Origin of the sequence: Streptomyces qaidamensis (assembly GCF_001611795.1) — a bacterium.
Classification (GTDB): Bacteria; Actinomycetota; Actinomycetes; order Streptomycetales; family Streptomycetaceae; genus Streptomyces; species Streptomyces qaidamensis.
This window is the reverse complement of the sequence record NZ_CP015098.1, coordinates 171,770-228,148: the sequence shown is the minus strand read 5'-3', so window position 1 is coordinate 228,148 and position 56,379 is coordinate 171,770. Positions and strand designations below refer to the sequence as shown.

Sequence of the window (56,379 nt, the reverse complement as noted above, 5' to 3'; positions counted from 1 at the left end):
AAGGGAGCTGACGCCGTGGGAGAAATCGACGACGCCATCGAGCGCGCCGACCAGGAGTCCTTCACCCGCCGGCCACCCAAGACGCTCAAGGGCCAGATCAACTTCCTGGTGAGGCAGCTGAAGACGACACGGGCCGTCGCAGCGGAGCTCGGGGTGAGCCAGCGGTCGGTGGAGCGCTACCGCACGGGGGAGCGCAGACACCCGCCGCAGGCGATCCAGCAGAGGATCGATGCCGCCGTCCGGTCCCGGTGGCAGCCGCAGGTCCGCAGACGCCGGCGCGCAGAGGCCGCCAGCAGACGCGGGATCACGGTGGAGACACGAGCCCGCTTCGGCTACACGGCACCGGTCGGCACAACCGACGACGGCCGCTTCCGTCGCCTCACCGTGCACCTCCCCCCGGCGTACGCCCAGCAGCTGTTCGACGCCCGGGAGGCCGGCGCCACCGACCAGCAACTGCGTCAGATCATCGCCGACGGATTCCGGACCACCTATTTCCAGGACGGCGGAGCCCGCGCCATGGGGCTCTCGGACGTGGCCATCAACGACATCGACTACATCGATTTCGACTACTGATCCAGCGCTCGTGGGACTGGCGGGGGTAGTTGAGGTGGTGTGCCGGTCTCAAGCTCCTGTGCGCCCGGCGGGCACCCTGCCGGCCATGCCTGGCGGGGCGCACGGTTCGACCCATGGGGGATACCGGGGAGCTGGAGTGCGCAGGCCGAGGTGACGGCAGTGGGTGCCCGCACGGCGCGGTGCTGACGATCGATGCGGGGACCGGGGTGTATCGGTGTGATGACTGCCGGCACCACTGGGGGCTGGACGAGACGGAGCCGGGCCGCCGTCCGGAGGTGGACGACGGGCTGACACGGCCCCTGGGCGATCCGGACGAGGCAGGGCACCGCGGGGCCGCTGCATGAGACCGGCGTGGAGACGTGAAGCTCGTACGAGCACGCAGACCGCTGGTCACTCCGCGCGGTACACGGCGAACGTGGTGACGACCGCGGCATGGTCCGACGGCCAGTCGTTGCCGGCGACGTCGGGCCAAGGGCGTGGGGTGCCGCTGACGACGGTACGGGAGTCGAGGACTCTCAGGCCCTGCCCGTTGTGGAGGACGTAGTCGATGCGGTCGTGGGGTTCGGGCCGGCCACTGCCGTCCTCGTGCTCGGGGTGGACGGGGGACCAGGTGTGGCCGGGGTCGGCGCCCGGGTCGGGGTGGGCCTCGCGGTAGGAGTCGCGCAGGCCCGCCTTCTCGGCGGCTTCCGTGACCGGCCATGGGACGTCCGGCCAGTCCAGGTGGGAGGGAGTGTTGAAGTCCCCGGTGAGAATCACGGGCCGGTCGGGGCCGGCGGAGTGGGCGATCCTGCGCAGGGTGTCCCGCATCTGCGCGAGACGGGCCCCTTCGTGGGCGATCAGCTCGGATGCGGGGAGACCGTCGAAAGAGACCCCGTAAGGCCCGTAGGGCGTGGGCTGGAAATGGGCGGTCCAGACGTCCACGTCATCGGCCCCGTCGATGCGGATGCGGGCGCCGGCCGCACCGTAGAAGCCGATGCGGGGGTCTCCGAGGCCGGTGGTGATCGGGTGGCGGCTGATGATGCCGAGGTTTCCGCCCGCCGCGTGGTGGTGCCAGCCGAGGGCCTCGGCCAGTTCCCCGGCCGCGGTACCGCCGGTTTCCTGCAGGCCCACGACGTCCGCCCCGGTGTCGAGGATGCCCTTGAGCTGCTTGGCCCGGTGGTCGTCCACCTTCGTCCCCCCGTGCCAGAGGTTCCAGCTCAGCACGCGCAGTTCGCGGGGCAACATGCCGCTCAACCGTTCAGGAGTGACGTCTTCGAGGCTGCCGCGCACCGTACGTCCGGGCGCCGCGGCGATCGGTGCCAGGGAGGGCACCGCGAGCACCGCGCATCCGGCGGCTTCCGCGGAGGTCACGCCGGTCTGAGTGTCCTCCACGGCCACGCAGCGGGCGGGGTCGGCGGCGAGGGCGCGGCAGGCGGCGAGGTAGGGGTCGGGGGCGGGCTTGGTGTGCTCGGTGTCGTCCGCGGTGACGGAGACCGCGAAGCGGCGGGTGCCGAGGGCGGCGAGGACGGTGTCGGCGACGGCCCGGGGGGAGGCGGTGACCAGGGCCGTCGGGATGCCGTCGCGGGCGAGGGCGTCGAGGAGGCCGAGGGCGCCGGGGCGGGGGACGATTCCCGTCCGGACCCGGTCGGTGAACGCCCGGTGCAGAGCGGCGGCGAGCTCGGTGGCGGACCGGCGCGTCTCCGGGGCCAGCCACGCGGCGGTGTGCTCGACCGGTCGGCCGAGCACGTCCGGCTGGTCCGCTTCGGTCAGCTCCCGCCCGGCGACCTCCGCCACCGCCTCCCACCACAGGCGTTCGGTGTCGACGAGTGTGCCGTCCATGTCGAACAGGACGGCCTCGAGCGGAAGTCGGTTCACGGCTGTCTCTTTCACCTGGGGGGCGGGCAGGATGAGCTTCAGCGTTCGGCCACCAGCACCGGCCGGTCGGGCAGCGACACTCGTACGGCGGCCCCGGCGCCGAGCACGGCGGCCTCGTGGGTGGGCAGGTCGGCCTTGACCTCGACGCCGTTCGCCAGCCGCACGCTGAGGCGGGTGGCCGCGCCGAGGAACGCCGTGGCGACCACACGGGCGCTGCCGTGCTCGTCCGCCGTCACGTGCACCGCTTCCGGCCGCACCAGGACATCCACCTCCGGCGTCGCGGGCACTGCCCCGTCAACCGGCAGCCGCTGCCCGAGGACCTCGACCGTCGTGCCGTGCAGCTGCCCGGGGATCCGGCTCATCGTGCCGACGAACTCGGCGACGAACGCGGTGGCGGGACGCCCGTACAACTCGGCCGGGGGAGCGCACTGTTCGAGTCTCCCGGCGCGCATGACCGCGACCCGGTCGGCCATGGAGAGGGCCTCCTCCTGGTCGTGTGTGACGAACAGGGTGGTGATGCCGAGTTCCTGCTGGAGGCGGCGAATCTCCTCGCGCAGGGTCAGGCGCACCTTGGCATCGAGTGCCGAGAGCGGTTCGTCGAGCAGCAGCACGCGCGGACGCAGGGCGAGCGCGCGGGCGAGGGCGACGCGTTGCTGCTGCCCGCCGGAGAGCTGGTGCGGGAAACGGTCGCCCTTGTCGCCGAGACCCACCAGGTCGAGCAACTCGGCGGCGAGAGACCGCCGTTCGGCAGCCCCCACCCTGCGCATGCGCAGCCCGAAGGCGACGTTGTCGACGGCGTCGAGGTGGGGGAAGAGGCTGTACGACTGGAAGACCATGCCGGCGTCCCGGCGGTGGGCCGGGACGCGGGTGACGTCCTCGCCGTCGACCAGCACCTGGCCGGCGTCGGGCTGTTCGAACCCGGCGAGCATGCGCAGGGCGGTGGTCTTGCCGCAGCCGGAAGGGCCGAGCAGAGCGAGCAGTTCACCCGGACGTACGTCCAGGTCGAGTCCGTCGAGGGCGACGGTCGGACCGAACTCCCGCCGCAACCTACGGAACTCGACGGCGGCGGCCTGATCGGTGACGACCGGCTTCTGGGGCGTGCGGGCAGAGGTGGCGGTCATGTTCATTCCCGGGAGGAAGTGGTTCGGGTACGCCCGCCGACGCCGGCCAGCGCGAGGAGCAGCACCCACGTGACGAGCAGACTGAGCACGGAGACGGCGACAGACAGCTGGGCCTGGGAACCGCTGACGTTCACGATCCACACGGCGAACGGCTGGAAGCCGAGCAACTGGGCGACGGTGAACTCACCGAGCACCAGCGCCAGCGTCAGGAAAGAGGCGTTCAGCAGAGCCCCGCGCAGGTTCGGCAGCACGGCCCGCAGCAGCGCCTGCGCCCGGCTCGCCCCACAGCTGCGGGCGGCCTCCACGAGGGTGCGGACGTCGATGGCGCGCAGCCCGGCGTCCAGGGCCCGGTACACGAACGGCAGGGCCATCACGACGTAGGCGAGGACCAGTACGAACGGGAAACCCGGGTTCTGGATCGCCACGAAGGTCTGGAACAGCGGGGTGCGCGAGAGATGGTCGGGCCCCCACTTCAGGACGGTGCCGATACCGGCGACGAACGCGATCGGCGGCACGACCAGTGGCAGCGAGCAGACCACCTCGACGACCGGCCGCAGACCGGGCGCGCCGAGCCGCAGCGCGACCATGGCAGGCACCATCAGCAGCAGGACGAGCACGATGGTGGCGCCGGCCAGCTCCAGGGAGAGCAGCAGGCTGGAGCCGAAGCCGCCGGTGGAGAAGATGTGGGTATAGGCATCGAAGGTGATGCCCTGGTTCGGCACGTCGAGCGTGAAGACGACGGATGCGGCCAGCGGCACCAGGAAGTACAGCCCGGTGCAGGCCAGAACGCCCCAGCGCCACAGGTTCAGGCGAGCCATCGCGCGCTCCTCCGTTGCAGGGGCAGGTACACGGCCATGACCAGGCCGGCGACGAGGACCATGTCGAGACTGAGGGCGAGCGCCACGTTCTCCTGGCCCACCAGCACGTTCCCGGACAGGGCGTCGGCGATCTGCAGGGTGACCAGCGGGACGGAACTGCCCACCATGGCGGCGGCGGTGGCGTACGCGGCGAAGGCACTGCCGAACAGCAGGACGAGCCCGCCGAGCAGGGAGGGAGCGAGGACCGGCAGGGCGACGTGCAGCCAGTACTGGAGGGTGGTGGCGCCGTTGTTGTGGGCGGCCTCGCGCCACTGGGAGCGCAGGCCCTCCAGGGCCGGGGTGATGGTGAGGACCATCAGCGGGATCAGGAAGTACAGGTAGACGATCACCAGACCCCAGAAGCTGTAGAGGTCCCAGCCCGTGTCCGTGAGGCCCAGGTGCCGGGTCAGCACACCGGCGTTGCCCAGCGTGGCGACGAAGGCGAAGGCCAGCGGGACACCGCCGAAGTTGGCGAGCACCCCGGAGGCGGTGAGCACGGCCTGGCGCAGCGCACGGAAGCGTGAGGTCACCACGGCGTGGGCGAGCGGCAGTCCGACCGCGCCGGCGACGGCGGCCGAGACGGCGGAGAGCTTGACGCTGCCGAGCAGCGCGGTCAGGTACGGCCCCCGAAGCGAGGTGGTCACGTTGGCCAGGCTGTAGGACGCGGCGCCGGTGGCCTGGGCCTTCACGGTGAAGGCACCGTTCAGCATGGCGGCGGCGGGCAGGCCGAAGGCGATCGCCGTGAAGACGAGGAGCGGCAGGACGGCGAGCAGGCCGGAGGCGCGGCCCCGCCGCCTCACCGAAGCGACGGGCACCGCAGCGGCCTTCGGAAGGGCGGCGGTCATCCGGAGACGGCCTTCCCCCAGCCCTCGGCGAGGACGGTCTTGGCCTTGCTCTGCTGGGCCTCGGTCGGGAAGGCAGGCGTGCCGGAGACCTTGGGCAGCTTGGCGGCGGCGGCCTTGTCGAGGGTTCCGGCCTTCTCCATGGCGGCCATCAGCGCCGGGCGTGCGTAGCCCTTGAGCCACAGGTTCTGGCCCTCGGCGCTGTAGAGGTACTCCTCCCACAGGCGGGCCGCCGCCGGGTGCGGGGCGTCCTTGTTGATGGCCTGGGAGTAGTACTGGGCGAACCTGCCGTCGTTCGGGACCGTCACCTTCCAGTTCAGCCCCTTGGAGTTGAACTCGTCGGCGTACCCGGCGTTGAGGTAGTCCCAGTCGATGCTGATGGGCGTCTCGCCCTTCTCGACGGTGGCCGGGGTCGACTCGACGGGCGTGTAGTTGCCGTTCTTCTTCATCTTGGCGAAGAAGTCGAGACCGGGCTGGATGTCGTCGAAGGAACCGCCGTTCGCGAGAGCGGCCGCGTACACGCCGGCGAAGGCCGAACCGGACTTGGTGGGATTGCCGTTGAGGGCGACCTGGCCCTTGTACTGCGGCTTGAGCAGGTCGGCGAAGGTCGCCGGGCACTGCTTGACCCGCTTGGCGTCGCAGCCGATGGAGATGTAGCCGCCGTAGTCGTTGTACCAGCGGCCCTGCGCGTCCTTCTGCCCCTCGGGGATGTCGGCGAAGCCCCGCACCTTGTACGGCGCGAGCAGCCCCTGCCGGGCCGCGCTCAGTGCGAAGGAACTGCCGAGGTCGAGGACGTCGGGCGCGCGGTCCTGGCCCTTGCGCGAGGTGACGGCGTTGATCTCGTCCTGGCTGGCGGCGTCCGGGTTCTCGACCTGCACCTTGATGCCGTACTTCTTCTGGAAGCCGTCGATGAGGGCGCCGTAGTTGGCCCAGTCGCGGGGCAGCGCGATGGCGTGCAGCGTGCCCTCCTTCTTCGCCGCGGCGACCAGCTTGTCCATCCCGCCGAAGGCGGCGGCGGAGGCGGTGGTCGCGGCGCTCTTGCCGTCGGCGGAGGCCGACGCGTTGTCGGGGGCGGCGCCGCAGGCGCTCAGGGCGAGCGCGGCGACGACGGCGAGGGAACCGCGCAGGACGGCTGTTCTCGGCAGGGACACGGACACGGCTGCTCCAGGGGGACGCGCGAGGGATCAGGAGGCGTGGGAGACTTGTCTGAACAAGTTGGCCCCAAGTAGGCCCGCCGCAGATGTCCTGTCAGTGAACTCCGGCACAAGACTTCTCCTGGATTTGCCCTCGCTCCGCCCCGGTAAGGATCCCCGACGGATGTCGTTTAGGCTGCTTGTGCTGTGCACAGCGGCCGACTCAGAGGGGAAGCATGACGGCGCGACACGAGCACATCGCCGACGAACTGCGGCGGGCCATCGACCGCGAGGAGTACACCGTCGGCAGCCGGCTGCCCTCCGAGGCGGAGCTCGCGGCCCACTACGGCGTCTCCCGCGGCACGGTCCGCCAGGCCGTCGCGGCCCTCACCGCCGAGGGCCTCATCGGCTCCCGCCAGGGGGCCCGCCGCGTCGTGCTGGCCGGCCGCCGCAGCCAGAGCTTCGCCGAACTGCGCAGCTTCGCCCAGTGGGCGCAGGCGATGGGCCGCGAGGCCACCGGGCGTGTGATGGGCCAGGAGTACCGCCCGGCGACGGCCGAGGACGCCGTTCGCCTGCAACTCCGTGAAGGAATCCCGGTGTTGAACGTCCTGCGGGTGCGGGGCCTGGACGGCGAACCGGTACTGCTGGAACGCACGGTCTACGCCGACTGGATCTCCCCGGCCGTCGAGACGATCGAGCCCGACTGCCCCTCCGTCACCCAGCGCCTTTATCACGACACAGGGCTGGTCTTCGCCTACGGCGAGCACGTCATCGACGCGGTCGCGGCCGGCGCCCAGGACGCCGCACTGCTCGGCATCCGCCGCACCAGCCCGCTGCTCAGGGTTCGCAGGATCACAACCACCCGCGAAGGACGCCCGGTCGAGTGGTCGGACGACCGCTACCGCTCGGACGCGGTGAGCTTCAGTGTGCACAACTCGACCGGTAACAACGCGCTGGCGCGCAACACGGCGGAGTAGCGAGGAGCGTCTTGGGGGCGCGGGGAGTCGCCGAGGGCGGGACGGCAAGCACTGCCGACCCACCATCGACCGGGTGCGCCATCCGCTCGTTGCCGGAGTCCGGAGGGCCGGCCCTCGTGCGGCTGGCAGGTGACCCAGATCCTCAGTTCGTCACCGGCGGAGATGCTGATGCTTCCCGCTTCGCCGACTTCAAGTAGGCGCCCCGCCAGATGCGTAGCTTCCGATGTTCAATCCACGGCTCATGATGCCGTCGCCAACCGAGCCCCACTGGGCATGCGTTGGGGAGGTGGCCGGCCGCCAGGGATGCCCCTTCATCCGCCGGAGCTCAATGCGCCCCGTACACCGGCTCCGGAATCGTCGCCTCCGCCAGGAGCTTCAGCGCTGTCTCTCCGGCCTCGGCAGGGGACCACCGGGCTCCCTTGTCCGCCGTGGGACCGGGGCGCCACCCTTCCATGACCGTGATGCGACCGCCCTCAGCCTCGAAGACCCGCCCCGTCACACCGGCGGAGGCCGCGGAGCCGAGCCACACGACGAGCGGGGACACGTTCTCCGGGGCCATGGCGTCGAAGCCGGTGTCAGGGGCCGCCATGGTCTCGGCGAACGTCGCCTCGGTCATCCGGGTACGCGCCGCCGGGGCGATGGCGTTGACCAGGACGCCGTAGCGGCGCATCTCGGCGGCGGCGACCAGTGTCAGTCCGATGATCCCGGCCTTGGCCGCGGAGTAGTTGCCCTGGCCGACGCTCCCCGACAACCCTGCTCCGCTGCTGGTGTTGACGACCCGGGCCGTCGGAACACGGCCCGTCTTGGCCTCCGTCCGCCAGTGGGCCGCCGCGTACCTCAGGGGAAGGAAGTGTCCCTTGAGGTGGACGCGCATGACGGCGTCCCAGTCGTCCTCGCCGAGGTTCACCAGCATGCGGTCGCGCAGGAACCCGGCGTTGTTGACGAGGGTGTCGAGGCGGCCGTAGGTCTCGATGGCGGCGCGGATCAACGAGGCCGCGCCCTCCGTCGTGGCGATGTCCCCGGCATGGGCGAGCGCTTGTCCTCCGCGGGCGACGATCTCGTCGACGACGAGCTGGGCGGGCCTCGTCCCGCAACCGGTCCCGTCGAGGCCGACACCAAGGTCGTTCACCACGACCTTCGCACCCTCGGCGGCGAAGGCGAGGGCGTGCGCCCGGCCCAGTCCGCGCCCCGCCCCGGTGACGATCGCGACACGTTCGCTGCACAGTCCGGACATGCTCTGGGTCCTTCCGCTGGGAAGTCTGGAAAGCGAGTTCAGTTGCCGGCGGTGGCGGCGTCGAGGAAGGCGGGGCGTTCACCGCCGCCATGGACGAGCAGACTCGCGCCGCTGATGTACGCCGCGCGATCGGAGGCGAGGAAGACGCAGGCGTCGCCCACCTCGTCCGGGTCGGCGAGCCGGCCGAGCGGCACCGTGCGGCCGACGGCCGCGACACCGTCCTCGTCGCCGTAGTGCAGATGCGACAGCTCCGTGCGCACCATGCCGAGGACCAGGGTGTTGACCCTGACCAGCGGGGCCCATTCCACGGCCATGCTGCGGGCCAGCTGCTCCAGCCCCGCCTTGGCCGCGCCGTAGGCCGCCGAGCCCGGTGACGGACGGCTGCCGCTGACACTGCCGATCATGACGATCGACCCGCCGCCGGGCTGGGTGCGCATCTGCTCGTAGGCGGCGAGGGAGGCGGTCAGGGGAGCGAGCAGGTTCAACTCGACGACGCGTGCGTGCCGTTCGGCCCCGCCTTCCTCGAGCATCCGGTACGGCGTGCCCCCGGCGTTGTTGACGAGGACGTCCAGCCTGCCGTACTCGCCCCGCACGTGCGTGAAGAAGGCGCCGACGGCGTCCGCGTCACGCAGGTCGACCGGGAGGAACCGGGCGGTGCGCCCAGCCGCTTCGACTGGCCGGTCCGCGGGGCGCCGGGCGCAGGTCACCACCTGGGTTCCGGCCTCCAGCAGTGCCCGGGTGATGCCCGCGCCCACGCCCCTCGTTCCGCCGGTGACCACCGCGACGCGTCCGCTCAGATCGGTGATCGTTGCCATGGGGGACCTCCCGCGAGGCGTACTCCGCTGCTACCTTCATGCCTAACAAACGTTTGGTGGAAAGGTAGCTGATGCGCCCATGGGTGTCTCCACCGCAAGCCCCGAAGAGGGCATCGCCGTCATCACCGTGGACTTCCCGCCGGTCAACGCCCTTCCTGTGCAGGGCTGGTACGACTTGGCCGCCGCGGTGCGCGCGGCCGGGTCCGATCCGGGCGTGCGCTGCGTCGTCCTCACCGCGACGGGGCGCGGGTTCAACGCCGGCGCCGACATCAAGGAGATGCAGCGCACGGAGGGGTACACGGCGCTCGTCGGCACCAACCGCGGCTGCTATGAGGCGTTCGCAGCGGTCTACGACTGCGAGGTCCCCGTCGTCGCCGCCGTGCAGGGCTTCTGTGTGGGCGGCGGCATCGGCCTGGTCGGCAACGCCGACTCGATCGTGGCGAGCGACGACGCGACCTTCGGCCTGCCGGAGCTGGACCGGGGTGCGCTCGGCGCGGCCACCCACCTGGCCCGGTTGGTCCCCCAGCACCTGATGCGGACGCTCTACTACACCTCGCGCACCGTGACGGCCGACGAACTGCACCGCCACGGCTCGGTGTGGCGGGTCGTCCCGCGCGAGCGGCTGCACGCCGCGGCCATGGAGCTGGCCAGGGAGATCGCCGCCAAGGACGGCCTGCTCGTCCGCCTCGCCAAGGCGTCGATCAACGGCATCGACCCGGTGGACGTCCGCCGCAGCTACCGCTTCGAGCAGGGCTTCACGTTCGAGGCCAACCTCAGCGGCGTGTCGGACCGGTACCGCGAGGCGTTCGTGTCGTCCCGGTCGTCCAAGCCGTCAACGTCGTCCCAGCCGGCCAAGCCGTCCGAACCGTCTAAGCCGTCCAAGTAGCCCAAGTCGCCAGAAGGGGGATCGCGTTGAGCGACAAGACGATGACCGCCGAGCAAGTGGTCGGCCGGCTCCGTTCCGGCATGACTCTGGGCATCGGCGGCTGGGGATCGCGCCGCAAACCGATGGCCCTGATCCGCGCACTGTTACGTTCCGACGTCACCGACCTGACCGTGGTGTCCTACGGCGGTCCCGACGTCGGCCTGCTCGCCGCGGCGGGACGGATCCGCACCCTCGTGGCCCCGTTCGCCACCCTGGACTCCGTCGCCCTGGAACCGCACTTCACCGCTGCCCGGCAGCGCGGGGCCTTCGACCTGGTGGAACTGGACGAGGCCATGTTCATGTGGGGCCTGACCGCCGCCGCCCAGCGGCTGCCGTTCCTGCCGGTCAGGGCCGGCCTCGGCTCCGACGTGATGAAGGTCAACCCGCACCTGCGCACCGTCACCTCACCCTACGAGGACGCCGAGGAACTCGTCGCGGTCCCTGCCCTGTGCCTGGACGCCGCGCTCGTCCACCTCAACCGGGCGGACCCACAGGGCAACGCGCAGTACCTCGGCCCCGACCCGTACTTCGACGACCTCTTCTGCCAGGCCGCTGCCGCCTCCTACGTCTCCTGCGAGCGGATCGTGGACACCGCCGACCTGCTCAAGGAGGCGGGCCCGCAGACGCTGCTGATCAAACGGGCCTTCGTGAACGGCGTCGTACAAACCCCGAACGGGGCGCACTTCACCTCCTGTGTCCCGGACCATGACCGCGACGAGGCGTTCCAGCAGGCCTACGCCCGGGCCGCCCGCGACGCGCAGGCCTGGCAGGGGTTCTCCGAGCGGTTCCTGTCCGGCGACGAAGAGGCGTACCAGGCCGCCGTCAAGGCCTTCCACGAGGAGCAGCAGTCATGAGCGGCGGTGCGACGACGACCGGCGTGACACGCGCCGAGTACTGCGTGGTGGCCTGCGCGGAGGCCTGGCGTCATTCCGGGGAAATCCTGGCGAGCCCCATGGGCACCGTCCCCGCCATCGGCGCCCGGCTGGCGAAGCTGACGTTCGCGCCCGACCTGCTGCTCACCGACGGCGAGGCACTGCTCATCGGCGACGTCCCTGCGCTCGGTGCCCGCGCCCAGGTGGTGGAGGGCTGGCTGCCCTACCGCCAGCACCTGGCCCTCGTCGCCACGGGACGGCGGCACGTGATGATGGGCGCCGGCCAGATCGACCGCCACGGCAACCAGAACATCTCCTGCATCGGCGACTGGGCCCGCCCCGCACGACAGCTGCTGGGCGTCCGGGGTGCCCCCGTCAACACCCTGAACAATACGACCAGTTACTGGGTGCCCAAGCACTCCCCGCGCGCCTTCGTGGAGCAGGTCGACATGGTGTGCGGAGTCGGCTACGACCGTGCGGCCGAGGCCGGCCCGTCGGCCACCCGCTTCCACCACGTCCCGGAGGTGGTCAGCAATCTGGGCGTCTTCGACTTCGCCACCCCGGACCACTCGATGCGGCTGCGCTCGAGGCACCCGGGGGTCACCGTCGAGCAGATCCTGAAGGCCACCGGTTTCGCCCTCACCGTCCCGGACGAAGTGCCGTACACCCGTGAGCCCGCCACCGAGGAGCTGCGCCTCGTCCGGGAGGTCATCGACCCGAAGGGCGCCCGCGACCGTGAGGTGCCCGCATGAGCGACTCCGCGATCGCCACGGCCCTCACCCGACTCGTCGGAGTGCGCACCCCCATCGTCCAGACCGGCATGGGATGGGTGGCCGGGCCCCGACTCGTCTCCGCCGCCGCCAACGCCGGAGCCCTGGGCATCCTCGCATCCGCCACCATGGCCCCGGAGCGGCTCCGCTCGGCCGTGCGCGAGGTCAGGTCCCGCACCGACGCGCCTTTCGGAGTCAACCTCCGGGCCGACGCCTCGGACGCGGGGGAGAGGGTGCGGATCATCCTCGACGAGGGCGTGAAGGTGGCCTCGTTCGCTCTCGCGCCGCGACCGGAGCTGATCACCCGTCTGAAGGACGCCGGCGTGGTCGTCATCCCCTCGGTGGGCGCCCGGCGGCATGCCGAGAAGGTCGCGGCCTGGGGCGCCGACGCCGTGCTGGTGCAGGGCGGCGAGGGCGGCGGCCACACCGGCAGCGTCGCCAGCACGGTGCTGCTGCCGCAGATCGTGGACGCCGTGGACATCCCCGTGATCGCCGCCGGCGGCTTCCGGGACGGACGCGGACTGGTGGCGGCCCTGGCCTACGGCGCCGCCGGCGTGGCCATGGGCACCCGCTTCCTGCTCACCTCCGACAGCACCGTCCCCGACGCGGTCAAGGCCCGCTACCTGGCGGCGGGTGTCCAGGACGTCACCGTCACCACCAAGGTCGACGGCCTGCCCCACCGGATGCTGCGCACCGACCTGGTGGACGCGCTGGAGCGCTCCGGCCGCGCGGCCTCCCTGCTGCGCGCCCTGCGGCACGCCTCCGCCTTCAAACGGGAGTCCGGCTTGAGCTGGGCCGGCCTGGTGCGCGACGGCCTGGTCATGAAGCACGGCAAGGAACTGACCTGGAGCCAGGTCCTGCTGGCCGCCAACACCCCGATGCTGCTCAAGGCCGCGATGGTCGACGGCCGCACCGACCTGGGCGTGATGGCCTGCGGCCAGGTCGGGGGGATCATCGACGACCTGCCGTCCTGCGCCGAACTCGTCGACAGGATCATGACCGAGGCACACGCCACGCTCGGCAGACTCCCGACCGTGATGTGAGGACGGGCCGCCCGCTTCATCGCAGGGTTCCGCCTGCCAGTACCCGGGCTCGGCACACGGCCGGAGTACCCCAGGCGGTGCGCAGAGGACGGGCCTTGCGAATCCACAGGGACAGGTCCGGTTCCGCGGTGTAGCCGACAGCGCCGTGGAGGTGAAGGGCCGTACGCGCCGCCCCGTACGCCGCTTCGCAGGCCGACACCTTCGCCGCGGCGACCTCCCGGCCCGCCGCCGGATCGTCCGCCGCAAGGGCCAGGGCGGCGGCGTAGACCAGCGGCTGGGCGAACTCCAGGGCGATGAGGGTGTCGGCCAGACGGTGCTTCACCGCCTGGAACGAGCCGACGGCCACCCCGAACTGGGTGCGCTGCCGCACGTACTCCACCGTGCGTTCCAGCAGGGCTCGTCCCAGCCCGAGGGCCTGAGCCGCCGTCACCAGCGCAGCCACATCGGCGGCGTACGCGGCGGCCGCGGTCACCGCGGGCCCCTGGGCGAACACGACTCCGCCGAGCGGGCGGGCCGGCCTCCGCGCCGGATCGGCCGACGGCTGCACCGGGCCGTGCGAGTCCGCGAGCCGTACGGTGTCGCCGTCCACGACGAACACCGCGTCCGCGGCGTCGGCGTCCAGGGCGTACGGGCTGCCCCCGGGCGACAGGACGCACAGGGACGCCACGGCCTTGCCCGACGCGAGCTGCGGAAGCCAGACGTGGGCCGCGTCCCCGCCGAGCCGGCCCAGCAAAGCGCCGGCGGCGGCCGTCTCGGCCAGCGGACCGGGTACGGCATGCCGGCCCAGCTCACCGAAAGCGACGGCCAGTTCGACGGGCAACGGCCCCACACCCTCATGCTCCTCCGGAACGGCGAGGGCGAAGACGCCGGCCTCCCCGAGCCTGCCCCACAGGGCACGTCCGGGTCCGTGATCGCCGGACGCCCAGGACCGTACGACGCCGGGTGTGCCGGCGGATCCCAGCATGCCGTCCAGGGTGCGTGCGAACTCCCGCTGCTCGCCGTCGAGAAGGAAACGCATCACCGGCGCCCCTTCGGCAGGCCGAGCAGCCGTTCGGCGATGATGTCGCGCTGGATCTCGTTGGTGCCGGCGTAGATCGGCCCGGCCAGCGAGAAGGTGTGGCCCTCAGCCCAACTGCCGTGCGCGGGCGCCTCGGTGGCCTCGTCGGAAAGCTCGCCGTAGGGGCCGAGCAGATCAAGGGCGGTCTCGTGCAGGGCGATGTCCAGCTCGGACCAGAAGACCTTGTTGAGGCTGGACTCGGCGCCGATCGACCCGCCGGCGGCGATCACCCCGCCGGCGGTGATGCGCGAGGCGTGGGCGTAGGCGAACAACTGGTAGGCCCGCGCGCCGATGACCGCGTCAGCGACCCGGTCACCAAGCGCGGTGACGCCCGCATCGGGGTCCGCGGTGGAGTGCCACAGCGAGGTGAGCCGGTCGGCCGCGGCCGTGAAGCGACCGGGGCTGCGCAGGGTCAGCCCCCGCTCGTTGCCGGTGGTGCTCATGGCGACCCGCCAACCCTGCCCCGGCTCGCCGATGACGTCCTCGTCCGGCACGAAGACGTCGTCGAGGAACAATTCGGCGAAGGCGGGCTTGCCGTCCAGCCGCCCGATGGGCCGCACGGTCACCCCGTCCGCGTCCAACGGGAACATCAGGTACGTAAGGCCCCGGTGCGGCCGGTCCGCTTCCGGGTCACTGCGGAACAGCCCGAACGCGCGGTCGGCGAAGGCCGCCCGGGACGACCACGTCTTCTGCCCGCTGATGCGCCAGCCGCCCTCCGTCCGTACGGCTACGGACCGCAGCGAGGCCAGGTCGGACCCCGCCTCCGGCTCGGACCAGGCCTGCGCCCAGACCACCTCACCGCTCGCCATGGACGGCAGGACGCGCTCACGCTGCTCGTCGGTCCCGTACTCGAAGAGCGTGGGGGCGAGCAGGTTGATGCCGTTCTGCGAGACCCGGCCGGGCGCGCCGGCCCGGTAGTACTCCTCCTCGAAGATCAGCCACTCCAGCAGGGAGGAGCCCCGGCCGCCGAACTGCTCGGGCCAGGAGACCACCGACCAGCGGTCGGCGAACAGCATGCCCTCCCACTGCCGGTGGGCGGCGAACCCCTCGGCGGTCTCCAGCGACGGCAGCGGAACGGACGGCACACGGGCGGCGAGCCAGTCCCGGGCCTCGGCGCGTAAGGCGTCCTCGGCGGCGGTGAAGTCGAGGTCCATCAGCGGCGGGCCTCCTTCATCGCGCGCACGTCCATCCCGCCGAGCGGGTCGTCGCCGGTCTCGGCGTTGTGGGCGTGGGCGAGATGGTGCAGCCCGAAGACCGAGTCCAGCCCCGAGTGCAGGCCTTGCAGGTCCTCCGCCTGGTTGACGGCGCGCTTGGTCAGCGCCAGCCCCATCCGGGGCATCGCCGCGATCCGCTCCGCCAACTCCATGGTGTGCTGGGTGAGTTCCTCCCGTGGCACGACCCGGTTGACCATGCCGACCTCGTAGGCGCGCCGCGCGCTCATCCGGTCGCCGGTGTAGAGGAACTCCTTGGCGATCCGAGGCGGCATCACCCACGGGTGGGCGAAGTACTCGACCCCTGGGATGCCCATACGGACCACGGGGTCGGCGAAGAAGGCGTCCTCGGAGGCGACGATCAGGTCACAGACCCAGGCGAGCATCAGCCCGCCGGCCACGCACGCGCCCTGTACCGAGGCGATGACGGGCTTGGGCAGCTCGCGCCAGCGCCGGCACATGCCCAGATACACCTCGGACTCGCGGGCGAAGCGGCTCTCGGCCCCCGACTTGTGCGCGTGGTCCCACCAGAGTCCGGCCTTGCGGTCGAACGGCAGGTGCGCGTCCCGCTCAGGTGTGCCGATGTCGTGGCCGGCGCAGAAGTGCTTCCCCGCTCCGGCGAGGATCACCACCTTGACCTCGTCGTCGTCCGCCGCACGGTAGAAGGCCCGGTCCAGGGCGTAGGTCATCGCGGAGTTCTGGGCGTTGCGGTACTCGGGCCGGTCCATCGTCACCAGGGCGACGGCGCCGCGGCGCTCGAAACGGACGGGCTCGGGGGGCGCAGTGCGGTCGGTGGACATCCGCAACCTCCTTCCCTAACAAGTGTTTGGTAGGTTAACGTACGGCACGTCAGCCGTCGAGAGTCGCCGGGAGCCGCGCATGAGCACCGCGGAGGAGGTCCACGCCGAGTGCCTCCTCGGCCTGCCGAAGGAGGTACGCCCATGACCTCGGCCCCACCGCCGTACCTGCCCGGCCACCAGCTGCTCACCGGCCGCTCCGCCGTCGTCACGGCCGCGGCCGGTGCCGGGATCGGCGGCGCCACCGCCCGGCGGCTGCTGGAGGAAGGCGCACGGGTCGTGATCTCCGACGCCCACGCCCGCCGCCTGAAGGAGTGCGCGGCGGAGCTGGCCGCCGAGTTCGGCACGGACCGCGTCACCGCACGGCCCTGCGACGTCACCGACGACGACCAGGTCACCGCACTGTTCGAGCACGCCGAAGAGCACCACGGACACCTGGACATCGTGGTCAACAACGCGGGCCTCGGCGGCACCGCCGACCTCGTCGACATGACCGACGAGCAATGGAACAAGGTCCTCGACGTCACCCTCAACGGCACCTTCCGCTGCACTCGGGCCGCACTGCGCCGCATGAAGGCCGCGGGCGCCGGCGGCGTCGTCGTCAACAACGCCTCGGTGATCGGCTGGCGCGCCCAGCGGGGACAGGCCCACTACGCCGCCGCGAAAGCCGGCGTCATGGCCCTCACCCGGTGCGCCGCGGTGGAGGCAGCCGCCTACGGAGTGCGGGTGAACGCCGTCTCCCCGAGCCTGGCCATGCACCCGCACCTCGCCAAGGTCACCACCCCGGAACTGCTGGAGGAACTGACCGGCCGCGAGGCCTTCGGGCGCCACGCCGAACCGTGGGAGGTGGCCAACGTGATCGTGTTCCTGGCCAGCGGCTACTCGTCGTACCTGACCGGCGAGGTCCTGTCGGTCAGCAGCCAGCACCCGTGAGGCGAGAATGGTCCCGTGCCGAAAAGCAGCAACAGCGACCACAAGAAGACCACGGTGAGCCCGCCCGAGCGGCGCGAGGAACTCCTGGCCATCGCGGCCCAGGTCTTCGCCGCGCAGGGCTACAACGCCACTACCGTCCGGAAGATCGCGGACGCGGCGGGGATGCTGGCGGGCAGCCTCTACTACCACTTCGACTCCAAGGAGTCGATGCTGGACGAGATCCTCTCCGGCTTCCTGGACGAGCTCTGGGCCCGGTACGACGCCGTACTCGGCGCCGGGCTCGGCCCGAGGGAGACGCTGGAGGCGCTCGTGACCGAGTCCTTCCGGGAGATCGACCGGCACCTCGACGCGGTCGCCATCTACCAGAAGGAGTCCAGACACCTCGGGACCCAGCCGCACTTCGCCTATCTCGTGGAGTCGCAGCAGAAGTTCGAGAAGGCGTGGCTGGGCACGCTGGAGCGCGGAGTGGCCGCGAAGGTCTTCCGCGCCGACCTGGACGTACGGCTCACCTACCGCTTCGTGCGCGACACGGTCTGGGTCGCCGCGTCCTGGTACCGGCCGGGCGGCCGGCACAGTCCCGAGGAGATCGCCCGCCAGTACCTGTCGATGGTGCTGGAGGGCATCGCACTGCACGACTCATAGGCAGTCCTGCACATCGCGGACACACAGGAGGAGACGCCATGGCCGAGGCCTACATCGTCGAAGCGGTACGCACTCCGGTCGGCCGGCGGGGCGGCGCACTGTCCGCCGTCCACCCGGCCGACCTCGGCGCACACGTGCTGACCGCCCTGATGGAGCGCTCCGGCGTCGACCCGGCCGCCGTCGAGGATGTGGTGTTCGGCTGCCTCGACACCGTCGGCCCGCAGGCCGGTGACATAGCGCGCACCTGCTGGCTGGCCGCCGGGCTGCCGGAGGAAGTGCCCGGTGTGACCGTCGACCGCCAGTGCGGCTCCTCGCAGCAGGCCCTGCACTTCGCCGCCCAGGGCGTCCTGTCCGGCACCCAGGACCTGGTCGTGGCCGGCGGCGTGCAGAACATGTCGCAGATCCCCATCGCCTTCGCCACCCGCCAAGCCGCCGAACCACTGGGCCTGACCGAGGGCCCGTTCGCCGGCTCCCGGGGCTGGCGGGCCCGCTACGGCGACCGGCCGGTCAACCAGTTCCTGGGCGCCGAGGAGATCGCCCGCACGTGGGACATCACCCGGGAGGCCATGGAGGAGTTCGCGTTCCGCTCCCACCAGCGGGCGATCAGGGCCATCGACGAGGGCCGCTTCGTCCGGGAGACGGTCGCATACGGCGACGTTACCCACGACGAGGGTCCGCGCCGCGACACCAGCCGGGAGAAGATGGCGGGACTGCAACCCCTGGTGGAGGGCGGCCGGCTGACCGCCGCCCTCTCCTCCCAGATCTCCGACGGCGCCTCGGCCGTACTCCTCGCGTCGGAGCGGGCCGTACGGGACCACGGTCTGACCCCCAGGGCCCGCATCCACCACCTCTCGGTGCGCGGCGAGGATCCGATCCGCATGCTGTCCGCCCCGATCCCGGCCACCGCGTACGCGCTGAAGAAGTCCGGGATGACGCTCGCCGAGATCGACCTGGTCGAGATCAACGAGGCCTTCGCCCCAGTGGTACTGGCCTGGCAGAAGGAGACCGGCGCCGACCCCGAGAAGGTCAACGTCAACGGCGGTGCCATCGCCCTCGGCCACCCGCTCGGAGCCACCGGAACCCGGCTGATGACCACGCTCCTGCACGAACTGGAACGCACCGCCGGCCGCTACGGCCTGCAGACGATGTGCGAGGGCGGCGGCCAGGCCAACGTGACCATCGTCGAACGCCTCTGACCCGGACACCGGCACGGCAGCGCATACCGCTCGCTGCCGGCGTGACACCCGCCGACACCGCGCTGGACGCCGTGCGTACCGCGGACGACGCCGGGGTGGGCCAGATCGTCGACCACCGGGGTCGGCCTCGGTCATCGCGAGATCGTCTACGTCGACGGCGGCAAGGGCGTCATCGCCACCGACCGACACCGGGCTACCGCGCGGCCATGCGCCGGCACGGGCCGGACGTCTGTATCCGGGTTCTTCACGGCGACCACACGGAAGGCGCGGGCGAGCGTGCCGTCCGTAAGCTGCGGCGAGAACCGCTTCCACCCCGACTGGCTCGCCGCCGTCGGTGCAGCCCTGGACGAGGTGGAGAAGGCGGACGGCCTCCAGGCCCTGGTTCACCGCCACGACAGGGAAGTTCTACTCCAACGGCCTCGACCCGGACGGGGTCGCCCACGCCCCGCTGACCGCTCCGGGTAGACCACCCCCTGCTGTATTTGGCATCAGGTGCCACGCTGTACGCCCCTCCCGGTCGCGCACAGCAGAACCAGCACTGTCGTCTCATGACGGGTGGGGCGTCGAATCGGTGTCACCAGTGCTCTTTTCCGCTGTAGCAGCGACCGTTGCGAAGAAGAGGGCGAGTGAGCGGCGGGGCCGACTGACTGGCTTGAGCAGTGTCCCATCCGGCGGATCCGCCGGAGAGATGTTGGCTCGCCGGTTCGCGGGTGGGTGGAAGCGCGCCGCGCAGGGGCGGGGAGGCGCTCCTGCCTCCCTGGACATGAGCGCCTCCCTGGCCCATGGCCCGGGGCCTCTCAGCGCCGGAGTTGCGAAGGCAGTGGCACCCAGCGGCGCGGGGCGCGGCGATCCGCGACTTCCTGGCCGTCGTGGATCCGCAGCCCGGCTGCGGCACAGGCGTAGGCGAGTGTGTCGGCGTCGTGCGGGAAGGTGGACCGGCGCTGCCAGAAGCGGAAGTGCCAATGCGTGGCCGGGTCGGGGCTGTCCGGATGGAGACCTATCTCCTCGTGTTCGACGATTTCGCCGTCGCGGGTGAGGGTGCCGAATGTCCCGCCCTTGGGGTTGAAGTACATTCCGTAGGCCGCGGTGCCCGCCGATATCGCCCGCAGTACGGCGTCGTCGCTCGGCATATAGCCGTCCTGCGTGATCGCGCAGCCGCCAGGTGCCCCCGGCACGCTCGTCACGCCCACGTAGCGGAGGGACTCGTCGTAGTCCATCGGATCGAAGGGCGCATGCTCGGCGTCTGCTTTCGGGCACTGCGCGGGGTCGGCGCCGAGCCGCCGGATCACCTCGTCCTCGCTCAGGCCCGTCACGAAGCAGACGCCGAGCCCTTCGGTCCACAGCTCCTGCTCGCCGAAGGCCGCGATGAGCGCGTCCGCCGCTGTGAACGCCGCGGCTTCCTCGGCGGTCAGCTCCACCGCCCCCGGCAGATCCGCGACGAGTGGCGCGAGCGACGTGGTCAGCAGCAGCCGGCCCGGGGACCAGGGCCCGCTCTGCGGTGTCCACGCATCGGCCCCGGCGCCGATCAGCGCTCGGACGCTGCCCTCGTCCACGCTGCAGGCGGCGTACCACAGCGGTGTGTGTCCGTCGTCGTCGCGTGCGTCGACCTCCGCGTGATGCGACACGAGCGCGGCGACCGCTTCCGCTGCCCCTTGTTCCGCCGTCAGATGCAGCGGAGTGGTGCCACGCCATCCGACGCGTGCGTCGGGCGGTGCCCCTGCGTCCAGCCGAGCACGGATCAGGGCCGCGTCCCCCCAGTCCTGGTAACCCAGTTGCTGCCAGTCGGCCCGCGGCACAGAGCGCCTGCGGGCTTCCTCCTGGCGGCGCAGCGTCTCGCGCTGGTGCCGAGTCAGGGGCGGCGCCAGGAAAGCGGGCGGTCCGCTCACCTCCACGTACCCGAAGGCGCCCGGCTGCTCTGACGGATCCGGCGGCTCGAGCGCCGGCCAGACCTCGAGCGCCCGCGTCGAGGCGGCATGGAGGGCCGCCACGTCGACCGAGGTGCGGGTCTCGGCAATCCCCTCGTCCGGCCACTCCACCACCAACTGAGCCTCTCCGGCGGGCGGGAGCTCTGCCAGATACAGGTCGACGTCGGTCTTGAAGAGGGATCGGCGGGGATGGTGCAAACCGGGATCCAGCGGGATCAGCCCGACCGCTTGCGGTGTCGATGCCACGGTCACCTGTCCCTGCGGACCGGTGAACTCCACCCTCCGGTCCGTCGTGCCGTCCAGCGAGGTCACCCGACGGCCGTCGGAGAACAGCAGGCCCACCCGCAACCCGGACTGCCGCCCCGCAGCAGCGCTGTGCTGGCGGGTCCTGCGGAAGACCGCCAGATGCAGGGTGGCTGCCTGTGGCCACACGGACCATCCCGTAAGCAGCACCTTCGTGTCCGGACCGGCGCCGAGCACCTCGAGCTGCGACAGCAGCACTGGAGCGAACCAGTCAACCGGCGGCGCGTACCGCCCGGCGTCCTCTTCCGGCGGGCCCAGCCGGACCAATACCGTCCGCTCGGCGGCCGGTTCCTCCGGTAACACCAGATCGTCGAAGAATCCCATGCACCGATCGTGGCAGAAGGGTCTGACAACAGCAGAGCAGCTCCACCACGCCACCGAGGCGAGCCGCCCCCGCGAACTGGGCACCCGCCCCGGAGGCCGGACTCCCGCCGCAGCTCGGGCAGGCCACGCGCAGGTCCCGGCCCGGACCCGCTCGGCCCCCCGGTGCGCCCCGGCCTCCCAGAGGCACCAGGTCGACGACACCAGCAGGACGAGGAACGGCGAGCAGCCCCCAGCAGCAGCACCATCTGCCGGGCCGATCCCTCACCTCGGACCAGATTCAGCAACAGGCAGAAGGCCCAGGCCACCACACGGCCCGCGTACACGCCCTGAGTTGTCGCAACTGCCCGACCGAACCACGGTCACCCATTCCGGGCCGTGCCCTCACGCCTTGCCCTGCCGGTGCCCCCCACGTGAGTTCACCGCTTCCAAAGGCCCCTGAGTCCGGGGACCTGCCCACCGCCCCGCCCTGCCCCGCCCTGCCTGGCCGTCACTGCTGCCGCAGGGCCTGACGCATGCGGCGGAGGCGGTCCGAGGAGCGGTGGCGCATCCACAGGACCCAGGAGCACAGCGTGACCATGCCGACCGCGACGAGAAGGGGGAAGACGAGGGACCCACTGACGGCCCCCAGGACGAACATGCCGACCGCCACGAGGCCCATGACGCCGAACCAGTACGGCAGCCACTTGCCCGCCCGCTCGAACTGGCCGAGCTGCTCGGCGACCAGCCGTCGCATGGCCGCCTGCTCCTCGGGGTCCTGCGGCACCTCATGGTGTCGGATCTTCCGGTTCAGATCGGCCAGTCCGCCCGCGTCGGTGCCCACGGCTCGGGCGGCCCGGCGGCGCTGAACGGCCAGGAACGCGACGGCGACCCCGGTGTAGAGAGCGCTGTGGAACACCCAGAGTGCCGGGTGCTCGTCCTTGCGGAACAGTGCGGTGATGCCCAGTCCCAGCAGGAACACCAGGGTCGCCTGCGCGGTCAGACTGCGGTCGAGCAAGCGCTTGAGCGAGAGCACAGCGCAGACCTCCTTGGAGGGGAGCCGAACAGCGTCGTCCTCTCCCGGATACCCCACCTTCCCCCTCTCATCGAGGCCGTGCGGACAGAAGACGGAGAGCTTTCTCCCGACTTGGTCTTGTGCGGGCGGAACTGACACCACTCGGTGTTCGGAGCGGGCAACACCCAGGTTGCCGGTCGGCGATAGTTCGAGGCTCTGCGCGGCCATTGTCGAGTGAACCTGCCACTCCCGCCTTCTGTGCACCTTGCTGGGCCGCGCCCCTGGAACTTCCGGCTCTGAGCCCGAGCACGGCCACGGTGGGTGGCTTCCATGGCCGGTCGTCCGCCGACTGCACCTCTCGCTGTCGTGCGCGCGCCGAAGAGACCGGCGGGCAGGGGAGGGACGGCAAGCCGGGGTCCGCAATGCCGTCCGCCGACGGAGTCGGGTTGCAGCTGCACTGTGGCCGAGCCTGTCGTGGGCACTCCGCTCAGCGCCCTGTGGCCTGTCGGTACCTGTTCTTCGGCCTGGTCGGCTTGGCCGGTCAGGCCGGTTCGGTTTGCGGTGTGGGCGGGGCGGGCTGCTGTGCGCGGCTGCGGATCCGGACGGTCATCGTGCCGGCGCAGCCGGCGAGGATGCCGAAGACGAGAGCCGCCGACACACCTTGACCTACGGAGACGTAGTAGAGCAGGGGGCCACCGGTGCTGCCTTGATAGGAGAGCAGCGAGTGCCAGAGTCCGCTCGCCACCACGCCCAGGGTGGTGGCGGCGACGGCGCCGAGCGAGTAGGCGGGGTAGGTGACGCGGTCGAGCAGGACCGGCAGCAGCCGCAGCCCCCACCAGAGCAGGGCGAGCAGCGCCACGTCGCCGAGCCGGTACAGCAACCAGCGCCCGGGAGCGGAGCCGGTGGGCAGGGTCCAGGCGCCGAGCTGAATCCACTGCCGCAGCAGATCACCGGGCTCGGACAGCCGCCCGTTGCCCGTGAACCCGGTTTGCATCCGCCCGGCCACCCGGTCGTTGGACAGAACGGCGAGGGCGATGGCGACCACTGCGGTGCCCAGGGTCGCGGCCAGCCGCGCGGTGGCCGCAGTCGGCACAGACCGGCCAGGTGGGGGTGTCACGTCGGGCCGCAGCAGGGTCATGAGGCCGACGGCGCCCGCGGCGGCGACCAGGGCGGCACCCACCGGCAGTTCGCGGCCCTGGGACATGGCACTCGCGAGGCCGGGCAGCAGCCGGAACGCGGCGGAGCCGCCGGAAGCGACCATCCAGGGCGCGGACACGGTGACGGCGAGCATGGCCGTAACGATTCCCCAGCCCCACAGGGCCGCCACGGCGACGGCCGCGGGCCCGGCGCCGCGGTTCGACAGCCGGCGCAGCAGTGGCACCGCGCCGCACGTGAAGAGCAGGACGAGCGCGGCGTAGCGCACCCGCATGGCGGTCTCTCTCAGGGCCGCGTAGTCCGCCCCGTGGCCGGGTGCGCCTGCGGGATCGGTGAACTGGGCTGATGACGGGGCGTCGGTCGACCAGGGCATCGTCCAGGCGGCCAGGCGGTTCGCCTCGTCGGGGCCGAAGAACCGCGTGGCGCCGGGCAGGCTGAGTGCGTGGCCGGCCCCCGCCCACCACAGCAGTCCCGCCAGCAAGAAGGCACCGAAGACCGCAGGTGCGAGCACACTCCGATACGACATCGTCCTTTTCCCATCCGCCCGCACGCGCGGACCTCAGCCGCCGCTCGCCGACGCGCGGGGCTTCCATCCGCTTAGTCGACGGATGCATGACAACGACCTCAGATGTATCAGACATCCAGAGCACGGTGCACCCCGGGGCAGGGCGGCGCTCGGGACGCCGGTCCGTGGCCGGACTGCCATGCGGCGCGGCCCCCGTACCTGGCTGAGCCACCGCCTGCCCACCCACCGGGAGGGCAGGAGCAACCCCGCAGTACGGGACTTCGTCGCGGGGAGCCGGGAGGGCGCAGCTCCCATGACCAGTGCAGCGGCTCCTCGTTCGCCTGGCGACCTTCATGAGGGGGAGTCCCGTTGCGATGACGTTTGACGACCCCGCGTTCCCGGCGGGCACCCCGGGTGTGGTTGAGGTCGTGTACGACGATCCAGCCCGAGGAAACGTCCTGGGTGGCCCCGCGTGCCAAAGCCGCCCCCTGGGCCGAGGTGATACCCACCGGCCGACGTGGCCGCGCGGGGCTATGCCGTCCGCGCGGGCTCAGGGGGCGATCCGGTAGCGGTGTTCGGGACGGCCCGTGGCCCCGTAGCGGAGTTCGAGCCTGACCATGCCCTCCCGTACGAGGTAGGAGAGGCAGCGCTGGGCCGTGGCGCGGGAGACGCCGGTGAGTTCCGCGGCCTGGGCCGCGGACAGGGCGTCGGGGGCGGTGCGCAGAGTCTGGTGCAGGAGGGCGAGAGCCGGCGCGGAGTGCCCCTTGGCCGGGACCCGGGGGACGGCCGGGGGCCGGGCGGCGCCGAAGAGGGCGTCCACGTCGGCCTGGTCGGTTCGCGGGGCGAAGTCGTCGTCCACCACCAGGGTCCGGATCATCCGCGCACGCCCCGTGCCGGCGAGGCCATCGTGAACTGAGCGTCCATGGACACCGGCGTGGCGTCCGGCAGCGGCAGCGCGACCGTGAAGACCGCGCCCGGCCCCTCGCTGACGGTGGCCGTCCCGCCGTGCCGTTGGGCCAGCCGGTGCACGAGGGCCAACCCCAGCCCACGCCGGGCGGTGCCCCGGTCGGGCCGGGTAGACCAGCCGTCCTCGAAGATCGACTCGGCGGCGCCCGGCGGTACCCCCGCGCGGTAGCAGTGCAGCCGGGCAACGGGCTGTCCCGGATCCCGTGTCGTACGGTCTGATGTCGCGGTCGCCTGCCTCCGCAACGGATCTCACCGAACCCGGCGGTACGGCCGGTGCGGCCGAAGGATCTGAACCGATACCGGGAATCAGGCTGCGACGAGCTCCTGCTCGCGCGCCGGCGTTGTGCCCTTGGGCTTCTTGTTCGGCAGCGAGAGCCTGAAGACCTTGCGCCACGCGGAGAACACCTGCTTGGGCAGCGGCCCGGTGACGTACTCCAGCTCGTACTTGTCGAACAAGGCGCGCACCTTCACCGCGACCTCGGCGTACCGGTTGCTCGGCAGGTCCGGGAACAGGTGGTGCTCGATCTGGTGCGACAGGTTGCCGGTCATGAAGTGCATGGCCTTGCTGCCGCTGATGTTCGCCGAGCCCATCATCTGTCGCAGGTACCACTGGCCGCGCGTCTCACCCTTGATCGACCTGCGCTCGAAGACCTGCACGCCCTCGGGAAAGTGCCCGCACATGATCACCGAGTGGGTCCAGACGTTGCGGACCAGGTTCGCGGTGAACGTGGCGGCGAGCGTGGGGAGGAACGACGGGCCCGACAGCAGCGGGTGGATCACGTAGTCCTTGAGCACCTGCTTGCGGATCTTGCGGCCCACGGCCTTGGCCCGTGCGCGGAACTCCGGGTCCTTGCGGCGGCGCTTGTTCAGGTTCTTGCCGAGCTCCAGGTCGTACGCTGCGATGCCGTACTCGAAGAAGCAGGCGTTGATGAAGTTCCACAGCGGCTGGCCGAGGTGGAAGGGATGCCACTTCTGGTCCTCGTCGACGCGCATGATGCCGTAGCCGAGGTCGTTGTCCTTGCCGAGCACGTTGGTGTACGTGTGGTGCAGCTCGTTGTGCGAGTGCTTCCACTGGTCGGCAGGCGAGACGTGATCCCAATCCCACGTGGTGGAGTGGATCTTCGGGTCCCGCATCCAGTCCCACTGGCCGTGCAGGACGTTGTGACCGATCTCCATGTTGTCCATGATCTTCGCCACGGACAGCCCGGCGGTGCCGACCAGCCACGCGGGCGGGAAGAACGAGAACAGCAGCACGCCCCTGCTGACCAGCTCGAGCTTGCGCTGCGCCGAGATGACCTTGCGGATGTAGGCGGCGTCCTTCTCGCCGCGGCCGGCGATCACCTCGTCGCGGATCGCGTCCAGTTCGCGTCCGAGCTCCTCGATCTGCTCCGCGGTCAGGTGGGCGGTGGGGTCGATGGCGGTCAAGGTGCTCCTACCGTTCGATGTCACAGGGGCCCGCCGCGGCGGACACGCAGGTCTGGATGAGGACGCCCGGCTCGGCCTCGGTGATCTCGCCGGTGCGCAGATCGCGGACGACGCCCGCCTTGAGCGGCGTGACGCAACCGAAGCAGATGCCCATGCGGCACCCGGACGGCATGAGCACGCCGGCCTCCTCGCCGACGTCCAGCAACGGCGTGGCGCCGTCCGCGTCGACGGTCTTGCCGGTGACGCTGAACGTGACCTCGCCGCCGTCACCGGCGACGACGATGCTGGGGCGGAAGCGTTCGACGTGCAGGCGCTCTGGCATGCCGTACTCGCTCCAGTGCTCCTCGGCGGCGTCGAGCAGGCCCGCGGGCCCGCAAGCCCAGGTCTCGCGCTCGGCCCAGTCGGGCACGAGTTCGTCGAGACGGGCGATGTCGAGCATGCCGTCGGTGGCGGTATGCACCTCGGTGAGCTGCAGCTTCTTGTCCGCGACCAGGTCGTGCAGTTCGTTGCGGAAGATCACGTCCTGCGGCTGTGGCGCGCAGTGGACCATCACGACGTCGTTGAACTCGGTGTCGCGCAGCATGCCCATCACGGGCGTGATGCCGCTGCCGGCCGTCAGGTAGAGCACCTTGGCGGGCTTGGCCTCCGGCAGCACGAAGTCACCGGTCGCCTGGTCGAGCTGGATCAGCGTGCCCGGTTTGGCCCTGCGGACCAGGTGGTTGCTGACCTTGCCGTCCGGGATCGCCTTCACGGTGATCGTGACGCGGCCGTCCTGGCGGTTCGTCGGCGAGGTGACCGAGTAGGCACGCCACAGGCGCACCCCGTCGACGTCGACGCCGATCCGCACATACTGACCGGCCGTGTGGCCGCGCCAGCCCCGCCCCGGCCTGATCACGATGGTCGCGGCGTCACTCGTCTCGGGGTGCACGGCCTCGATGCGCCCACGCAGGTCAGCGCCCGCACGCAGCGGGCTGACCAGGTCGAGGTAGTCCGACGGCAGCAGCGGTGTCGTGACCATCTCCAGCAGTTTCCACGCCCTACTGCGGAGGGCTGCACTCGTCATGACTCCAGCTTGCTGCGCCTCAAGGCGTAAAGTCCTGACCGCAGGACGTAAATCTGGTCGGCTGAATTGTTCACAGGGAACAAAACATGAGCCATGCAATCCAGAGGGCCAGCGAGCTGGCCCTGGATGAGACGACGGTCACCGCACTGCGGGCCGCGCTGAAGACCACCGCCGACGAGGTCGTCCAGGCGATCATCGACGAGGTCCCTCCCTACGCCAACGCCCTTTCGGGCAGCATGGGCGGCACCATCCGGCGAGCCGTCCGCACCGCCCTGGGGCACTACCTGGACCTCGCGAGCGGCAACGCCACAGGCGGCGACGGCGGTGACGCCGCCTACGAGCTGGGCCGCGGCGAGGTGCGCGACGGCCGTTCGATGGACGCCCTGCTCAGCGCCTACCGCGTCGGCGCCCGCGTGGCCTGGCGATGCCTGGCCGCTGGCGCCGTACCCGCAGGTCTGCCCGCCGCCGAGGTCGCCAAGTTCGCCGAGCTGACCTTCGCCTACATCGACGAGCTCTCCGCCGCGAGCGCCGCGGGCCACGCCGACGAACTGGCCGCCCGGGGCCGGGCCCACGAGCGCCACCTGGAACAGTTGGCCCGCGACCTCCTCGCCGGCGCGAGCCCGGACGTGCTGCTGGTCTCCGCTCAACGGGCCGGGTGGCAGCCCCCGGTTATGCTGACCGCGGTCCTGCTGCCCGCCGCCCTGGCCCGGCCTGCCTACCGCGCGCTCGACCCGAGCACCCTCGTCCTCGACGACCTGCCGGACGCCTTCGGCGTGCTGCTCGTCCCCGATGCCGACCGATCACGTCTCTTGAGGCAGCTGACCGACCGCACCGCCGTGGTAGGCCCGGCCCGGCCATGGACGCGTGCCTCCGCCTCGTACGCACGAGCCGTACGCGCTCGCTCGCTCTCCTCCGGTATTCGCGACACCGAGGACCATCTGCCCGAGCTGGTGCTGAGCGCCGACGCGGACGCGTTCGCAGACCTGCGTGCCCGAGCCCTCGCACCGTTGCGGACCTTGCCTGCCGCAACCGCGCTGCGGCTGGAGGAGACGTTGCGGGCGTGGCTGCTGCACCAGGGCAGGCGGGATGAGGTGGCGGCGGCGTTGTTCGTCCATCCCCAGACCGTCCGGTACCGGATGTCGCAGCTGCGGGAGCTGTTTCCGGATCTCGCATCGCCGCACCGGGTCCTTGAACTGACGCTGGCGGTCGGTCTTCGGGCCAGCTGAGAGGGTGGTGCAGGCGCTGGATGCCGTGGCACCTGTCCTTGACGTCGTGGGTGGCCCACAGTCGCCTGAACTCCTCGCTCTGCACGGAGAGTCCGCCCACCAGCGCGGACAGCCGGGGTCGTTCGGATGGGAGCCGGCGTCCATGCGCAGCTGAGAGACGACGTCGCTGGCTCTGTGCTCCCGGTCCAGGAACAGGTCGCGGTCTCGGGCCGCAGGAAGATCAGCCGCGCCCGGTTCTGCTCCTGCGTGGGCAGCTCGGCCCAGTCGCCGAAGACCGCCGCGGCCATCCGGTTCCAGGCGAGGATGTCCGAGCGCCGCCCCACGAGGATCGCCGGGACGCTGTCCACGGTGTCCAGCAGCGTCCGCAGGGGGCCCCGCACCTGCTGGGAGCGGCCGACCGGCCTCTTCTTGTGCTGCTTCGACTTCGCCAGGTGGGTGAGGTGGGCGTGCTCGGCGTCGCTCAGCCGGAGCGCACGGGCGATGGCGTCGAGGACCTGCGACAGTACTTCGACGCCGACGTGCTCACCGTCGTCGAGGGAGGAGCCGAGGAGACCACGGCCCTGCTGGCACAGCGCTTCGACCACATCTTCCACACCGGCAACGGCACCTTCGGCCGGATCGTCATGGCCGCAGCAGCCAAGCACCTCACCCCCGTCACCCTCGAACTCGGGGGCACGTCACCCGTCTTCGTCGCACCCGACGCCGACGTCAACGAGACCGCCCAGCGGCTGGTCGGCGCCAAGTTCGGCAACGCCGGACAGCAGTGCATCGCCCCCGACTACGTCCTGGCCGATCCTGCCACCGCCGCCGCACTGGTTCCCGCCCTCCGCGCGGCGGTTGAGACCCAGTTCGGCACCACTCCGCAGACCGCAGCCGATTACGGCCGCATCATCAACGAGCGGCACTTCGACCGCCTCACCGCTCTGCTGGACTCCGGCAGGGCGGTGTGGGAGGCGAGCACGACCGCGACGACCTGTTCATCGCACCCACCGTGCTCACCGATGTCGACCCCGCCTCACCGGTCATGCAGGAGGAGCTCTTCGGTCCGATCCTCGCCGTCGTCGAAGTCGCCGACGTCGCCATCGCCTTCATCAACGACCGCGACAAGCCCCTCACCCCCTACGGCTTCACCACCTCCGAGGCCACCAGGTCGCGCCCGGTGAACGAGACGTCCTCCGGCGGCGTCGCCTGGGGCCAGCCGGTGATGCAACTGCCCATGCCCGGCCTGCCCTTCGGCGGCGTGGAGAGAGCGGCATGGGCCGCTACCACGGCCGGTACTCCCTGGAGACGTTCAGCCACGTCAAGGCCGTCGCGGACGTGCCGCTCAGCTAGGCCGGTGAGAGTGAGGATCGCTGAGATCGCTGTTCCCACCACCGCCGGAAGCGCCTTCCAGGCGAAGCCGTGTATCGGTCCTCCTCGCGGGGGCGCGACGAGGGAGCCGGTCGCGGCGCGGCCTGCAGACACCGATCCGTACCGACTCCGGCGGCGGCACCCCATGCCTTCGCCGCCTAGACCCCGTGTCTCTTTGATCGGTTGGTCAGTTGATCGGGTGTGTCCGTCCGATTAGTGATCACTGATGCGATGTGGGACCGGATCAAGCCGTATCTGCCGGCTGACCCGGCCCGTGGGCGGCGGTGGGCCGACCATCGCCGCACGCTCGAGGCCATCGCGTGGAACGCTGCATCAACCGCTTCAAGCAGTGGCGTGGCTTGGCCACGCGATGCGACAAACTCGCCATCATCTACCAGGCCGCACTCCATTTCGCCGCCATCCTCATCTGGTGCCGTACCTGAGCGCGACGAGGGGACTTCAGCGGCGGGCGACCGGCTCTTGCAACTCGGTCACCGCGTGGTCGCCGCAGTGCGGGCAGGAGAGAGTGACTTCACGGGCGGGGCCCAGCGACGTATAGCCATTGGTGTCGATCCAGCGGGCAAGCGCCTGAACGCTGGGGATGACCTGCTCTGCCGGCCCTTTGTGCACCAGTGTCGCGGCCTCCACCTCCGGTAGATCCACCACGGAGAAGTCGTGTCCCTGGGCCGGCTCAGAGTCGACGGGGATGGACGCGTGCACGGTCACCGGCCCCTCGGGCTTCTCGTAGTAGGCGACGGCTGCACCGCTCGCCCGGAGCCCGGCGGCCTGCATCCGGCTCCACAACTCCTCATAGAGCGAGGTGATCACCGGGGTGATGAGTTTCGGCTCGAAGCTCTCCACAACGGCCGTTAGCTCTGCCACACGCATCGCCGGGATCCGTTTGATCACCACGTCGTCAGACGACATCCGTCCCTCACTCTCGATCATCCGAAGCCTCGCCTCGACCTGCGCCATCCGCGCCGCGTCGGCCGCCATGGCCGACGCCAGCTCGGCCCGGCGCAACCGCAGCATCCCGCGCAACTCACCCGCCTCCAGTTCACCGTCGAGGATGGCCCGTACCTGATCCAGAGTGAGACCAAGCTCCTTGAGCGCGATCACACGGTTGAGCCGGGCCAGTTGGTCGGCTTCGTAGAACCGGTAGCCGGTGTGCGGGTCGACGTGGGCAGGGCGCAACAACCCCACGGCGTCATAGTGGCGCAGCATGCGCACCGATACGCCGCCGTACTTAGCGAATGCTCCAATGCTGAACATGACATCGGCCACTTCACTGGCTGACACAGTGTGAGAGTCAACCTCATCTTCGCAGTACCGCGCACCCGGGTCTGGACGGACGTTGGCCACAGAGACACGGTTTAGGCCTGGCCTACCTCTCCGTACTGCACGCCGAGCCGGGCGGCGACCTTGTACAGGAGCTGCGGCGGCGCTTCGACGGCAAGCTGATCGTCAACAGCGGCCCTTTCGGAGGGCAGACCACCCGCGAGCAGGCGCTCCAGCAGATCGAGGCCGACCACGCCGACGCCGTGGCCGTGGGCCGGGCCCTGATCGCCAACCCCGACCTGGTCGAGCGCCGGCAGGGTGGTCACCCGGAGAACGAGCCACGGCCGGAACTGTTCTACGGGCCGGGCGCCGAGGGCTACACCGACCACCCCTTCCTCGAAGCGGCTTGAGGCCCAGCTTGAGGCCCACGGTCACGCCTGTCCCTGCGGCAGCCCCACTCACACATGGACAGGCGCTCGGCCGGCGACACTGTGCCCGCCCCTCTGAGCCCGCGGTCACACCGGCGATCACCGGCTCGAGGACCGTCGGGTCCGTCAGGGCGTTGACGGTCCGCCACGCACAGAAGACCATCTTCGTCGATGATCCAGGACATGCTCGCCGATCGTGGGGTGGGGGCTGGTGGGGGCTGGTGGGGGTTGGTGGGGGTGGCGGTTTTCGGTGTTCTGGCTTGTACAGGGCGAGCCCGGGAGGGGGCGGGGTGTCCTGCGGGCCCCAAGGGTTGGGGCAAAGTCCAAGGCCAGTAGGTTCGTGCGGTCGAGGGCGGGCCGAGCCGTAGGGGGTGTGCATGAGTGATAGCCACGTCACGATCAAGCTCACGAGTGACGAGGCGCTGGTGCTGTCGCACTGGCTGGAGAAGCTCCAGATGACGGATCTCAGCCGTGTTGTTGACGATCCGGCGGTCTGGGCGCCGATCCATCGGATCGCCGGAACATTGGACAAGACGCTTCCTGAGCTGTTCGCGCCTGAGTATGACCAGCTGCTTGAGGCCGCTCGTCAGCGGCTTCGGCCGGAGGACTGATCGGGCACTCCGGCTCCTCACCTGGCCGCAGCCGCTTGGCTCGTGGAAGGCTTCTTCGTGGAGCATCCGAACAGGTCGTCCGCCCGGCGGCGGGCGAGGCAGAGCAGTGCCTGGGTGTGGTGTTTCCCCTGGGCGGCCTTCTTGTCGTAGTGGGCCCGCGATGCCGGATCGCCCAGGGCGGTGAACGAGGAGAGGGAGAAGGCCCGTTTGAGTTGCTTGTTTCCTCTCAGCGAGGCTGTTCGCCGCGGGTCGCGGCCGACCGGCCGTAGCGGCTGTCCGTGATGAAGGAGCAGAACAGCTCCAGGTCGTTCTGCCGGCCGCGGACCGTCGAGTGGGCGGCCGGCGGATCCTTGGTGAACTGCGCGGCGAAGTACGCCTCCACGACCTCCGGCGTCCCCTGCCGCGGGTACGTGCCGGCGTACTCGGCAAACCGTCCCACCAGCCGCAGCCGGTCCCTGACCGTCTTCCTCGCGAGCAGCCGACTGCGCTGCTGGCGCGACCAGCCCTCCAGCACGGCCTCGAACATCACCGGCGCCGGGGCCGGGGCCCGCACGTTCGATCCGGCCCGGCCGGCCGTGGCCACGCCCTCCCGCTCACAGCGTGGCGCGCAGGTGGCTGACGGTCACGAAGTGGTAGCCGCGCGCGGTGAGGGTGCGCAGGACCTGGGGGACCGCGGCGACGGTGGTGGCGTGGATGTCGTGCATGAGGACGACGTCGTTGGGCTGGGCCTTGTCGATGACGGCCTGGGCGACCTTGGCGGGGTAGCGGTACTTCCAGTCCTCGGTGTCGACGTCCCACAGCACCGGCGAGAGGGTGGTGGCGGCCTTGACGGTGCGGTTGATGGCACCGTAGGGCGGACGGAAGACGGTGGGGGACTTGCCGGTGGCGCTCTTGATGGCGGTGCTGGTGCGGTTGAGCTGGGAGGCGATCTGCTGCGGGGTGAGCCGGGTGAGGTCGGGGTGGTTCCAGGAGTGGTTGCCGATCTCGTGGCCGGCCTTCGCCTCTGCGCGCACGAGGTCGGGGTGGGCGGCCACGTTCTGGCCGACGGTGAAGAAGGTCACGCGCGCCTTGTACTGGGCGAGGTAGGTCAGCAGGGTCGCAGTCTCGGGGACGGCGGGCCCGTCGTCGAAGGTCAGGGCGATGCACTTGACCTTCTTGCAGTCGGTGTCGTCGTCACCGGAGGCGTTGTGGGTGGGGACGGCCGGGGCGGGGACGTGCGGTGCGCCCAGGTCCAGTGAACGGCTGGGGCTCATGGTCTGCCGCTGGGCACGCTTGCCGAACGCGGACAGCCATGGCGTGATCGTCTTCTTGGGGAGGGTCACCGTCTGGGCCCCGGCGGCCGGAACGCCCACGTCGCCGCGGTCGAAGTGCACCCGCAGTCCGCCGTCGGCGGTGAAGGCCGTGTCGTCCAGGGCGGTGTCGCGGGTGTCCGGGGCGGAGAACGTGTCGTCCAGGTCGGCGGCATCCACGCCCTCCCGGTCCTTGAGCTGATCCTTCACGGCGGCGAGGAAGGCGTCCCGGGAGCCGTCGGCCACGAGTTTGATCGTCGTGCGGTAGGCGCCGGCCTTGCCGTCGTACCAGTACGTCGAGACGAACAGCCCGTCGGCCGCCGCACTCTGGTCCTGGGCGGTGAGGCGGACGCCGAGCACGTCGCCGGAGGCGACCAGGAACTGGTGGCTGATGTTGAGCTCACGGCCGTCCGCGCCGCCCGAACCCGTGCACGCCCCCGAACGGAAGGATGCCAGGCGCCGCTCCACGTCCTTCTTCATCGCGGCCGTCATCGCCTCCGCGCCCGGCACGTCCGGGTAGCTGGTCGCGAACGGGCAGGAACTGTCCTCGCTGCTGTCGTTGACGATCTCCAGGCCCTTGATCTTCGACGGGTCGACCGTCCGGACCGGGGACGGCGACGAGCCGGGCCGCGCACCGGCGGATGCCGTGGCCGGGGGCTCGGACGTTCCGTGCGCACAGGCCGCCGTGAGGGTGAGCGAGCCGAGCAGCAGGAGGGAAGGGAGCAGGGGGCGAGAGCGCATGTGACCAGAACCTGAGGAGAGAGGACCTTCCGGACGTCGCGGACCGGACGCCGGCCGACCGCCGCGTCGGAGGGACGCCGACGGCCGTCGTGGTCTCTGATCGTGCTGGTCAGGGGCGTTTTTCAGCGAGGCCCGGGGTCACTGTGAACAATTCCGGGGCTCGCCGACGTGGCGCTCTGTCCCTTTTTGTCGGTGTTCAGTGCGCAGGCGGGCAGACCTGCCGGTACGGCGCGTCGGGGACGCTCCGTCGCCACTGCTCCCGGGTCAGCCCGCCACCGGCACGCTCGCAGACGGCGCGCACGGCCGCGTCGGGGGCGATGGGGTGGCGTTGCAGCACCACGTTCGGGCCGGTGGCATAGACCGTGCCGTCGTTCCGGCCGAAGGCGAGCGAGCGGATCTCGTCCCCGGGCGTGGGCAGGTCGCCGCCGAGCAGCTGCTGGCTGGCGGTGTCCCACAACCGCAGGGTCCCGCCTGCTCCCCCCACGGCGAGTGTGCGGCCGTCGGAGGAGAAGGCCAGTGCGCCCACGGCCTCCGTCTGGCTGCTCGGAGCCGTGTCGGCGGTGCCGGTCAGGACACCGGCGGCGTGCCGCAGGTCGCCGTCCCAGAGGGTCACGTGCCCGGTGGTGTCACCCACGGCGAGCCGGGTGCCGTCGGGACTGAAGGCGAGAGCGGTGACCTCGCGGCCGTCGGCCAGCGCCCACCCGGTGACCTTGCCCGAGGGCAGGTCGGCGTACTGGTCGGCGGAGCCGACGAGCAGCCGGCCGTCCGGCCGCACGGCCACGGTCTGCCCGAAGAGGCCGCGCAGAGTTCGCGGGCCGCGGTGGGTCCGGGTGTCCCAGACCTCCGCCGCCTCGCCGTCGCCGGCGGAGCGCACGGCGAGCAACGTGCGTCCGCCGGCGCCCAGGGCGAGCGCGGACACGGGGCGGTCGGCCGCTCCGGAGGTGGTGAAGCTCGTCCGGACCGTGTGGGCCCGTACGTCCCACACGGTGAAGCGCTGCCGCAGGGATCCGCCCGAGGCAGTGGTGTCTGCGACGGCGAGCGTGCGGCCGTCCGGGCTGAAGGCCAGCTGTGGGATTTCGTCGTCGCCGGCGTTCGGCAAGGGGCCGAGCGTGCTCCGGGCGAGGACGGCGTCCGTGGTGGTGGAGCGCAGCTCGAGGCGGTAGCCGTCCCCGGACCGGGTGGCGGTGGCGAGGGTGGTGCCGTCCGGGTCGAGGAGCGTGGCGTCGGCCGGATTGTTCTGCCAGGGGGCGCTGAGGCGGTCGGTGAGGTCGAAGGTGTGCACGGTGGCGCGGTCGAGGTAGCGCAGAATCCGGCGGCCGTGGTCCGGGGTCCACGTCAGCCCGCTGATCTCCGCGCCGGCCAGCGGTCGGCGGAAGACCTGTACGCCGCCCGCGGTCAGCCGCCATACGGAGATCTCCTGGTCGTCGGCCGTGGCGAGGAACTCTCCGTCGGGCGAGAGGTCGGCTTGGGCGAATCCGGTGGTGCCGCCGCTGGCGAAGTCGGCGACGACGTGCCCACTGCGGACGTCCCAGACGGTGGCCGCTGTCCCGTGGACCACGGTCAGCCGCCTGCCGTCCGCGCTGAGGCGCAGCAGCCGGTCGCCGCCGTCCGCTCCCGAGCCGGTGCCGCACACGGTCTTGTCCGCTTTCTGCCAGGCTCCGGGCAGCTGCCTGCCGTGCGCGGTGTCCCACACCTGGGGTGGGCCCTCGGCGGGGCAGATGGCGGCCACACGTCCGCCGGAACTGAGGGCCGCCGTGGTGAGTCCCCGGGAGACACCGGTGGTGAAGAGGACCTTGCCGTCGTCCGTTCGCCGGACCCGCACCTGGTCGGGTCCGTCGAACGGCTGGATGAGATACGCGTCTCCGTCGGGCGCGACCGCCCCGAGGTACGCGTCGCCCAGATCGGCGGCGGGCCTCCCCTCGGGGAGGTTCCACAGGGTGTCGCTGTCCGCCCCCGTCAGGACGAGGAACCGGCCGTCCGGGCCGACGTCGGACGCCTCCGCTCCGCTCGGCAGGTGGTAGGCGCCCGTGCGGTGGTGCTCGGCCACGTCCCAGATGGTGACGCGGCTGCCCTCGGCTCTGAGCAGGGTGCGGCCCTGGCCGGTGAGGAAGCGCCGGACGTTCACGCCGGTCTGCGGGTCGGTGAAGGCGTCCTGTTCCGGCTGGGTGAGCGCGCCCAGCAGGGCCGAGCGGGACTCGGTGAGCGGGGCGATCCGCCACGCGGCGGCGCCGAGCAGTGAGGCCGTGCGGGGGTCGGTGGCGAGCAGGCTCTCGGCGACGGTGGCCAGGCGGCGGGCGGCGGCCTTGGCGGCCTCCTCCTCGCTCACCCGGTCGCGCTGCCAGGCGACGAGTCCGGCGGCCAGCGCGAGGACGAGGAACAGGGAGAGCCCGACGGTGAGCACCCGCGTACGGCGGGCCGCGCGCGTCTCGGCCTCCCGCTCGGCGTCACGGGCCGCGGCCGAGGCGCTCAGGAAGGCCCGCTCCGACCGAGTGAGGTCGTCGTCCTGCTCCTTGTCCCGTGTCTCCCGCTGTCTGCCGAACAGCTCCTCGGCGCGGTCCAGCCGGGTTCCCCGGTACAACGCACCGGGGTCACGGTCCAGCTCCTCCCAGGCGTGGGCGGCCTCGCCCAGGGCCCGCTGGGCGCGCAGCCGGTCCCGACTCTCCTCGATCCAGCCGGCGAGGCGCGGCCAGCCGGTGATCAGGGCCTCGTGGGCGAGTTCCACGGTGTCGCCGTCCAGGGCCACCAGACGGGCGGAAGCCAGACGTTCCAGGACGTCCGGCGCACCCGGCCCCAGCTCGGACCGGGACGCCGGGCGGCGTGTGTCGGCCGTGCGGTCTCCTGGGGCGATCAACCGCAGCAGGATGCGCCGGGCCGTACGGGCTTGGTCCTCGTCCAGGTCGCCGTACACCTGCTCGGCGGTGGCGGCGATCGCCCCGCGCACACCGCCCGCCTCCTCGTAGGCGGCCAGCGTCAGTGTGCGGCCCCGGCGACGGCGCCACGTCTCCAGCAGGGCATGCGAGAGCATCGGCAGCGCACCCGGCTGATCGCCGACCTCCTCCAGGATCCGCGCGGTCAGCACCCGCTCCACATTGAGCCCCGCCGCGGTGGCGGGGCCGGTGACGACCTCCCGCAGCTCGTCCCCGCTCATCGGCCCGACCAGCAGGTTCGCGTGACGAACCGCCTCCGCCAGCTCCCGGTGCTCGGCACAGTGCCCGTAGAAGTCGCCCCGTACCGCGACCACCACCCGCAGGCGGCTCTCCGGCGCCCGCGCGCTGAGCAGCAGGCCCAGGAAGCGGTCCCGCTCCCCGCGGTCGTGGCAGAGGGTGAACAGCTCCTCGAACTGGTCGACGAGTACCCAGGTGTCCAGCTCACCGTCCTGCGGAACGAGCGCCTGCCGGTGCGTGTGGGCGGGCCGCTCACCGGGGGTGAGGACCCGGACCACCGCCGGACGGTCGGTACCCTCGCCCTGCCGCAGCAGCGGGATGAGACCGGCCCGGAGCAGCGAGGACTTGCCGCTGCCGGAGGGCCCGAACACCGCCGCGAAGCGGTGTGCGCGTGCCAGATGCCGCAGTTCGCGGACCAGCGCCTCCCGGCCGAAGAACAGGTCGCTGTCGTCCGGCTCGAAGCGGGCCAGCCCGCGGTACGGAGCCCGTTCGTCGGCCGAGGGAGTGCGCAGCTCGGCGTCCGCCTCGCGCCAGCGGGCCTCCCACTCGTCCGGATCGGCGTCGAGTGCTTCCGCGTAGGCACACACGACCGCCAGGGTCGGCAGCTGGTCGCCAGCCGCGGCCTGGGACAGCGCGGTCGTGGAGTAGCCCGCCCGCTGCGCCATCTCCCGGTACGGCGGCTTTCCGGCTTTCTCCCTCAGCAGCCGCAGGTCGTGCGCGAGGCGCTGCACCGGCCCGGCGCTGGGGTCCACCGGTTTCTCGCGTCGGCCCACGAGGTGGCACCTTTCAAGCCTCGAACACAGGAACGGTCGCTCAACCTACGTATTCACCCCTCCGGAGGCAATTCCGGTCCAACGCGCGGGAACGCCCCGCTGAGGGCGCCGTCGCGATGGCGTCCTACGACACCCCGGGCCGAGGTGGACGGTGCCGCCCGAGGCGCTGACGATGTCGATCGTCAGCGCCTGACAAGCGGTCGTGGACTTGATCCCGCAGGAATGGCGGCGCAGCCGTAGGTGGCTGTTGCCGCGGCAGAAGCCCAGGGTCGGCGAGCGGGCCGTCGGTTCCTTGGCGGGTGCGGGCACGGCGGAAACCCAGCCGTTGACCCTGATCCGAGGCCTGCCGTTCGCGACCGCGGTGGTGGTGCCGATGTTCAGGGTGTGCCGGAGGCGAGCTGCTGCCGCGTCAGCCTGAAGAGGATCTTCAGCCCGTGTCGACGGTGTCGTGCAGAGGACCGGCGGTTGCGGCGCCCGCGCCCTGGACGAGCCCGTCGGCGGCGGTTCTGGACAGGACGTCGCGGCGGGTCGGGCGCCGACGACCGTGTGCGGCCATGGTGGTCCGTTCGTGAGCAAGGACGTGATGAGCTGGAGAGCTCTTGGTGGTGCGGCGGTGGCGGCCGGGCGGATCCGGTTCACCACCGCCGCAGGGGTCTTCCCGTAACCGGACGGCGCGACAGGTGTTTACCGGACGGTGCGGTAGGCGTTGCGGATCGTGCCGGTGTAGGTGTTGCCGGCGGCGTCGGCGAGGGCCGCCTTGAAGGAGACGGTCCCGGGCTTCCTCGGGTTGGTGAGAGTCAGGTAGGACTTGCCGCCCGCCCCGGCGTGCACGGGGACCTGCTTCCAGGTGCGGCCGCCGTCGTACGACGCCTTCACCGTCAGCGACTTCAGATGTCCCTTGGCCGCCGCCGGGCCTTGCAGGGACAGTGGAACCGTGATCCGGCCGCCCGCCTTCGCCGTGCCGGTCAGGCTCAGCTTGGGATGGAAACGGACGACGGAGAGCGGCCAGGCGACCGCCCGGGTCTCGGGCGTGTTCGCCGACGTGAACGTCCACTCACCCGTCACACGGTCACTGATCTTGTAGCCCTTGCTGCGGTCGGCGGTGATGGACAGCTTGTAGCGCGCCGTTCCTGCCCGCAGGTTCGCGTAGGTGTTCGGGCAGGTGTCCTCGGTGAAGTCGCCTATGACCTTGCTGCCGGAAGTGAGCCGGGTGCGGATCCTGTTCTGCGCGGAGTACGAGAAGTTGCCGGACCCGTCCGAGAACATGGGCACGCACAGCGCGTAGTACCGCCCGATCCGCAGACCGCCCACGACCTTCGTCGGTGTCACGATCGGCCCGTGGACACCGCCGTCCAGAGTGACACGGTAGGTACGGTCCGGTGCGAAGCGGCGCGACGTGGCGAAGGCGGTCGCCCCCTCTCCGTCCGTACCGTTCTGCGTCCGGGCGCCGAGGGCCCAGCGCACACCGCGGTCGGTCGACAGGTACTGCACGATCTTCGCGGTCGGCGCCGCGCGCAGCGGCCCTTCGAGGGCGAACGCGGCCTGGTCGAGCGCCGGCCAGCCCGGTGTGGTCCACGCGTTGGTCTGCGCGGTCTCCGCCTTGGCCAGGGCCGTGGCGACGGAGGTGTTCACCCTGGCCATGCCCCGGGTGGAGGCGAAGGTACGGGTGAGGCCGTCGAAGAAGCCGCCGGTGCGCGTGGTCACCAGGTTGTACGCCGGGGACGTCGCGGTGCGCTGCCAGATGCCGGCGGCCTGGGCGACGAAGGAGCCCGCGGGGGCGCTGGGGCCGATCTGGCCGAGGAAGTCGTCCTTGGCGTCGAGGTCGGTGCCGATGGCGAGGTCGTAGGCCGGCTTGGCACCGCGGGCGGCGAAGACGACCTGGCCGTCGCGGAGGGTGGCCCGGCGGTCCGGAGCGGTCACCTTGACCGGCTTGGCCTTGCGCCCGTCGAGGGCGACGGTGCTGTCGTGGTCGAGCACGAGGTGGGGAGCGACCAGTTGGGCGGACCGGCCTGCCGGGGTGGTGGTCATCGCGCTGATCGCGTAGCGCCCCCGGGGCAGGCGCAGGGTGACCCTGCCATTGCGCGCCTTTCCGTCGTCGTAGGGCGTGAACTGCTTGCCCGTGTCCAGGCCCGCCACGGTGACGTCGGGCTCGTTGTCGCGCTTGCCGTCCCGTCGGGTGGTGACCAGGGTCAGCGTGTGCGTCTCCACTTCACGGTCGACGGCAAGGGCGGTACGGACGCTCTGCCCGTCACCGCTCGCTGTGACCGCGCCGGAGTAGACGCCGTCGGCGCTGCCGAGCCGGGTGTCCGCCGTGACCGCCGCCTTTGCGGTGCCGCCTGCCGGGACGGTCAGCCGGGCGGGGGAGACGGTGACCATGCCGGTGGGCGCGGCCTTGCCGTCGGGGCCGGTCGCGGTGAGGTCCAGGTCCAGGGTGACCGGCCGGGTGCCGTCGTTGCGGTAGGTGAGAGTCCTGGTGACGGGGGTGTCGTCGTGGTGCGGCCACGGGGCCGGGGTGCCGAAGTCGACCGAGGACGGCTCGCTGCTGACCGTGGTGGCAATCGCCCGGGGCAGGTCGACCCGGCCGACGCCGACGTCGTACGGAGTCACGCCGCTCAGCGTCCTGGCCGAGGCGGTCAGGGCGGCCTTGAGCCGCTCGCCGCTCCAGCCGGGGTGCTCCTGGGCCAGGATGGCGGCGGCGCCCGCGGTGTGCGGGGTGGCCATCGAGGTGCCGGACATCGACACATAGCCGGGCGCCTCGTCGTTGCCCTCGTTGCCGTGGGCGGCCTTCGCGGCGATGATGTCGGCGCCGGGCGCGGCGACGTCCGGCTTGAGGCGGCCGTCGGCGGTGGGGCCTCGGCTGGACCAGGAGGCGATCTTGTCGTGGCGGTCGACGGCGGCTACCGCCAGGGCGGCCGCGGCCGATCCGGGGGAGGCGACGGTGGTGTCCGAGGGACCGGAGTTGCCGGCGGCGATCACGAACAGAGTGCCGGAGGAGGCCGACAGGTCGTCAACGGCCTTCTCCAAGGGGTCGACGTCCGGGGTGTCGTCCTCGCCGAGGCTCATGTTGACGACTTCGGCGCCCTGCGCCACGGCCCACTGCATACCGGCGATGATGTCCGAGTTGTCGCCGAAACCGGTGTCGTCCAGGACCTTGCCGGCCAGCAACTCCGCGCCGGGAGCCACCCCTTTGTACTTCCCGCCGCTCTTCGCGCCGGAGCCCACGATGGTGGAGGCGACGTGGGTGCCGTGGCCCTGCCTGTCGTCGGTGGAGCCGGAGCCACTGAAGTCCTTGGCCTTGAGGATCTTGCCCTTGAGGTCCGGGTGGGTGGCGTCGATGCCGGTGTCCAGGACGGCGACCTTGACGCCTTTGCCGTCGTAGCCCGCCTTCCAGGCCGCCGGGGCACCGATCTGCGCGACCCCTGCGTGCGGATCGGGAGCGACGGCGTCCCGCGCGCTGGTCTTGACCCGCCCGTCCAGCCACACCCGGTCGATGCCGGGGGCGGCGGTCACAGGGGAGCGGCCACCGTTGGAGTCGGTCAGCGCCTGCCACACCTTGCCCGCGTCCGGCTTGTCGGCGGTCAGCGCGTCGCCGTGGACGGCTGACAACCGGTGCGTCACCTCCGCGTCGGCGGTGAGGAGAGCGTCCCTGGCCCCGTTCCGCGCACCGCTGGAGCCCTTGTAGGAGACGATCAGCGGCACTTGCCCCCGATGCGCGTCGTCGTAGCCGTCCTCGACCAGTTTCGTGACGTCGAACAGACGGCGGTCCAGCCTGCCGCTGCCCAGCAGCCTCGACGCGTCGAGCGGAACGACGTAGGTGTGGCCGGCGAAGCGCCGTACCGAGTACCCGATGCCGCTGCGGCCCTTGCCCGGCCGCACCTCGACCACCCGGCCGTTGCCGTCCACGTCGACGGTGTCACCGGTCAGCAGCGTCACGCGCGCGGCCGGCTTCGTCAGGCCGCCCGGGGACGCGGTGGAGGGACCGGCCGGCCTGATCGGTGCGGCGGAGGTGACCGTCGCGGTCATGGTGAGACCGGCCAGGGCCAGCACGGCGGCGATACCGCACACCGTCCTGCCGTGCCCGCGCGGTCTCCTGCTGGTCTGCTGGCGCTTGTTCCGCAAAGGAGGTTCCTTCTCCCCGTGGTCGGTGCCCGGTCCGCACGCAGCCGCGTACGCGACGGGAAGGGCGGCCCTGGGCCAAGGGGGGAATGGACCCGGGGCCGCCCTTCCGCAGGGCCGGCGGCGGGGGGAGTGCCACCGGCCCGCACCGACTCTGCAAGGCCGGGAAGTTGTTCAGTAGGCCCTGACCAGCACTGAAAAATGCGGGGTGGGCCGCCTGACGCGCGTCTGACCCGACACAGCGCCGCGGTCGCCGCCGAGCCGGAGGCGAGCGGAGAAGCGGGGCGCACCTGACCGGTGGCGTTGTCGAGCAGCGACACATCGGTGCTGAACCGTTCGACACCGAGTTGTCGTTCCACGCTCCGTGGAGCCAGGTCCGGGTCGGTCATCCTGGCCTCGGACAAGGCCTTCGGCGAGTGGGGGGAGGTCTTCGGCCAGGAGGTTCTGGCCACCACGACCTTCGGCCGCCTCCGGTACCGCTGCGAGGCCGTCTCGATCAACGGCAACAGCTACCGGCTCAAGAACCGCCTCCAGGCCATCGAGCGGGACACCGGCGTGGCTGGAGCTGGACGCCGATGCGGTGGCGCCCGTCGTCGTGGCGGCGGTGCAGGCGTCGCGTCCGGTGAGCCAGGCCATGGTGCGTTCGATGGTCCAGCGGTGGCGGATGGGTCGCTGCGAGATCTCCATGCCCCTGCGGGCGACGCGGTGCCCGATGCCCGGCCGGACAGCCGACGCCGCTGGTGGTTGTAGTCGTAGAGCAAGCACCGGCCGGAGAAGCGTGGCGTGGGGCCGCCGTCCCGGTCAGCGCCCGGGGTGCAGGCCGAGCCACCCCGGGGAGGGCGCCCCCGCCACCTCGCCGACGTAGAGCGTGATCTGTTGCCTGAGGCGCTCGGCGAGGCCCCGGTTCGCCATGAAGTTTTCGAAGCCGTCGAGGTGGGCGTTGCGGTACTCCCAGATGGGGCGGTAGCCCTCGTGGGGCTGGACGTCGGTGCGCACCGACCACATGTAGAAGTCGGACTGCGTCTGCTTCGACAGCCACCAGTTCAGGTACAGCTTCGCGGCGGCGGGATGCTTCGCGCGCCGGAAGATGGCGGCGCGCTGGGCCCAGGCCATGAACGGGTCGCGCTTCGGGAGGACGAAGCGGGTCTTCACGCCCGCCGCCGGGGTCAGCATGCCGTCCGTGCCCAGTGCGACGGCCGCGCTGCCGGCCTCGACCCGGTCAGCGGGTTCCTGCGTGCCCCGCACCCAGGCCACGTCCTGGGCGACGAACCGCCGCAGCCAGTCCCAGCCGTACTTGTCGACGATGAGGCTGTACAGGTACAGCACAGCGTCGTCGTCGTTCGGATAGGTCGAGACGATCTTCCCTTTCCAGCGCGGGTCGAGGAGGTCTCGGGCCGAGGCAGGCGCCGTGCCGCCGGCTTTGTCGACGTTGTAGATGGTGGAGAAGGCGTCGACGAAGATGCCGGTCCACGCGCCGTCGGGGTCCTTGAAGGCCGGGTGGACGCGGGAGAAGCCGGCCGGCTTGTAGGGGAGCAGGGCGCCTTCGTGCTTCCAGCGGGGGTAGTCCTGCAGGGTCTGCAGTTGTACGACATCCGGGACGAGGGAGCCGGTGGCCAGCTGGTTGTCGATGCGGGCGTCGTGGAACTTGCTGTAGTCCACGACGATGTTCAGCGTGATGCCGGGGAACGCCTTCTCGAAGGCGGCCTTGTTGCCGTCCTGCTGGGTGGCGGTGTCGCCGCCGGCGTAGACGGTGAGGGCGCCACCCTCCGCCTTGGCCTCGCGGTACAGCTGTTCGAGGCTCTTGGTCTCCTCGCCGGGCTTCGCGGCGTATCCCCTTCCGGCGCCCAGTGCGGCCCCGGCGGCCGTGAGTGAACCTGCGGCGAGTACCTGACGTCGTCCGACCGGCATGGACGTCTCCCCTTCAATGCGGTGCTGCAGTGCGGTGGTCGAGAAGGAAGGTACCTTCCTGGGCAGCTTTACTTCAACCTTCAAGTTGTGGTGTGGCACAGTGCACGCTGTGATGTGGCGCCCACGAGGTATCTGAGATTGCTGTACCGTCAGCTTTATGGATGAGCTGCTGAACGACGAGGCGGTCGTCCTCTACGGCGACTTCCTGCGGCTGACGGACGCGATCGGCGGGCAGGCCGAGCGCACCATCCGCGCGGCCACAGGCCTGGGCGGTTCCGAGTTCGAGGTGCTCCTGCGTCTGGCCCGGCACCCGGAGAACCGGACCACCAGCGCCCGCTTGGCCGAGGACCTGTCGTTCACCTCCGGCGGGCTGACCCGGCTGATCGCCCGCATGGAGAAGGCCGGGCTGCTCGCCCGCCACCCCCACCCCGACGACCGCCGGGCCGCGCTCCTGGAAGCCACCCCGAAAGGGCGTGAACTGCTGGAACGCGCCCTCGCCGCGCACGTCCCGCAGGTCACCGCCGACCTTGTGGAGCCGCTCACCCCGGTCGAGCGGCTTGTCCTGCGTGAGCTGGTGGCCAAGCTGCTGGCCCATTCCGCACGCGGCACGGTGCAGGGGCCCGCACGGCCGTAACCACCCAGCCTCTCCATGCGAACCGTTCCGGCTCGGCCGTTGCGCTGCGAAGACCGGTTGACGCAGCCCGCCGAATGCGATGGCGGCCTCGAGCCGACCTGCCGTTCGGCGCAGGCCGGTCGATGCCGTCAGGCCCGCGCACAGGAGAGCGCGGCGAGTTGGGTGGCCACGGCGATGAGTTCGGCGCGAGCCTCGGGCGGGTCGAGGACCTCGACAGCGGCGCCCAGGGAGAGCAGCCCGGGGACGATCAGGCCGCCGCGGAGCACGAAGTGGTGGGCGACGCGCACGTCGATCGGCTTAGGCCTCCCAGCAAAAGTGGTGGACTTGACCTGGTCAGAGGTCGGTGTCGCGCACGATGCCGCCGGGTATCGGGACGCGGTCAGCCGCGTAGTCGCACGTGCCGAACCCGGAGACGTCGGCCGTCATCCCCGGGATACTGGTCGCCCATGGATGAGGTCAAAGTCGTCGTCGCCCATTCCGAGCGCGCGACTCTGCGCGTCGGCGACGTGTTCTTGAAGGTGGACGCCGATCAGGCGCGCATCGACGTCGAGGTCGATGCGATGGCCTTGGTGCCGGTCCCGACTCCGGAGGTCCTGTGGCGTAAGCCGTCCGTGCTCGCGATCGCCGCCGTCCCGGGGACGGCGCTCGGCCGTCTCGGTGAGCCGTCGACCGCGTCGTCGGCCGCGTGGGCCGCAGCGGGTGCTGCCATCCGGCGGTTGCACGAGGCGCCGTTGCCGCCCTGGCCCGGCCGACGCCGCCGGAGTCCGGAGGAGTTGGCGGCGGAACTCGACGGCGAGTGCGAGTTGCTCGTGACGAACGGCGTCCTGCCCGCCGACCTGGTCATCCGCAACCGCCAGGTCGCCGAGGCCGCGATCCGGTTATGGACTCCGGTGTTCACGCACGGCGACCTGCAGATCGACCACGTCTTTGTCGACGGCGACGAGGTCACGGGCATCATCGACTGGTCCGAGGCGGGCCGGGGTGATGCCCTGTTCGACCTCGCCACCTTGACGCTCGGACACGAGGGGCACCTCGACGACGTCATCGCCGGATATGGCATCGACGTCGACCTCGACGTGATCCGCGCGTGGTGGTCGGTGCGAAGCCTGCTGGGGGTTCGCTGGCTGGTCGAGCACGGCTTCGACCCGTACGCGCCGGGCTGTGAGGTCGACGTGCTGAGATCCCGGATGTGAGGCTGCGCGAGCCCGGCTGCTGCCAGTGCCTTCGGACGCATCGAGCAGGCCATCCCCTGGGGCGCATCGCCTGTCCCTGCTCTCGACAGGGCGCGGTGCGCAGTCGTCGCCAGCTGATGACGGCGCAGACGAGGGTGATGAACGCGCGGTGAATGTCGTCGCGGATCTCCCAGCGGATGCGCAGGCGGCGGAACCAGTGCAGCAGCGCGGTCGCTCCTTCCATGACCCAGCGGTACACGCCCAGGACGGAGCCGTGCCCGGTGCCGCGCCGGACGATGCGCGGGGAGATCTGGAACCGGCGGGCCTTGTCCCGGTAGACCTCGTGGTCATGGCCGCGGTCGGCGTACAGACACCTGGGGCGGCGCAGTGGCCAGGCCGCGCTTGCCGCGGACCGGCGGGACGGCCTGGATCAGCGGGATCAGTTGGGTGACGTCGCCCACGGCTGCCGCCGGTGGTGGTTGCCGCGAGCGGGATGCCGTGCGCCTCGACGATCAGGTGGTGCTTGCTGCCGGCCTTGCCCCGGTCCACCGGGGCCGGACCGGTGGCCGGCCCGCCCTTCATCGCGCGGATGTGGCTGGAGTCGACCGCGGCGCGGGACAAGTCCAGCAGGTCTGCGACCCGCAGCTCGGACAGCAGCAGCTCGTGCCGGTGCTGCCAGACCCCGGCCTCGTTTCAGTCCCGCAGCCGACACCAGCAGGTCAATCCCGAGCTGAAGCCCATCTCCTGGGGCAGAGACGTCCCAGCGGATCCCGGTGTACTGGTTCAGGCAGTGGCTCTCCTGGCCCGTCTTCTGGATCGATCACGATCTGACTGCTCGCGACGAGCGCCGCAGCGGCTTTTGCTTCGACAGCGTCCCCGCCCTCCACCCGCGTGCCGGCGTTCGCAACTCGCTGGAATGCCTGCTCGAGCACGTTGATGACCTGTTGGGGGAGCCAGACCCTCGAGTGCTTCAACAAAGTCGGCGGCGAGGTGACTGCCGAACGGGCCGGTTCCCACGTTCCGTCGCGCACCTCGGCCACACGCCGGGGAACTGCGACCGGGCCCAACCTCCGTGCCATGCGCCAGGGTTGCCACCTGCACTACGACCAGGACCACCACGCCCGCACCTGTAGGTTCGCATGTCGTGTGTCCCGCAGTAGCCTGATCGAGCGGAGTCCGTGAAACATGGGGGGTGGTGAGTGCAAGCGCCTGCGACCGTCGTGCAGCTCGCTCTGCTCGTCCTTCTGGTGCTGCCCGGGGTCACCTATCAGTTCGTCCGGGAACGCAGCCGTGGGCCGGTGCCCGGTGAGCGTGATCTGGGTGAGCGGGTGCTGCGGGCGATCGTCGCGTCGATCGCGCTGGACGCCCTGTACGCAGTGGCAGCGGGGCCGGCGTTGGTTCGCCTGGCTCGAGGCGCCGGCGGCGGCTGGGACGGCTTCGTGGAACGCCCGCGAATGGTCGGCTTCGTCGCCGTGGTGCTGTTCCTCGTCGTGCCGGCCGTGGCGGCCCTCACTGTTTCCCTGGTGGATCGGCAGCGGCGCAAGGCTCGGTTCCTGCGCACGCCCAGCGCCTGGGACCACGCGTTCCGCGACCGCGAACCGTGCTTCGTGCGCGTGCGGCTCAAGGACGGCAACTGGGCGGGCGGCTGGTACGGCAACCGGTCGTACGCCTCCTCGTACCCCCACCCGGCCGAGCTGTACCTCGAATCGGCGCGCATGATGGGTGGCGACGGGGCGTTCGGCGCGCGCGTTCACGGGACGGCTGGCCTGTGCCTGCGGGCGGAAGACTTCGATGTGCTGGAGTTCGTCGAAGCTGGAGAACCGGCGGCCGTGCCGGGGGAGGAGCGATAATGGCGCACGAACCGGAGCTCTCGCACGAACCGAAACTCTCGCACGAACCCGAACTCACGCCCGAAGAGGCGGCGCTGTTGCAGGAGGCCGCGAAACGCGGCTACACCCCGAAACGGAAGGTCGCCGAGCCGGACGAGGCTCCCGACGGACCGGCCGGCACCTCTAGCGGCAACCAGGACTGACGCGTGGGTGGCGGGTCCGCGAACAGCATGGCCGAGCGGTTCTGGGAGGCGTTCCACGTGGCCCGGCACAGCGCGGACCCCGCGTCGGTCGAGAAGGCGATCGATCTCGGCCATGCCTTGCTGGCCGCCGAGGACGTAACCGAGCGTCGCTCGGTCCTGTCCAATCTCGGGGGCCTGCTCCAGACCCGCTACCACCAGACCGGCGACTTCGAGTTCCTGCAGGAAGCCGTCCGGAAAGTCACGGAGGCCTACCTCCTCGCGTACGAAAGCCCGGAGGATTCGGCCGAATACGCCAACAACATCGGCATGCTGCTGCACACCGCGTTCCGGCAGAACCAGGACCGCGGAACCCTGGCCGACGCGCTGGACTGGAGCCGGACGGCCGTCAACGAGGAACCATCCACAAGGAAGGCGTTCTACCTGGGTAACCTCGTTGTCGCACTGCGGACGGCGTTCGCCGTGACGAAGGACCTCGACCCCTTGGCGGAAGCCGTCGAGCAGGCGCGGGCCGCCGTCGAGAGCTCCCACGATGACGTGCTCACCGCGAGGAGCCTGCACTTCCTCGCCGTCGTCCTGCGCGACTGGTCCCATCACACCGGGCAGACCGGCGTCATGGAGGAAGCCGTTGACGCCGCGCGGCGATCGGTGGAGCTCACGCCGGACGGGTCGTCCGACGTGCTCGACCGGTTGAAGAACCTCGGGTACCTTCTCGACGACCACTACCGGGCTCGCGGAGCGCGGGATGATCTGGCCGAACTGCTCCGGGTCCGGCAGACGCTGGTGGCCCACACCCCGGTCACCGATCCGCGGCACTCGCAGAACCTCGTCGAGCTGACTACCACGGAACGAGACTGGGCCGCGCTCACCGGCGAGCGCCCGAATTGGACGCATGGCTGGGAACGCGCCGACTCCGAAGCCGAAGCGTGCGGCCGGTACGCCGCCAAGTTCGAGCAGACCCGGGAATCGGCCCTGCTCGAGCGGGCGATCGAGCTCGGACGCTCGGCGGCGGCGGCCACCCCCGCCGGGCACCCCCGCCGCGGCGTGCGGCTGGACCACTTCGCCACGGCGCTGGCCACCCGGGGCGAAGCGTTCGGGGACCGCGCCGCGCTCGCGGAGGCCGTCATCATCGAGCGGGACGCGGTGGCGTGCACGTCGGCGGGCCATCCGCTGCGCGTCCAGTTCATGGGCAACCTCGCCGTCAACCTGAACGCGTTGTTCCACGCGACCGGAGACCTGGCCCACGTCATGGACGCGATCGACGTCGCTCGCGGTGCCGCCGAGGCCACCGCCGGGCAGGGTGACCACCCGCGTTCGCTCGGGATCCTCGCCGTCGTGCTGCACAAACGGTTCGGGGTGACCGGCGAACTGCAGGTGCTGTCGGAGGCGGTCGACTGCGCGAAGGAGTCCGTCCGCCTCGGCGCGAGCCTGGTCGCCGGGCAGGCCCAGCGGCTCTCCAACCTCGGCGCCATTCTGTCCGACTTGTTCACCCGGACGGGAGAGGCGAGCGTGCTCGACGAGGCGATCGACGCGCACCGCGCGGCCGCGGATGTGACGGCGGACGACGACCCGGGCCGGGCAGTGCGGCTGGCCAATCTCGGCGGTGTCCTGGGGATGGCCTACGAGAAGTTCGGCGACCGGAACGCGTTGCGGGACGCGATCGCCGCGCGTCGCGCGTCCGTGGCCGCCACCCCGCAGGACAGCCCGCACTGGCCCGGGTACACCGCGAGTCTGGCCGCCGCGCTCGGCGACTGGTGCACGAACCCCGTCGCACCCGCCGCCGTGCGACGGGAGCCGCCGGATCCGCAGGTCCTCGCCGAGGCGGTCGGCCTGGCCCGGAGTGCGGCGCAAAGGCCCGAGCAGGACGCCTATTCCCGGGCGGGTCTACTGACTCGCGTCGCCAACGTCCTGGCGCTCGGCTTCCGGCACCTCGGCGACCGCGACGCGCTGACCGAGGCACTCGGCTGCTACCGGGAGGCCGCGGCGTCTGCCGGATCGCCGGCGGAGAGCCGGGCGGAAGCGGCGGACCGGTGGGGCGACCTGGCCGCCGAGGCGGGGCAGCTCGACGTGGCCGCCGAGGGATACGCCGCTGCGGTCCGGCTGCTGCCCCGGCTCGCCGGGCGCCGCCTGGGCCGCGAGGACGCCCAGTACTGGCTCGGCCGGTTCGCCGGGGTCGCCGCCGACGCGGCCGCGTGCGCGCTGGCCGTCGGCGACGAGGTGAGCGCGGTGACCCTGCTCGAATCCGGGCGCTGCGTGCTCGCCGCCCAGGCACTCGACAGCCGCGGCGATCTTTCCGACCTGCGCGAGCGGGCACCCGAGCTGGCCGAACGCTTCCGCACGCTCACCGCGGAGTTCGAAACCGACACCATGAGTGACCGCGTGGCCCTCGCCGACGAACTCGACGCGGTGACCGACCGGATCCGCGCGCTGCCCGGGATGGAGCGGTTCCTACGGCCCCCGCTGCTCACCGACCTCACCGCGCAGGCACACGAGGGCCCGATCGTGTACGTCAACGTCAGCCGGCACCGGTGTGACGCGCTGATCATCGCCCCGGACGGGGTACGGTCACGCGCGCTGGACCGGCTGAGCGAAGAGACCGTGAGCCACCGCGTACGCACTCTGCATACCGCGTTCACGAAGGGGCGGCTGGCCGCCGAGCAGGCGATCCATGACACGCTCGAGTGGCTGTGGGACACCATCGTGGGCCCTGTGCTCGGCGAACTGGGGCTGACGGCGGAACCGGCGGCGGATGGTCCATGGCCAAGGATCTGGTGGGCCCCGGTCGGGCCGCTCAGCCTGCTTCCCCTGCACGCGGCGGGCCACCACCGCGACGGCGGACCTGTGCTCCTTGACCGCGTCGTCTCCTCGACGACGCCGACGATCCGCGCCCTGGGTCACGCCCGCGCGGGACGCCGCGACGACCGGAACGAGCCGCGGCTGCTGGTGGTCGCGATGCCGCACACTCCGGATGCCCCGGACCTGCCCGGCGCACAGGCCGAAGCCGACCACCTGGCCGCTCTCATACCCGGCGCCACGGTCCTGGTCGGCGCGGACGCGAATCGTGACGCTGTACTCGACGCTCTGCCGGCCAGTGGCTGGGCGCACTTCGCCTGCCACGGGTACAGCGACCCGGACAACCCTTCGGACAGCCACCTCGCACTGCACGACCACGACCGCGCGCCGCTTCGGGTTCTGGACCTTTCCCGGCTGCGACTGCGGAACGCGGAGTTCGCGTTCCTGTCGGCCTGCGACACGGCCCGCACCACCGCGCGCCTGTCCGACGAGGCGATCCACCCGTTGGCTGCTTTTCAGATAGCCGGTTTCTCCCAGGTGGTCGGCACGCTCTGGCGCGTCGACGACGTGGTGGCGCCAGCCTTCAGCCAGCAGCTCTACGGCGAATTGATCGCAGACCGATCCGGTGCGTTGTGCGCATCGGCGGCGGTCCATCGCACGGTCAGGCAGCTCAGGGCGAAGTATCCGAACCTGCCGTCGGTGTGGGCCGCACACGTCCACGCGGGCGCCTGATGAGACGCAAAGGTGAAGGCGAGGGTCAAGGCGGAGGGTCGCCCGGCAGGGCTGGTGATGTCGGGCGACTTCAGCGCGACCGGCATGGAATCAGCCGCTCCTACGCCGAGATGACCAGCTGCTGGGAGAAGATCCACCGCATCGGCCTGGACGGGTGATCGAACGGTACCGGGACGCCGCCGCTTTCCGGGCGGCGTGGGCGTCGGAGAAGCAGCACCGGGCGCTTCTGCGGCGCCTTGCCGCGGACCTTCGACCAGCGGTGCTGTTTACCCAACTCGCCGGCTGAGCCCATGATCGTTCTCACCGGCATTTTCTGTACCTCAACTGCTCACACCAGTAGCAGCCCGCGGGCTCAGGAAAACTGAAGGTTCTTCACCGCGAACCCGCGCGTGGATTTCCTGATTCTGGGGGGGGGTTGGACCCGTGGGTTCGTGGTTCACTGGCTGAGCCGGTCTCGGCGGTCTGGCCCAGCAGGGGTGTGACCGAGATACGCGCCGAAGGGGCAACGAGATGGTCTTGAAGCCCTGATGCCCTCGGACCCACCTGCGACGGCGGGCGGCAGGGGCGCGCTCCGAGACGTGCCGGGCCCGCGTCTCCGCGATCGAGAATCCGCCCGAATGCGGTTCTGCTGTGCTGACTTGAGGGCAGAGGACTGTCAGTGCCCGACGCCGACCAGGACCGGCGCCGGCATGCTTACCTGGGTCATGCCCCCGGATTCTCCGTCACGGGCAGGCACTCGGCGAGCAGGTCGACGACATCGCGCCAGGCTCGCTGCGCGTGCCGTGAGTGGTAGCCGACGCCGGGGACCACGGGGTGGTCGACCGGCGGGTGGTGGAAAGCGTGCAAGGCGCCGCCGTAGACCGCGAGGCGCCAGTCGACGCCCGCGGCCTGCATCTCAGCGGTGAACGCGTTCCGTTGTGCGGGCGGCATGATCGGGTCTTCCGACCCGACCCCGGCCCACACCGGGCAGCGAATGCGCGCCGCCTCGCCCGGTCGGCCCGTGGTCAGTGCGTTGACTGTCCCGATCGCCCGCAGGCTGACGCCGTCGCGCCCGAGTTCCAGCCCGACGGCGCCCCCGGTGCCGTAGCCGACGGCGGCGATCCGGTCGGGGTCGGTCCGCGGTTCGGCGCGCAACACGTCGAGCGCCGCATGGCCGATGCCCCGCATCCGGTCAGGATCAGCGAGCAGTGGCATGCAACGGGCCAGCATCTCCTCGGGGTCACCCAAATAGCGCCCGCCGTGAAGGTCGAAGGCCAGCGCTACATAGCCCAGCTCGGCGAGAGCATCGGCCCGGCGGCGCTCGACGTCGCTGAGCCCCATGCCCTCTGGTCCGAGCAGCACCGCGGGCCGGCGGTCGACACCGGCCGGGAGCGCGAGGTGCCCGATCATCGTCAAACCGTCGGCCGGGTACTCGACCGTACGCTTCGTAATCTTCGCCATGACTGGACTGTAGTGATCGTCGAGCCCGGTCCGGCCGGTGTTCTGCCGCTGGCAGACGCTCAACATCACCACCAACGACACTGAGCCGAAGGGGTGACGGGAGCCGGGAGCTCAAAGCTTCAAGATCATCTCGTTGCCTCTTTGGCGCATATCTCGGTCACACCCCCAGCAGGGCCCGTGCGGAGTCCTCGTAGCGCATCGCGGTCTTCTCGTTGAGCCGTGCCACCGGGGTGGTTGCTGCCGTGACGGAGCGCTCGACCTGCTCCGGGAGAAGCGGTTGGAGCACGCCGTACTCGTTCTGCCCGACCCTGATGCGGCTGGTGGGGTTGCGGAAGACAAGACCAGCCCATGCCGTTTGGATGAGGTGAACAGTGACCACAGGGCGATGAGTTGGTTCACGCCGTTGGTGACCGTGGAGTGTCTTGATGTAGGTGAGGACGTCGTCGCGGGTCACTTCCCGCACGTGGGCAAAGCGGTTCGACCACTCCAGCAAAGCTGGGCGGACTTGGTTGAGGAGAGCCAGACCGTTCCTTCCCGTCGCGGGAGACTGCGGGGGCAGCCGTCGCGCAGGACGCGAGTCCAGCGCTCGGCTTCCAAGCGGATGCAGGGCGCGAGTCCTTCCAGGCGTCCGACGAGCCAGCGTTCGAAGGGCGGTTGGCCGACGGGCAGGTCCAGGGCCCGCAGCGGGGCGAAGATCTCCGTGTGCCGGGTCACGTCGCCTTCGACGTGGCCTGTGGACGACGGCCAGGCCCCGGTTGACGGCGAAGCGGATGTTGCGTCCCCAGCCGCGGGCCTCGGCGAACCGGTGGGCGAGGTACTTCTCCCAGGCCAGCCACGGGCTGGCCAGGTCGGCATCGGCCGGGTCGAGTCGGCCGAAGTCCCGGGGGATCTGCTCGAACAACGGCGGCTGCCGCCGGCCGGGGCTGGGCGCCAGGCCGGCGCGGGAGGTGGTTTGCGCGCCGTCCGCCCGGGCTCGCCGAAACCGGCCCGGGGACCACGGGTTGCGTACCTGCCACACCCCAGCCAGCCGCGTCACCAACCTGCCCGGACAGCACACCTAGGCCGTATCGGCACGACGGTGGTCCCAGCACGGCACCGGCGGCGAGGCTACCGGTGTCCTCCTGACGGCTACTGGTCGCAAGCCCGGACCGCTTCAGGACTTCCGGAAGGCGCGTTGGTCCGCGCCCGCCGCCACGTCAGGCCGGCACCGCTCTCGGTGCCGGCCTGACGTGCATGCAGGATGCCCCACTTCCTGTGAAGAGACGCAGGTGCAAGGCCTGCCCGGCGCTCCAACAAGATCGCACCCCACACAGCCGGGGTGCGATCTCTGCGTTGAGGGCGATCGATAGAGCCGCTGAGTTCCCGTGTCCTTGGTCAGCGCCGCGTCCAGGGGGCTGTGTGCTGGGCCTGGCATCCTTGATCCCGTACAGATCGGAGTGCCAGTGACCAACGACTTGACGGCGACGCACGGTCGGGAACCGCATCCGAAAGCCGCCCGACTACGGCAGCACGTGGAGTATCTCGCCGCCGAGCCGCGCAGTCGGCTGCGGGCACCTCGGGCGATGCAGCGCGCCGAGGCTTACGTCCATGACGAACTGACCGCCGCGGGCTGGCTCGTGGAGCGACATCCGTTCGACGCCCGCTGGCAGATCGGCTCGACGGACCGGCACGGCCACCGGGCCCTCGCCCTCAAACCGCGGCTCCACCGGCGCCTGCGCGGAGCGAACCTCATCGCTTCGCTGCCCGGGTCCGGCGACGGGCCGGCCGTGGTCGTCGGTGCCCATCTGGACAGCGTCAGCGGCAGTCCAGGCGCGGACGACAACGCCTCGGGCGTGGCGGTGCTCCTGGAGACGGCGCGCCTGCTGTCCGAGGTGCCTGTGCCCCCGCGCGTCGTCCTGGCCGTGTTCGACATGGAGGAACTCGGACTGATCGGGGCTCGTCAGGCGGCCCGTGAACTGGGCCGCCGCGGCGGTGTGCGGGGGATGATCTGCCTGGAGTCGGTCGGCTACTTCGTGGACGACCCGGGAACGCAGCGACTGCCCGCCGGCTTCGAGCGGATCTTCCCCGAGGCCTCCGCCGAGGCCCGGGCGGGCGGTTACCGGGGCGACTTCATCCTCGTCGTGCACCGGCGTTCCTCGGCGGGGGCGGCTGAGGAGTGGAAGCGGGCCGCCGCGGCGGCGTCTCCGGCGGTCCCGGGTCTGCTGTTGCGAGATCCGCGACCCGACGGCCTGTTGGGCCTGCTCATCGGACTGGCCGTGCCGCCCGCGGGCCACCTGGGGCGCAGCGACCACGCGCCGTTCTGGAACCGCGGGATCCCCGCGCTGATGCTCACGGACACCGCGAACTTCCGCAACCCGCACTACCACCGGTCGACGGACCTGCCGAGGACGCTCGACTACGAGCGTCTGGCCACCGTCGCCGCGGCCACCGCCGCGACCGCCATCTCGTGGCCCGATGCCCGACGTACGGTGTGAACATCTCGCCCGGCACGCGACCACTGCCGATGTCGGCCCCATACCGCGACATCGACCAGTCCGGCGTCGGCTTCGTATATTCCGTCTCGACGGCTTCGATGGGCAAGTGATGCGTGCGGGATCGTCCGTGCCGGTGAATCGCCATTGGCGACCGCGGTACGGACCAGTGACATCATTGTGGCCGCACTGGATTCGCACCTCAAGAACGTTCTGGTGTCCAATCGGCCGCTTCACCCAGCCGGACCCGTGTCCGGAAGGTCTACGAGGGAGTGGTTGCGGCGGCACCCCGGGATCCGATAGAGGCCCCCTTTACCTCGTTGCAATCCTCTGCGGCTTGATGGCTGTCATCTGCCTGGTTCAGGGGCTCCGCACACCTCGGTGATACGCAGGTGTCAACTCCGGCAGCTGAGAGTCACGTAGGTGCTCGCTCGGCGTTGGGGGTTCGCGGGGTGAGTGGTATGCGGCCCGGCCTCGGTAGCCGGGCCGCCCTCCTGCCTCATGTGGTCACAGCAGGGGGAGGCTGTCGCCGCCGAGGAGTTGCCATCCGGAGGCGGGGAGCCCGAACTGTGAGGTGGTGAACATCTTGCTGCCGGTTGCAGTGGGCCGGGTGGTTCCTCCGGGCAGGATCCACGCGGCGCCGGCGTAGTTGTTCTCGCCGTGCGCGGTGACGGTGAGTTCGGGGCGCCCGTCGCGGTTCACGTCACCGGCCGCG

The 56,379-nt window shown here is 71.1% G+C and carries 48 protein-coding genes and 6 pseudogenes (1 of these 54 running past the window's edge); 21 read left to right on the top strand and 33 right to left on the bottom strand.

What is annotated here, in order from left to right; translation table 11 throughout:
• The first annotated feature begins 15 nt into the window (after positions 1 to 15).
• Positions 16 to 573, top strand: coding sequence for a telomere-protecting terminal protein Tpg (tpg, locus tag A4E84_RS00930; RefSeq protein WP_062924699.1), 558 nt, complete (start codon positions 16 to 18; stop codon positions 571 to 573).
• Positions 574 to 963: 390 nt separating this feature from the next.
• Here the strand turns inward: tpg and A4E84_RS00925 are convergent, their stop codons facing one another.
• From A4E84_RS00925 to A4E84_RS00905, 5 genes are read right to left on the bottom strand one after another with little or no spacing between them, the layout of a single operon-like run.
• Positions 964 to 2,427, bottom strand: a complete 1,464-nt coding sequence (locus tag A4E84_RS00925; RefSeq protein ID WP_079128808.1) for an HAD-IA family hydrolase — start codon at positions 2,425 to 2,427, stop codon at positions 964 to 966.
• A 38-nt stretch (positions 2,428 to 2,465) separates the two neighbouring features.
• The gene (locus A4E84_RS00920) at positions 2,466 to 3,548 is read right to left on the bottom strand and encodes an ABC transporter ATP-binding protein (RefSeq protein ID WP_062924698.1); all 1,083 of its coding nucleotides are present in this window, start codon (positions 3,546 to 3,548) and stop codon (positions 2,466 to 2,468) included.
• A gap of 2 nt (positions 3,549 to 3,550) precedes the next feature.
• Positions 3,551 to 4,366, bottom strand: coding sequence for an ABC transporter permease (locus A4E84_RS00915; protein ID WP_062924697.1), 816 nt, complete (start codon positions 4,364 to 4,366; stop codon positions 3,551 to 3,553).
• Positions 4,354 to 5,250, bottom strand: coding sequence for an ABC transporter permease (locus A4E84_RS00910; protein ID WP_062924696.1), 897 nt, complete (start codon positions 5,248 to 5,250; stop codon positions 4,354 to 4,356). The genes A4E84_RS00915 and A4E84_RS00910 overlap by 13 nt, the downstream gene beginning before the upstream one ends.
• Positions 5,247 to 6,404, bottom strand: a complete 1,158-nt coding sequence (locus A4E84_RS00905; RefSeq protein ID WP_062924695.1) for an ABC transporter substrate-binding protein — start codon at positions 6,402 to 6,404, stop codon at positions 5,247 to 5,249. Before A4E84_RS00905 ends, A4E84_RS00910 begins: the two co-directional genes overlap by 4 nt.
• 212 nt (positions 6,405 to 6,616) lie before the next feature.
• Here A4E84_RS00905 and A4E84_RS00900 point away from each other — a divergent pair, with 212 nt between their 5' ends.
• A complete protein-coding gene (locus A4E84_RS00900) occupies positions 6,617 to 7,357 on the top strand; it encodes a GntR family transcriptional regulator (RefSeq protein WP_062924694.1) in 741 nt (246 codons plus the stop codon).
• 325 nt (positions 7,358 to 7,682) lie between these two features.
• Here A4E84_RS00900 and A4E84_RS00895 read toward each other — a convergent pair whose 3' ends face one another.
• Both A4E84_RS00895 and A4E84_RS00890 read right to left on the bottom strand, forming a co-directional pair.
• The gene (locus A4E84_RS00895; protein ID WP_062924693.1) at positions 7,683 to 8,591 is read right to left on the bottom strand and encodes an SDR family oxidoreductase; all 909 of its coding nucleotides are present in this window, start codon (positions 8,589 to 8,591) and stop codon (positions 7,683 to 7,685) included.
• A 38-nt stretch (positions 8,592 to 8,629) separates the two neighbouring features.
• Positions 8,630 to 9,406, bottom strand: coding sequence for an SDR family oxidoreductase (locus A4E84_RS00890; RefSeq protein WP_062924692.1), 777 nt, complete (start codon positions 9,404 to 9,406; stop codon positions 8,630 to 8,632).
• Positions 9,407 to 9,485: 79 nt separating this feature from the next.
• Here A4E84_RS00890 and A4E84_RS00885 point away from each other — a divergent pair, with 79 nt between their 5' ends.
• From A4E84_RS00885 to A4E84_RS00870, 4 genes are read left to right on the top strand one after another with little or no spacing between them, the layout of a single operon-like run.
• Positions 9,486 to 10,292, top strand: a complete 807-nt coding sequence (locus A4E84_RS00885) for an enoyl-CoA hydratase family protein (protein ID WP_062924691.1) — start codon at positions 9,486 to 9,488, stop codon at positions 10,290 to 10,292.
• A 26-nt stretch (positions 10,293 to 10,318) separates the two neighbouring features.
• Positions 10,319 to 11,185: a CoA transferase subunit A gene (locus tag A4E84_RS00880; protein ID WP_237304748.1), complete on the top strand. Its 867-nt coding sequence runs from the start codon at positions 10,319 to 10,321 to the stop codon at positions 11,183 to 11,185.
• Positions 11,182 to 11,955: a CoA-transferase subunit beta gene (locus tag A4E84_RS00875; protein ID WP_062924689.1), complete on the top strand. Its 774-nt coding sequence runs from the start codon at positions 11,182 to 11,184 to the stop codon at positions 11,953 to 11,955. Before A4E84_RS00880 ends, A4E84_RS00875 begins: the two co-directional genes overlap by 4 nt.
• The gene (locus A4E84_RS00870) at positions 11,952 to 13,016 is read left to right on the top strand and encodes an NAD(P)H-dependent flavin oxidoreductase (protein WP_062924688.1); all 1,065 of its coding nucleotides are present in this window, start codon (positions 11,952 to 11,954) and stop codon (positions 13,014 to 13,016) included. Before A4E84_RS00875 ends, A4E84_RS00870 begins: the two co-directional genes overlap by 4 nt.
• Positions 13,017 to 13,032: 16 nt before the next feature.
• Here A4E84_RS00870 and A4E84_RS00865 read toward each other — a convergent pair whose 3' ends face one another.
• From A4E84_RS00865 to A4E84_RS00855, 3 genes are read right to left on the bottom strand one after another with little or no spacing between them, the layout of a single operon-like run.
• Positions 13,033 to 14,034, bottom strand: coding sequence for an acyl-CoA dehydrogenase family protein (locus A4E84_RS00865; protein ID WP_062924687.1), 1,002 nt, complete (start codon positions 14,032 to 14,034; stop codon positions 13,033 to 13,035).
• Positions 14,034 to 15,227 (bottom strand): acyl-CoA dehydrogenase family protein, encoded by a 1,194-nt coding sequence (locus A4E84_RS00860; protein ID WP_062924686.1) that lies wholly within the window; start codon positions 15,225 to 15,227, stop codon positions 14,034 to 14,036. The genes A4E84_RS00865 and A4E84_RS00860 overlap by 1 nt, the downstream gene beginning before the upstream one ends.
• Positions 15,227 to 16,084, bottom strand: coding sequence for an enoyl-CoA hydratase (locus A4E84_RS00855; RefSeq protein ID WP_062924685.1), 858 nt, complete (start codon positions 16,082 to 16,084; stop codon positions 15,227 to 15,229). Before A4E84_RS00855 ends, A4E84_RS00860 begins: the two co-directional genes overlap by 1 nt.
• A gap of 141 nt (positions 16,085 to 16,225) precedes the next feature.
• Between A4E84_RS00855 and A4E84_RS00850 the strand changes: the two genes are divergently transcribed.
• From A4E84_RS00850 to A4E84_RS00840, 3 genes are read left to right on the top strand one after another with little or no spacing between them, the layout of a single operon-like run.
• A complete protein-coding gene (locus tag A4E84_RS00850) occupies positions 16,226 to 17,014 on the top strand; it encodes an SDR family oxidoreductase (RefSeq protein ID WP_062924684.1) in 789 nt (262 codons plus the stop codon).
• 15 nt (positions 17,015 to 17,029) lie between these two features.
• A complete protein-coding gene (locus tag A4E84_RS00845) occupies positions 17,030 to 17,656 on the top strand; it encodes a TetR/AcrR family transcriptional regulator (protein ID WP_062924683.1) in 627 nt (208 codons plus the stop codon).
• A gap of 38 nt (positions 17,657 to 17,694) precedes the next feature.
• Positions 17,695 to 18,852: an acetyl-CoA C-acetyltransferase gene (locus A4E84_RS00840; protein WP_062924682.1), complete on the top strand. Its 1,158-nt coding sequence runs from the start codon at positions 17,695 to 17,697 to the stop codon at positions 18,850 to 18,852.
• A gap of 797 nt (positions 18,853 to 19,649) precedes the next feature.
• Here A4E84_RS00840 and A4E84_RS00835 read toward each other — a convergent pair.
• The 7 genes from A4E84_RS00835 to A4E84_RS00810 all read right to left on the bottom strand — a co-directional run bounded on the left by A4E84_RS00835 (position 19,650) and on the right by A4E84_RS00810 (position 27,509).
• Positions 19,650 to 21,404: an ankyrin repeat domain-containing protein gene (locus A4E84_RS00835; RefSeq protein ID WP_062924681.1), complete on the bottom strand. Its 1,755-nt coding sequence runs from the start codon at positions 21,402 to 21,404 to the stop codon at positions 19,650 to 19,652.
• Positions 21,405 to 21,891: 487 nt separating this feature from the next.
• On the bottom strand, positions 21,892 to 22,416 hold the full coding sequence (locus A4E84_RS00830; RefSeq protein WP_062924680.1) for a hypothetical protein: 525 nt from the start codon (positions 22,414 to 22,416) through the stop codon (positions 21,892 to 21,894).
• Between the two features lie 520 nt (positions 22,417 to 22,936).
• Complete coding sequence (locus A4E84_RS00825) at positions 22,937 to 24,076, bottom strand: hypothetical protein (RefSeq protein WP_062924679.1); 1,140 nt, start codon at positions 24,074 to 24,076, stop codon at positions 22,937 to 22,939.
• Positions 24,077 to 24,605: 529 nt separating this feature from the next.
• Complete coding sequence (locus tag A4E84_RS00820) at positions 24,606 to 24,932, bottom strand: helix-turn-helix domain-containing protein (RefSeq protein ID WP_062924678.1); 327 nt, start codon at positions 24,930 to 24,932, stop codon at positions 24,606 to 24,608.
• The gene (locus A4E84_RS40190; RefSeq protein WP_079128807.1) at positions 24,929 to 25,264 is read right to left on the bottom strand and encodes an ATP-binding protein; all 336 of its coding nucleotides are present in this window, start codon (positions 25,262 to 25,264) and stop codon (positions 24,929 to 24,931) included. The genes A4E84_RS00820 and A4E84_RS40190 overlap by 4 nt, the downstream gene beginning before the upstream one ends.
• 63 nt (positions 25,265 to 25,327) lie before the next feature.
• Positions 25,328 to 26,446 carry a fatty acid desaturase family protein gene (locus A4E84_RS00815; RefSeq protein WP_062924677.1) on the bottom strand — a complete coding sequence of 373 codons (1,119 nt, stop codon included), beginning with the start codon at positions 26,444 to 26,446 and terminating at the stop codon, positions 25,328 to 25,330.
• Between the two features lie 7 nt (positions 26,447 to 26,453).
• The gene (locus A4E84_RS00810) at positions 26,454 to 27,509 is read right to left on the bottom strand and encodes a ferredoxin reductase (protein ID WP_062924676.1); all 1,056 of its coding nucleotides are present in this window, start codon (positions 27,507 to 27,509) and stop codon (positions 26,454 to 26,456) included.
• Between the two features lie 86 nt (positions 27,510 to 27,595).
• Here A4E84_RS00810 and A4E84_RS00805 point away from each other — a divergent pair, with 86 nt between their 5' ends.
• Complete coding sequence (locus A4E84_RS00805; protein WP_062924675.1) at positions 27,596 to 28,735, top strand: PucR family transcriptional regulator; 1,140 nt, start codon at positions 27,596 to 27,598, stop codon at positions 28,733 to 28,735.
• On the opposite strand, the pseudogene A4E84_RS40185 reads toward A4E84_RS00805, so the two are convergent.
• A pseudogene (locus tag A4E84_RS40185) lies at positions 28,734 to 29,250 on the bottom strand (MmyB family transcriptional regulator); the annotation flags it as partial. The gene A4E84_RS00805 and the pseudogene A4E84_RS40185 overlap by 2 nt on opposite strands.
• Between A4E84_RS40185 and A4E84_RS00800 the strand changes: the two are divergent.
• Together A4E84_RS00800 and A4E84_RS43675 are read left to right on the top strand one after the other, a co-directional pair.
• Positions 29,230 to 30,067, top strand: a pseudogene (locus A4E84_RS00800) (aldehyde dehydrogenase family protein); the annotation flags it as partial. The pseudogenes A4E84_RS40185 and A4E84_RS00800 overlap by 21 nt on opposite strands.
• 219 nt (positions 30,068 to 30,286) lie before the next feature.
• Positions 30,287 to 30,463 (top strand): annotated as a pseudogene (locus tag A4E84_RS43675) (transposase); the annotation flags it as partial.
• An 81-nt stretch (positions 30,464 to 30,544) separates the two neighbouring features.
• On the opposite strand, the gene A4E84_RS00795 reads toward A4E84_RS43675, so the two are convergent.
• Both A4E84_RS00795 and A4E84_RS44170 read right to left on the bottom strand, forming a co-directional pair.
• Positions 30,545 to 31,357 (bottom strand): MerR family transcriptional regulator, encoded by an 813-nt coding sequence (locus A4E84_RS00795; protein WP_062931211.1) that lies wholly within the window; start codon positions 31,355 to 31,357, stop codon positions 30,545 to 30,547.
• Between the two features lie 101 nt (positions 31,358 to 31,458).
• The gene (locus A4E84_RS44170; protein ID WP_237304746.1) at positions 31,459 to 31,617 is read right to left on the bottom strand and encodes a hypothetical protein; all 159 of its coding nucleotides are present in this window, start codon (positions 31,615 to 31,617) and stop codon (positions 31,459 to 31,461) included.
• 9 nt (positions 31,618 to 31,626) lie between these two features.
• Between A4E84_RS44170 and A4E84_RS44165 the strand changes: the two genes are divergently transcribed.
• Entirely contained in the window at positions 31,627 to 31,773 is a 147-nt protein-coding gene (locus A4E84_RS44165) for a hypothetical protein (protein ID WP_269465889.1), read from the top strand.
• 395 nt (positions 31,774 to 32,168) lie between these two features.
• Positions 32,169 to 32,402 carry a hypothetical protein gene (locus A4E84_RS00785; protein ID WP_062924673.1) on the top strand — a complete coding sequence of 78 codons (234 nt, stop codon included), beginning with the start codon at positions 32,169 to 32,171 and terminating at the stop codon, positions 32,400 to 32,402.
• A gap of 226 nt (positions 32,403 to 32,628) precedes the next feature.
• Here the strand turns inward: A4E84_RS00785 and A4E84_RS00780 are convergent, their stop codons facing one another.
• From A4E84_RS00780 to A4E84_RS00765, 5 genes are all read right to left on the bottom strand, one after another.
• Complete coding sequence (locus A4E84_RS00780; RefSeq protein ID WP_062924672.1) at positions 32,629 to 32,985, bottom strand: hypothetical protein; 357 nt, start codon at positions 32,983 to 32,985, stop codon at positions 32,629 to 32,631.
• Positions 32,986 to 32,995: 10 nt separating this feature from the next.
• Positions 32,996 to 34,432 (bottom strand): polysaccharide deacetylase family protein, encoded by a 1,437-nt coding sequence (locus A4E84_RS00775; RefSeq protein WP_062924671.1) that lies wholly within the window; start codon positions 34,430 to 34,432, stop codon positions 32,996 to 32,998.
• Between the two features lie 196 nt (positions 34,433 to 34,628).
• Positions 34,629 to 38,369: an nSTAND1 domain-containing NTPase gene (locus A4E84_RS00770; RefSeq protein WP_062924670.1), complete on the bottom strand. Its 3,741-nt coding sequence runs from the start codon at positions 38,367 to 38,369 to the stop codon at positions 34,629 to 34,631.
• Between the two features lie 427 nt (positions 38,370 to 38,796).
• Complete coding sequence (locus A4E84_RS45180; protein ID WP_257784321.1) at positions 38,797 to 38,925, bottom strand: hypothetical protein; 129 nt, start codon at positions 38,923 to 38,925, stop codon at positions 38,797 to 38,799.
• 128 nt (positions 38,926 to 39,053) lie between these two features.
• Positions 39,054 to 42,488 (bottom strand): S8 family serine peptidase, encoded by a 3,435-nt coding sequence (locus tag A4E84_RS00765; RefSeq protein WP_159029539.1) that lies wholly within the window; start codon positions 42,486 to 42,488, stop codon positions 39,054 to 39,056.
• A 375-nt stretch (positions 42,489 to 42,863) separates the two neighbouring features.
• Here A4E84_RS00765 and A4E84_RS44155 point away from each other — a divergent pair.
• Positions 42,864 to 43,046, top strand: a pseudogene (locus A4E84_RS44155) (ATP-binding protein); the annotation flags it as partial.
• Between the two features lie 66 nt (positions 43,047 to 43,112).
• Here the strand turns inward: A4E84_RS44155 and A4E84_RS44150 are convergent.
• Together A4E84_RS44150 and A4E84_RS00760 are read right to left on the bottom strand one after the other, a co-directional pair.
• Positions 43,113 to 43,207 (bottom strand): annotated as a pseudogene (locus A4E84_RS44150) (IS5/IS1182 family transposase); the annotation flags it as partial.
• Positions 43,208 to 43,286: 79 nt separating this feature from the next.
• A complete protein-coding gene (locus tag A4E84_RS00760) occupies positions 43,287 to 44,393 on the bottom strand; it encodes an ABC transporter substrate-binding protein (RefSeq protein ID WP_062924668.1) in 1,107 nt (368 codons plus the stop codon).
• Positions 44,394 to 44,550: 157 nt separating this feature from the next.
• Here A4E84_RS00760 and A4E84_RS00755 point away from each other — a divergent pair, with 157 nt between their 5' ends.
• A complete protein-coding gene (locus A4E84_RS00755) occupies positions 44,551 to 45,027 on the top strand; it encodes a MarR family winged helix-turn-helix transcriptional regulator (protein WP_062924667.1) in 477 nt (158 codons plus the stop codon).
• Positions 45,028 to 45,155: 128 nt separating this feature from the next.
• Here the strand turns inward: A4E84_RS00755 and A4E84_RS42775 are convergent, their stop codons facing one another.
• Positions 45,156 to 45,314: a WCX domain-containing protein gene (locus A4E84_RS42775; protein ID WP_159029538.1), complete on the bottom strand. Its 159-nt coding sequence runs from the start codon at positions 45,312 to 45,314 to the stop codon at positions 45,156 to 45,158.
• Positions 45,315 to 45,473: 159 nt separating this feature from the next.
• Between A4E84_RS42775 and A4E84_RS00750 the strand changes: the two genes are divergently transcribed.
• On the top strand, positions 45,474 to 46,220 hold the full coding sequence (locus tag A4E84_RS00750) for a phosphotransferase family protein (protein WP_062924666.1): 747 nt from the start codon (positions 45,474 to 45,476) through the stop codon (positions 46,218 to 46,220).
• 94 nt (positions 46,221 to 46,314) lie between these two features.
• Here A4E84_RS00750 and A4E84_RS44145 read toward each other — a convergent pair.
• Positions 46,315 to 46,974: pseudogene (locus tag A4E84_RS44145) on the bottom strand (IS5 family transposase); the annotation flags it as partial.
• 424 nt (positions 46,975 to 47,398) lie between these two features.
• Between A4E84_RS44145 and A4E84_RS00745 the strand changes: the two are divergent.
• Genes A4E84_RS00745 through A4E84_RS00735 form a run of 3 tightly spaced genes read left to right on the top strand, consistent with a single transcriptional unit; the run spans position 47,399 to position 51,753 of the window.
• Entirely contained in the window at positions 47,399 to 48,049 is a 651-nt protein-coding gene (locus A4E84_RS00745; RefSeq protein ID WP_062924665.1) for a DUF6338 family protein, read from the top strand.
• The gene (locus A4E84_RS00740; protein ID WP_062924664.1) at positions 48,049 to 48,231 is read left to right on the top strand and encodes a hypothetical protein; all 183 of its coding nucleotides are present in this window, start codon (positions 48,049 to 48,051) and stop codon (positions 48,229 to 48,231) included. The genes A4E84_RS00745 and A4E84_RS00740 overlap by 1 nt, the downstream gene beginning before the upstream one ends.
• A 3-nt stretch (positions 48,232 to 48,234) precedes the next feature.
• The gene (locus A4E84_RS00735) at positions 48,235 to 51,753 is read left to right on the top strand and encodes a CHAT domain-containing protein (protein ID WP_079128805.1); all 3,519 of its coding nucleotides are present in this window, start codon (positions 48,235 to 48,237) and stop codon (positions 51,751 to 51,753) included.
• 100 nt (positions 51,754 to 51,853) lie between these two features.
• On the opposite strand, the gene A4E84_RS00730 is transcribed toward A4E84_RS00735, so the two are convergent.
• From A4E84_RS00730 to A4E84_RS45175, 3 genes are all read right to left on the bottom strand, one after another.
• Positions 51,854 to 52,063, bottom strand: a complete 210-nt coding sequence (locus tag A4E84_RS00730; RefSeq protein WP_062924662.1) for a hypothetical protein — start codon at positions 52,061 to 52,063, stop codon at positions 51,854 to 51,856.
• 392 nt (positions 52,064 to 52,455) lie between these two features.
• Positions 52,456 to 53,193, bottom strand: coding sequence for a dienelactone hydrolase family protein (locus A4E84_RS00725; RefSeq protein ID WP_062931210.1), 738 nt, complete (start codon positions 53,191 to 53,193; stop codon positions 52,456 to 52,458).
• A 157-nt stretch (positions 53,194 to 53,350) separates the two neighbouring features.
• Entirely contained in the window at positions 53,351 to 53,479 is a 129-nt protein-coding gene (locus A4E84_RS45175) for a hypothetical protein (protein WP_257784320.1), read from the bottom strand.
• A 1,156-nt stretch (positions 53,480 to 54,635) separates the two neighbouring features.
• Here A4E84_RS45175 and A4E84_RS00720 point away from each other — a divergent pair.
• Positions 54,636 to 55,667, top strand: coding sequence for a M28 family peptidase (locus A4E84_RS00720; protein WP_062924661.1), 1,032 nt, complete (start codon positions 54,636 to 54,638; stop codon positions 55,665 to 55,667).
• A 504-nt stretch (positions 55,668 to 56,171) separates the two neighbouring features.
• Here A4E84_RS00720 and A4E84_RS00715 read toward each other — a convergent pair.
• A protein-coding gene (locus A4E84_RS00715) for an FG-GAP-like repeat-containing protein (RefSeq protein WP_062924660.1) crosses the window boundary here: on the bottom strand, positions 56,172 to 56,379 show its 3' portion. It continues 1,232 nt past the right edge of the window; 208 of the gene's 1,440 nt are visible here — the last part of the coding sequence; its start codon lies off the right edge, out of view; the stop codon is at positions 56,172 to 56,174.

Excerpts from the sequence above, each read along its gene's own strand:
- A4E84_RS00920 (WP_062924698.1), bottom strand. The coding sequence starts at position 3,548 with ATGACCGCCACCTCTGCCCGCACGCCCCAGAAGCCGGTCGTCACCGAT.
- A4E84_RS00915 (WP_062924697.1), bottom strand. The coding sequence starts at position 4,366 with ATGGCTCGCCTGAACCTGTGGCGCTGGGGCGTTCTGGCCTGCACCGGG.
- A4E84_RS00910 (WP_062924696.1), bottom strand. The coding sequence starts at position 5,250 with ATGACCGCCGCCCTTCCGAAGGCCGCTGCGGTGCCCGTCGCTTCGGTG.
- A4E84_RS00900 (WP_062924694.1), top strand. The coding sequence starts at position 6,617 with ATGACGGCGCGACACGAGCACATCGCCGACGAACTGCGGCGGGCCATC.
- A4E84_RS00895 (WP_062924693.1), bottom strand. The coding sequence starts at position 8,591 with ATGTCCGGACTGTGCAGCGAACGTGTCGCGATCGTCACCGGGGCGGGG.
- A4E84_RS00890 (WP_062924692.1), bottom strand. The coding sequence starts at position 9,406 with ATGGCAACGATCACCGATCTGAGCGGACGCGTCGCGGTGGTCACCGGC.
- A4E84_RS00885 (WP_062924691.1), top strand. The coding sequence starts at position 9,486 with ATGGGTGTCTCCACCGCAAGCCCCGAAGAGGGCATCGCCGTCATCACC.
- A4E84_RS00875 (WP_062924689.1), top strand. The coding sequence starts at position 11,182 with ATGAGCGGCGGTGCGACGACGACCGGCGTGACACGCGCCGAGTACTGC.
- A4E84_RS00870 (WP_062924688.1), top strand. The coding sequence starts at position 11,952 with ATGAGCGACTCCGCGATCGCCACGGCCCTCACCCGACTCGTCGGAGTG.
- A4E84_RS00865 (WP_062924687.1), bottom strand. The coding sequence starts at position 14,034 with ATGCGTTTCCTTCTCGACGGCGAGCAGCGGGAGTTCGCACGCACCCTG.
- A4E84_RS00860 (WP_062924686.1), bottom strand. The coding sequence starts at position 15,227 with ATGGACCTCGACTTCACCGCCGCCGAGGACGCCTTACGCGCCGAGGCC.
- A4E84_RS00855 (WP_062924685.1), bottom strand. The coding sequence starts at position 16,084 with ATGTCCACCGACCGCACTGCGCCCCCCGAGCCCGTCCGTTTCGAGCGC.
- A4E84_RS00850 (WP_062924684.1), top strand. The coding sequence starts at position 16,226 with ATGACCTCGGCCCCACCGCCGTACCTGCCCGGCCACCAGCTGCTCACC.
- A4E84_RS00840 (WP_062924682.1), top strand. The coding sequence starts at position 17,695 with ATGGCCGAGGCCTACATCGTCGAAGCGGTACGCACTCCGGTCGGCCGG.
- A4E84_RS00835 (WP_062924681.1), bottom strand. The coding sequence starts at position 21,404 with ATGGGATTCTTCGACGATCTGGTGTTACCGGAGGAACCGGCCGCCGAG.
- A4E84_RS00825 (WP_062924679.1), bottom strand. The coding sequence starts at position 24,076 with ATGTCGTATCGGAGTGTGCTCGCACCTGCGGTCTTCGGTGCCTTCTTG.
- A4E84_RS00820 (WP_062924678.1), bottom strand. The coding sequence starts at position 24,932 with ATGATCCGGACCCTGGTGGTGGACGACGACTTCGCCCCGCGAACCGAC.
- A4E84_RS00810 (WP_062924676.1), bottom strand. The coding sequence starts at position 27,509 with ATGACGAGTGCAGCCCTCCGCAGTAGGGCGTGGAAACTGCTGGAGATG.
- A4E84_RS00805 (WP_062924675.1), top strand. The coding sequence starts at position 27,596 with ATGAGCCATGCAATCCAGAGGGCCAGCGAGCTGGCCCTGGATGAGACG.
- A4E84_RS00795 (WP_062931211.1), bottom strand. The coding sequence starts at position 31,357 with ATGTTCAGCATTGGAGCATTCGCTAAGTACGGCGGCGTATCGGTGCGC.
- A4E84_RS00785 (WP_062924673.1), top strand. The coding sequence starts at position 32,169 with ATGAGTGATAGCCACGTCACGATCAAGCTCACGAGTGACGAGGCGCTG.
- A4E84_RS00775 (WP_062924671.1), bottom strand. The coding sequence starts at position 34,432 with ATGCGCTCTCGCCCCCTGCTCCCTTCCCTCCTGCTGCTCGGCTCGCTC.
- A4E84_RS45180 (WP_257784321.1), bottom strand. The coding sequence starts at position 38,925 with ATGGCCGCACACGGTCGTCGGCGCCCGACCCGCCGCGACGTCCTGTCC.
- A4E84_RS00760 (WP_062924668.1), bottom strand. The coding sequence starts at position 44,393 with ATGCCGGTCGGACGACGTCAGGTACTCGCCGCAGGTTCACTCACGGCC.
- A4E84_RS00755 (WP_062924667.1), top strand. The coding sequence starts at position 44,551 with ATGGATGAGCTGCTGAACGACGAGGCGGTCGTCCTCTACGGCGACTTC.
- A4E84_RS00750 (WP_062924666.1), top strand. The coding sequence starts at position 45,474 with ATGGATGAGGTCAAAGTCGTCGTCGCCCATTCCGAGCGCGCGACTCTG.
- A4E84_RS00740 (WP_062924664.1), top strand. The coding sequence starts at position 48,049 with ATGGCGCACGAACCGGAGCTCTCGCACGAACCGAAACTCTCGCACGAA.
- A4E84_RS00730 (WP_062924662.1), bottom strand. The coding sequence starts at position 52,063 with ATGCCGGTGAGAACGATCATGGGCTCAGCCGGCGAGTTGGGTAAACAG.
- A4E84_RS00725 (WP_062931210.1), bottom strand. The coding sequence starts at position 53,193 with ATGGCGAAGATTACGAAGCGTACGGTCGAGTACCCGGCCGACGGTTTG.